Genomic DNA, 51,764 nt, shown 5'->3' on the forward strand with positions numbered 1-51,764 from the left:
AGAGCTAAATTCGGATGGTGTGCCACCAGGGCTTCTGGCCGGAGCGCCTCGACCGGTTGCGCGAGAGACTAGATGTTGCGGCAAAATATTGGATTGGTGGCAGGAAGTAGTTGCATGCCCGAAAACAGGTGCGATCTTTGTGCTTGAGGACGTATGTCCGATGAACAGCGCGGGCCTTTGGGTGCCGCGCTTTTTGCATCCGGAACATCGCTACAGCCGTATCGTTGAGCAACTGGCCACACCCGGCCGGATGCTTGAAAGGAACGATATGCTGAAGCTCGCCATGCTGCCCGCCGCCGCACTCGCCGCCACGCTCATCGCCTCACCGGTGCTGGCGCAAGACACGCCGCCGCCTGCGAGCGACAAGGGAACGACAGTCGCGCCGAATGCGACGCCTGCCGGGCCGAATGTCGACGAGAACGTCACGAAAGAAGAAACGTCTCCGCCTGAAGCGATGGACCCACCGGACGAGGGAAGCTCAGGCGCACCGATCGGTACAACCGGTTCGCAAGACCTTGATGCTAACGAAGACGCCGGATCCGAAGACGAAGACAGGGTGATAAAGCCGGCCCAGTGACCGGTTCATCTTCATGCAAACAGCGCGGACCAGCGATGGCGCCGCGCTTTTCAACTCCGCCTTCCGGTGGGTGACGTTCTCGAGCCTCAGGTGCACCGTACGGGTTCGGACTATGCGATGATATGCGGCGTCATCCTCCAGAGTGCGGATCTACTCGCGGACCATGTAGGCGAGCCGCCGCGATACTGGCCCGGTGGAGTTGATCGCCAATCGGCTATTGCTGCGAACTCGCTTTAGGGTAGTACAACAGGGAAAGTTCTATCCTGAGGGCTCCCAAAGTGAAAGTCCGGCTGATCGCTGCTGTTGTCATCGCTAGTGCTTTAACCACCTGCGGTTCGACTGCTCCTAATACGAACGCCAGCGACCCGATCAATCTCGCTGGTTCCACATCACAAGATACTTCGGGTGTGCAAGTGGTGCAGGATGCGCCACCGAATGCTGTCGAGATCGCCGGGATCGACTGCCGTAACAAGGTGTGGAGCCCGACGCCGACCGGGGCTCGTGCGATTGAAGCTCTCAAAAGCCAAGCCAAGCAGGCAGGATATTCTAAGGTTATGGTGCGCTCGCTGAGAGCTGTTGATCAACCCATAGCCATCAATTGCTGGAGCGCCATGGAGGCGAAGGGTTTGGCCTATTAATCGCCAGATTTCTCGATCGTGGTGAATATACGGCGTTCGTTGGCATGGTCGACGAATTGCGCGGGCCAAAGATGGTGCCGCGCTTTTTGTTTGGCGGCCCCCGGCAAACCGGAGGCCAACAGGATCAGCGCTTCTTGAGCAGGAGCGCCAGCGTGGCGAGCCACGCCGCAAGCGACGCGGTTTGGAGAGACAGAAATACGATCTCGAACGTGGTCATGCTTTCCTCCATGGGGGCAGGCCTTGGCAGATGGCGGCGCAGGCAAGGGCAATGTGGAGCGGGGCTCCGTTCCGCTTGTAGCGTGTGATGGTGTCATTGCTGACGCCCAGCTGTCGCGCAGCCTCGCGGCCAGAGATTCCGCGTTCGTCGAGCCAGGCGAGGAAGTCATCCGCCGACATTGCTTCAGACATTGGGTTCACCTATCTTGTGAGGTGGAGCGGGCCCTAAGACCCGCCCCATTCTTCACTTCCTCCGGCTGGCAACTATCAGGGCTGCAATTCCGATAGCCAGCTGGAGGGTCTGAAGAACCAAGGTGGCGCTTTCGTAATCCGTCCTTGATCTCCTCTTCGATCATCTTGCCCTGACCGTTTAAGCTGGTTGGCCTCTTGCCTTCCATGTCCTAAATATAGGACATTGCACTGTAAGGCGCAGGTAAATTCGTCCTTAAATGACGACAAAATGCGAGTTTAGACCAAATTTATGACTTTATGGCCAAGCTGACGGCGCTGCGCCCCGAGGTCCAGATGCTGGCCCCGCGTCTGCGGATGGCTATTCTTCGATAGCAGAATCGACGAGCGGGTACTTCTTGAATGTACCGCTCATAGGCGTGCGGATATTGAACCAAGGATGCTTCAGCACACGCTTCTGTTCCTTCGCTAGAAGGTTAGCGGTCGCAAAATTGTCCCAGGCGGGTCTGCCAGAATCCTTCCGCACGACAATGCTGTTGAGTAGGGGCAGGGCATTGTCGAAGCAGAACCGGCAATCAATCCGAAATCAAAGGTAATCAAGTGGCCCGTGGTGGATATCGCCCTAGGGCTGGTCGGCCGCGCAAGGAGGCCGGAACGGTCTCGGCGGCAAAGGCAAAAGTGACGAAGCCTGTCGAGACCGAGGCTTACGCCCTGATCGAGGATGTGGGGGGCGCGCCCAAGCAGAAGACGCCTCTGGAATACATGCTCGGCGTGATGAACAACGCGACAGCTAATGAGGCGCGGCGCGATCGTCTGGCCATCGCGGCGGCGCCGTTCATGCACTCCCGGGCTGAGGCCGCGGCACCCGGCGAGAAGGACGGCGATCATCAGCAGCGAAGGCTATCTAGATCCGGCGAACTTCTACATCACCAACCCGAACATGGGCTGGTCGATGTCTAAGGAATGGCTGGAGCGCGAGCTGAAGAAGGAGCTGGGGAAAGACGCGGCCACGCGGGCCACCTTCCTCGCCAAGCACCTGAAGGTCGAGATAGGGATGAACCTCCGGGCCAATCGCTGGCCGGGCGCGGACTTCTGGGCGGTGCTGGGCGACAAGAGCCTGACGCTAGAGGCCGTTCTGGGGCGGAGCGAGGTCGTCGTGGTCGGGATTGACGGCGGAGGCCTGGACGACCTTTTGGGGCTGTCCGTGGTCGGACGGGAGCGCGGCAGCCGGGACTGGCTCGCTTGGTCCCACGCCTGGTGCCACAAGGGCGTGCTGGAGCGGCGCAAGACGATCGCCACGAAGCTAGAAGGGTTTGCTGGGAACGGGGATCTGACGATCGTGGATGACGAGTTGCAGGACATCTCGGCCATCATCGAGATCATCGGCGACGTGAAGGCGCGTAGTCTGCTGGCGTCGGTCGCGGTCGACCCGGCCGGGCTTGGGGAGTTGCCCGCCTCACACCTTCGCGCTGATCGTCGGTGATGCTGAATTCGACCGCTGCTGCGAGGCGGTGGCGGACCGGATCGACCAAGCGGCGGCGGAGGCCACCCAAGACGCCGAGGCGGACTGGGCGGATCACCAGAACGATCTTCGGAGGGACCACTGATGCTGACCCCTACGCAGAACGTTCGCGCCATGCTGGACATCCTCAAGACCCACCACCCCGACGCCTCCTGCGCGTGTTCGGACGCCGAGCTGATGCGCTACGCCATGACGGACATGCTGCTGGTCGAAGCCCTCGGGCTGGACATCGGTCAGGTCATCAGCGCCGCCGAAGTGGATGCCCGTTACGAGGTCCAGCGCCTTGGGCCGGTTGACGGCACGGTGTTCGTCGAACCCCCGGTCATCTCCGCCGAAGAGCTTTCCCCGCCGCAGCCTCTGCCCGTCCCGGCATTGCGGCGCACCTCTCCAGCCACACTGACCCCGCCGTTTGACGGCACGTGGCTGGAGCCTTTCATTCATCGGAGCCAACGCCATGACCTGCGAAGTGCTACCCCCCGCATTGTCCACCCGCCGCGCCCGCGCCGCTGCCATCCTCGTAAGTGCCCGCGCCGTCCTGCGCCACGGCACCCGCGACAGCGAGATCGTGCTGCTGGACGGCAAGACCTGCACGAACGCCACCTTCGCGGAGCACGTGGCCTTCGCCCTGTGCCGTGACGGTGACGCCCTGCCCGAGATCCAGGAAGAGATCGACCGCGTTCTGACGCTGGCCGGATACGCCCCAACTTACTGGAAGCGCCGGATCGAACGCTTTCAAGCCGGCGGATGCAGATCACGATCCGGCCTGGCAGCGCATCGCGGGCTACGGCGCCATCGCCCTGCACTGCTGCCTAGTCCTGATCCCCTGCCTCTGGTGGGCGGCGCAGACCAGCACCGACGCCACGCTGGCACAGGCCACGCAGGCGCAGTTCGTGGAGTGGTCGGAATGATCAGCGCGCGGCCCTTCTACCGCGACGAGTTCGGCATCGGTCAGATCCGCCTCGCCCGCATCCGCTATGAGGCCGCCGAGGCAGAACTAGCGGAGTGCGCACCGATCGCCTTCACCCGCGGCTACGTGCCCGATCTGGTGCGCGCCTCGGCCCGCCGCCGCTTCACCGCCGCCCGAGCCGAAAGCGATCGGGCCAAGACCATCCTCCGCCACATGGGAGCATTCCAATGAACATGCGCATCGACATCCCGCTGATCGAGCGGATCGCCGCCCTCCTCGACCCCTACCGCGACGACGGCGACCTGTTCATGGACAGCCTCGACAGCCAGACCGACGTGCTGGACCTGATGGACCGGTCCCTCGCCGCCATGCAGGCCGACGAGGCGCTGGCTCAGGCGATCAAGTCGCAGGAAGACGCACTGGCGAAGCGCCGGCAGAGGATCGAGAGCCGCCGGGACGCCCACAAGGCCGCCGTGCGCGAGATGCTGCGGGCGACCGGCCAGAAGAAGGTCGAGCGCCCCCTCGCTACCCTGTCCATGCGGCAGGGATCGGTGGCCGTCCACATCCACGACGATGCTTCCGTGCCCACGCAGCTCTGCAAGGTCACGCGGACGCCCGACAAGGCCGCGATCCGCAAGCAGATCGAGGCGGGCGAGGACGTGCCGGGCGCCTACTTGGTGCGCGGCGAAGACACCCTCAGCGTGCGGGTGCTCTGATGGATTGGGAAAAGGCCTCGGTCGAGCTCACCCGCAAGCTGGACCCCGCACACGTCAAGCAACGGACGCAGGGCGGGTCCGGCGTCTCCTATGGGGAAGGCTGGCACGCCATTGCCGAGATGAACCGCATCTTCGGCTTCGGCGCGTGGGACCGGCAGACGCTGGACATCCGCCAGCTAGGCGAGCCGCGCGACGTGTCGAGTAAGATCCGCGTCGACTACATGGCCCGCGTCCGCGTCACGGTCACGCTGGAGAATGGCCGTACGGTCACCCGCGACGGATGGGGCTTCGGCCAAGGCATCGACCGCGATGTGGGTCAGGTTCATGAGAGCACGCTGAAAGACGCCGAAACCGACGCCATGAAGCGGGCGATGATGACGTTCGGCAATCCGGCCAAGGGAGTTTCCCTGCTGAAGTCAGACGCAGATCCTCGGGAAGCATGGCCGCAGGACAAGATTAATGCGTTCCGCAAGGTGGCGACCGGCCGTGCGCTGCTGATCTTCGAGCTGTGCCTGGGGACGGGCCAGAGGATTGGCGACGTGTTGAAGATGCGGTGGAGCGACATTGAGAGCAACGGGATCAATGTCCAGCAGGGCAAAACAAAGGCCAAGCTATGGGTCCCGCTGACGCCGCGGTTGGCCGATATCCTGAAAGCGACCCCGCGCATTGGGATGACGATCTGCGCGTGGGGCACTGCCGGCAAGGCAACCTCTTACCGGGGGGCGGCCGACATGGTTCTGGAGGTGCGTCGTCAGATCGGCGCCGAGGCATACGACCTGCACGGGCTTTGTTACTCGGCGGCGGCAGAACCGGCGGCGGCCGGTTGCAGCGACGAGATGATCATGGCGATCACCGGCCACAAGACCTCCGCAATGGTGGCCCGATACGCGGGACGGGCCCGGCAGAAAGCGCGGGCGACAGAGGCTCAGGAACGGCGGAAATAGCGTCGCAACATTCGCGGATGGTTCCCGCTATGTCCCGCGCTTTTCTCAACAGGAATACAAGGGAATTTAGTTGGTTGGGCGGGGATTTGCAATCCGGTGCATAGCCTGCCCACCCGCCGTAGACCAAGACTGACCGGTGTTTAACCGCGCAGAAACAGGGTGCAAGACCTTCCTTGCGACCGAAACGGACTGCGGGGAACGCCGCGCCCCCCGCAGCCCCGCGACTTACTCGGCCAGCGCCGCCTCGTAACGTTCCGAAACCTTTGTCCAGTCGACCACGTCCCACCACGCGCTCAGATACTCGGCCCGGCGGTTGTTGTAGGTAAGGTAATAGGCGTGTTCCCACACGTCGTTGCCCATCAGCGGCACGCCCTGCGTCTCGGCGACGTCCATCAGCGGATTGTCCTGGTTCGGGGTGGAGGTGATCTCCAGCTCGTCCTCCTCGTTGACGATCAGCCAGACCCAGCCGGAGCCGAAACGGTCCGCGCCTGCCTTTTCGAAGGCGGCCCGAAACTCCTCATCTGATCCAAAGGAGGTCGTGATCGCTTCCGACAGTTCGCTCGACATCTCTTTCGTCTGCCCGACCGGCGTCATCGTTTCCCAGAAGAAAGTGTGGTTCCAAAGGCCGCCCGCGTTGTTGCGCACGGCCGGGGTGAAGGTCCCTGCCCCCGCGACAAGCTCCTCCAGCGTCGCCTCCTTCGGCGCGTCGCCGGCGTCAATCGCCTTGTTCAGGTTGTCGACATAGGCCTTCTGGTGCTTGCCGTGATGCAGCTCCATCGTTTCCGCGCTGATCACGGGGGCAAGCGCATCCGTGGCATAGGGAAGATCCGGAAGCGTGAAAGGTCCTTGTGTCTGCGCTGCGGCAACAACGGGGCAAGCCGCAACAACGGTCGCGATGATGGTCTTTTGGAACATGACGTTCTCCTCCTCATGATAAGGACGAACCCGTGGCGGCCGCACCCGTTCCCTGTGCAGGATGTGGCACAACGCCGCTGACGGAGTCAGGACCGTGCAAAAAGCGCCATGCCACCGCGCGACCTGCCCCGCCACATCGCGAAGAACGCGCAGGCCAGCAAAACCTCCGCCACGTCGCCGCCGTAATACATCCATTGCGCGGCGGCCTCGATCTCCGCCAAATCGGCGCCGGTCCCCGAGGGATAGCCCCTAAGGAACATGATCTTGCCCAGCACCGCATGGGCCGCCATCGCCGCGAACAGGCATCCCAGCCGCATCGCCCATCCGGGTCGGTGGGGCGCCGGATCCGGGCCCACGACCGCCCAAGTGAACAGGCACCCCGCGACCACGAAATGCACATGCAGCAGAAAATGAAGCGCCGGACTCTCCATCGCCGCCGTGTAGAGCGGGGTCAGATACAGACCATACATCCCCCCCACATCCAGCACCGCCGCCGTCACAGGATGCACCAGCACCCGAACGGGCCGGGTTCCAAGGAAGGCCACGACGCGACGCGCCCCCGCGACCGGCAGCCTGCGCAACAAAAGCGTCCCGGGCGCCGCGAGCACCAATCCCAAAGGCGCGAACATCCCGAGCATGAGGTGCTGCGCCATGTGCCCGCGCAGATCATGATGCGCCCAATGCTGCATCGGCGGCGACATTGCACCCGAAACCAGCGCCACACCGAGACAGAAGAACACGCTCCGATACCACGGCCAGTTGCCATTCTTCCGATCCGCCAAGGTCGCGCCGAAATACAGCGCCGCCGCCATCAGAGGCAGAACCGTGAACAGCAGGAACAGCCCGGCGCCGCCCTCAGGATGATGCATGCCGACCCTGACGCAGAAGCACGGCCCCCACCAGCAAAAGCAGCACCGCCGCCCCGTTCCACAGAAGGTCGTAGATCCAGATGTTCTCCACATACCGGATCTCGTGCAGGCCCAGCACCTTGTGGTTCACGATGCCGTCGAACAGCTGGAACCCGCCCATCCCGAGGAAGAACCCGCTCCAGGCCGGCCGTCGCACCAGCGCCCCCGTCTTCCGCAGGCCGGACAGCAGAAAGAACCCGAGGACCAGCAAGATCAGTTCCGCCGAATGCAGCAGCCCATCCGACAGCAGCGCGATGGCCGGCGTCGACCGATCCACGAAATGGTGCCAGGCCAGGATCTGGTGAAAGACGATCTCATCGACCGCAGCCATCATGCCAACACCGATCAGGACCGTGGACAGGATCGACCGCCGCCGATCTGGTGCATGTTCTGGATTCATGGGCTTCCCTCAAAACGGCTACCCGCATCCTGACAGGAAGCGGGCAGCAAGGAAACAGCGACGACGCACCCCATCGGTCAGATGCAGACCTGCGGCGAAAGGTTCGCACAAACGTATAAAATTTTATACAATGATGCCGAGAAGCCACAGCCCCTGCGCGCCGAATGAAGAACCCCAATACAAGCGGAGACGCGCACGGGCCCTGCCGGGATGAAGAAATAAAGGCGGGGGTATATCGATCATGTCGAAAGCCCGGCCAAGACACGTCAGCCTTTCCGCATAAGCCGCGGCGCCACCGGAACATTCGAAGATCATCGCGCCTCGAAAGCTAGTCTGGTCACATCAATGCAACTATAGATTGTTAGAAGGAACACCGCCAAGGGTCATGATGCTGATCATCGTTGCAGATGACGACGCCCTACAGCGCCGCTACGTGTCGGTCGTGATGACGAAGCTGGGTCATCAGGCGCTCGAAGCGTCGAACGGAGAGGAGGCCCTTGCCCTGCTGATGCAGAGCGAGGCGCAGATCCTCGTCTGCGACCTCGACATGCCGCTGATGAACGGCCTGCGCCTCACGCAGGAGATCCGGGCCCGGGGCCTCGACCGTTACGTCCACATCATCATGATCACGGGCAGCGGCCAGAACGAGGATCGCAAGCGCGCGCTGGAAGCCGGCGTCGACGATTTCATGACAAAGCCCTTCGACGCCTCCATGCTGCGCGTCCGCATCGGCGCCGCCGCGCGGCTGGTGGAACACGAACAGCAGATGAAGGAAAAGACCCGCATCCTTCACGAGGCGCATGAACGTATCCGCAGTGATCTGGAAGCCGCCGCCCGCGCGCAGCGCCGGATGCTGCCGCTGGGCACGCGCTTCGTGGGCGAATACGGGTTTGCCGCGACGTTCCTGCCGTCGACATTCGTGTCGGGTGACATGTTCGGTTATTTCACCCTGGGGTCAGACCGCATCGGGTTCTATGCCATCGACGTGTCGGGCCACGGCATACAGGCCGCATTGACCTCGGTCGCCTTCGGGCATCTGGTGACCTCCGAATACTTCGCCACCCATGCAACCGGCCCGGACGGCCAGCCCGACCCCGCCCAGCTTGCGCGGATCCTGAACGGACGGTTCTACAAGCCCGACGACGACTCCTATCTGACGATGTTCGCCGGCGTGCTGGACGAACGGACGGGCGATCTGGTGTTCTGCCAGGCCGGCTATCCCATGCCGATGCTGGCGCGTCCCGACCAGACGGTGGGCCTGATCGGCGACGGCGGCTTCCCCATCGGCCTGTGGGAAACGGCGGAGTATCACAACCTGTCCCTGCGTCTGCTGCCCGGCGAACGGATCGTCCTGTGCTCTGACGGCGCGACCGAGGCGGAGGATGCGAACGGCACCGCTTTTGGCGAGGAGCGGCTGGGCGCGCTTGTCGCCCGTGAAACCGCCTGTCGCACCGAAGACCTGCCGGCACGGGTCGCGGCCTCGCTGGCCGACTGGCGCGATGGCCGCCCGCTGGATGACGACCTTACCGTTCTGGTACTGGAGAGGAGACCAACCCCGTGATCACCACCGACACCCACGGACAGGGCATCTGCCTTGTCAATCCGAACATGCCGCGCCTGACCGCCGCCACCGCCACCGCCTTCAAGGACGAGGTGGCCCAGATGATCGACCAAGGCTACGACAAGCTGGTCATCGATCTGGGTGACGTGTCCTTCGTCGATTCCTCCGGCCTCGGGGCGCTGGTGGGCCTGCTGAAGAAGGTCGGCAACCGGGGGGAGATCATCCTCTGCCAGCCGGCCGACAGCGTCATGCAGATGTTCCGCATCACCCGCATGGACCGCGTGTTCAAGTTCCTGCCGGACCGCGCGCAGGCACTGGACGCGCTGAACGCCGGCTGACATGCAGCTGTTCAGCGTCCTCATCCCGCCGGATCTGGCCGAGGTCGATGCCATCGCCCCCCGGCTGACGGCGCAGGTGGAACCGCTTCTTTCCGAAGACCGGCTGCCCGCGTTCGAGATCGCGGTGGTGGAGGCCCTGACCAACGTGATCCGCCACGGCGGCCTGCGGCCCGACCAGACGGTGGGCGTCGCCTTGCACCAGACACAGGGCGGGATCGAGGCGACGATCACCGACGAAGGCCGCGCCCCGCCCGATGACCTGTTCACGAAACCGCTGCCCGAGGATGACGGCGATCCCATGGCGGAATCCGGCCGCGGCATCGGCCTGATCCTCATGTGCGCGGACCGGGTCACCGCCACCCGGGAAGACGGATGCAACCGTCTGGTCCTGCGCTTCGAAGGGTGACGCGATGAAGTCCCCGCGTCCGCATTCCGATTTCCGCATCGCCATCGGCTTTGTCGTCTTCCTTGTGATGATGACCCTGGCGATGGTGCTGGCGGCGCCCTTCGTGCTGCACCGGGAACTGGAACCGGTGGACGTGTCCGCCATGCGGAGCGAGCTGTTCGACCTCAACCTCAGCTACAACAACGCGTTGCACGCGTCCGAGGACTGGTTCCGGGGCGAAGGCAACGTGCTGCTTCTGGGTGAACAGGCGCGCCAGCTTCTGCACCGGACCAACGTGTTCCTGGCCCGTCCGGGCGTTGCCGAAGTGCTTCCCGACAACGCCGCCCCCCTGCAGGAGGTGGCCCGCCTGCTGCGCGTCCGCCTGCAGGAAGCCACCTCCCCCGCGGACCGGACGCTGACCAGTGCCGGCGCGTCGCGGGTGGCCGACGCCATCACCATGCGCAGCGCCCCCTACCTGCGCTACGTGTCCGAAGCGTTCCACCGTCTGGGCGCGGTCGCGGCGCAGGAACGCAACCGCATCAACAAGACGCGCGATGCGGTGCAGTGGCTGTCCGGCCTGTTGCTGGTCATCATGGCGCTGGCGGCGACCATCCTGATGCTGCAAAGGCGCCGGCTGCAGCGGACCGGCAACTCGCTTCAAACCACGGCGCAGGAATTGTCGGACGCCCACCGGATCGCGCGCATCGGATCGTTCCGTTGGGACTTCGTCCGCGATCAGGTGCAATGGTCCGACCGTCTGGCCGACATCTTCGGCCTTGAACCCGGCGGCCGGATGACCGGCGCCGAATTCGAGGCGCTGGTTCATCCCGAGGATCTGGCCAAGGTGCGCGACAGCGAACGCCGTGCCACCCAGCGCGCGGCGGAAAGCGGCCGGCCCGCCCAGCGTGAGATCAGCTATCGCCTGCGCCGCCCCGATGGCCGGATCGTGGACGTGCATTCCATCTCCGAGATCACCTCGGATGGCGAAAACCGGCCTGTCTTCATGACCTCCACCGTCCGCGACGTGACCGAAGAGATGGCCCGCCGGCGCGCCTTGGCCGAAAGCGAACGCAACCTGGTCGAGGCGCAGCGCATCGCGGGCCTTGGCAGTTTCCGCCGCATCGTCCAGACCGGACAGGTCATCTGGTCGCACGAGATGTACCGGATGCTGGGTCTTGAACCCGGAACCGTTCCCCCGCCGGTGGAAGAGATCATCCATGCCGACGATCTGCCGCAGCTGAAGGCGGATCTGCACGCTCTTTCGTCGAACGGTGGCCCCCCGGGCGGGCGCGTCCCTACCAGCATCCGCTGCCGGATGCTCCACCGCGACGGCTCGCTGCGCTTCGTGCACGGCGCGGCCGAGATGAGCTATGACGACCATGGACAGCCCATCATGCTGACCGGCACCCTGCGCGACATGACGACCGAAGTCGCCCAGCAGGAGGCGATCACCCGTGCCGCCGAAGAGGCCCGCCGCGCGAATGCCGCCAAAAGCGACTTTCTGGCCGTCATGAGCCACGAGTTGCGGACCCCGATGAACGGCGTCCTCGGCATGCTCAGCGTGCTGTCCGACACGCCCCTCAGCGCAGAGCAGCGCACCCAGCTGGCGATCGCCCGCTCCAGCGCCGAGGCCCTGCTCGCGATCCTGAACGACATCCTCGACATGTCCAAGATCGAAGCGGGGCGGATGGAGCTTGAAAAGGCGCCCTTCGACCTGCCCTTGCTGATCGAGGCGGTCGTCGCGCTCTACATGCCCCAGGCCCAGGCGAAGGGGCTGATCCTGCGCCACGAGATCGGGCCCCGTGTTCCCCCTTGGGTCGAAGGCGATCCCGGCCGCTTGCGCCAGATCCTGCTGAACCTGATCAGCAACGCGGTCAAGTTCACCGCCGAAGGCCATGTCACGCTGTCGGTCGCGCTGGCCGAAGGGGGCGCGGGCGATCCGGTGCGCCTTGTCTTCCGCGTGCGCGACACCGGCATGGGCATCCCGGCCGAACGCCAGCCGCTGGTCTTCGAACGGTTCAACCAGCTGGACGCCACCTACAACCGCAAATTCGGCGGCACCGGCCTTGGCCTCGCCATCAGCCGCAACCTGACCGAGATGATGGGCGGCACGATCCGTTTCTCCAGCACCTATGGCGAGGGGACGGAGTTCGTGATCGAGATGGCCTTCCCCCTTGCCCAGCCCGAGGCGCCTGAGACGGCCGCGGCCTCCGTCACGGCCCGCCCCCTCGACATCCTGGTGGCCGAGGACAACGCCACCAACCAGATCGTCGTGCGCACCATGCTGGAACGCCTGGGGCACCGCGTGTCCATCGTCGACAATGGCCGCAAGGCGGTGCTGGCGGCGGACCAGCGGGCCTATGACATCGTCCTCATGGACATCTCCATGCCCGAAATGGACGGGCTGGAGGCGACGCGCCGGATTCGCGCAGGCACGGGCCCGTCGCGGGCCGTGCCGATCCTGGCACTGACCGCCCATGCGGGCCCCGCCGAAGGCGAACGCTGCCGCGAGGCGGGCTTGGACGGGCTGCTGAGCAAGCCGATCCGTCGGCAGGCGCTGGAGGAGGCCCTGGACCGTCACGCGGCGCAGTCCCCCGCCACGCCCGCCGCCCCGGCCTTCAGCCTGGACGACCTGCGCGCCGAATTCTCGGACGAGGAGTTGTTCGGCCTGATCGAGGTGGCGCTGTCGGATCTGGCCCGCCACGCCGACACGCTGACGGATCCGCAGGCGCCGGACGCGGATGTGACCCGCGCCTGCCATTCCGTCGCCGGTCTGGCGCGCACCTTCGGCGCGCAGGCCCTGGGGGCCACCGCTTCCGCGCTGGAACAGTCGCTGCGCGCCGAAGGTCCCGCCGCGCACCGGCCCGCACTTCTAAGTCTCCACGCTGACTTGATGACAGTGATGCAGGCTCTACGTCACTTGAACACAACTGGGGGTTGATAACCTATGCAACAGAATGCGTTGACCCGGCTGAAGCACTGGACCATCCTTGGGGCGGCCACCTGCCTTGCCTGCACCTTCGGCTGGTCTGCAGCCTTTGCACAGGACCGCGGAGTGACCGACGCGCCGCCCACGGCCGAACCTGTCAGTCCCGAAACCTCCACCCCCTTGAACGAGGATCCGGCCCCGCCCCCGGCCGCGACAACCGCCACCCCGCCGGCCGCAGCCCCCCCGCCCATTGACACGACCACGCCCATCGGCCGGCGCGGGCCGCTGACCGACCGCGAACGCAAGATGGCCGAAACCGCCTGGGCCTATTTCGTGGAACGGTTCCAGGAAAAGACCGGCCTCGTGAACGCCGTGGGCTCCTACCCGTCCACGACGATGTGGGACACGGCCTCCTATGTCAGCGGCCTCGTATCCGCCTATGAACTCGGCATCATCGACAAGCGCGAATTCGACCGGCGGGCGAACCTGCTGATCGACACGCTGCGCAACCTCAACCTCTTCCGCGGCGAACTGCCGAACAAGGTGTACAACACCCAGACCGGGGAAAAGGTGAACTACGCCAACCAGCCGGGAGAGGTCGGCTTCTCCGTCCTGGACATCGGGCGGCTGATGGTCTGGCTGCGGATCATGAAGGAACGCTACCCCTATCTGGCCGCCGGCATCGACAACATCCCGATGCGCTGGAACTTCTGCAACATGGCGAACGAGGATGGCCGGCTGTTCGGCTCCATCGTGACGGGCAAGGGAGAGACGCGCTACGTGCAGGAAGGCCGCCTCGGATACGAGGAATACGCGGCCAAGGGCTTCGCGCTGTGGGGCTTCGATCCTTACGCCGCGCTGAAGGCTGGGCCCTACACCTTCGTGGACATCTACGACATCGACGTGCCGGTGGACGCGCGCGATCCCCGCATCTTCAACAACCAGAACTACGTCCTGACGGAAGGGTATCTGCTGGACGGGCTGGAACTGGGCTGGGACATGCCGGGTGACCGCGACAGTGGGCCCGGCGTGGCGAGCCAGGGGTGGCGGGCCGAATTCGCCAACCGCATCTATCTGGTTCAGCAGCGCCGGTTCGAACGGACCGGCATCCTGACCGCCCGGTCCGAACACCAAGTCGAAGGCGCGCCGTTCTTCGTTTACGACGCGATCTATGCCGACGGCTATCCGTGGAACACCCTGGACCCCAGCGACGTCTACCAGCCCGACCGTTCGGCCATCGCGGCCAAGGCCGCCGTGGGCATGTGGGCCTTGTGGGACACGCCCTACACCGACCTTCTGTTCGACGCCGTGGCCGACCTGTCCACCCCCGACAGCGGCTTCTACGAAGGGCTTTACGAAAACGGCAACGGCGTCATCCCGCTGGAAACCGCCAACAACAACGGCATCATCCTGGCCGCCCTGCTGTACAAGGTGCAGGGGCCGATCCTGCAATACCGCAACACCAACACGCAGCTGTGGAACACCGCGTTCGAGAATGCGGACACCCGCGCCCGCAAGTGCATGCCCGACCCGATGAAGGCTGTGGCCGCGCCCTGCTGCAACTGCGGCACCCAGCCTGCCCTTGAACCTGACGTTCCCCCCGCCGCGTTCGAGTTCTGCCGTCCCATTGTGGCCGCCACCGGCATCTCCGCCGCCGCCTGCGCGCGCACGCCCCATCTTGTGCCGCCGCCCGAACCCCTGCCGGTCCAGACGCAGGCCTGCCCGATGCCGCCCTTGTCGCCCACCCTGTCGCCCCCGCCCCCGACGCCGGACGCGGTGACGCAATCCACGAACCCGGTCTTCGTGCCTGCCATCGCACCGGCCGCGCCCCCGCCCCAGCCGGAGGCCGCTCAATGAGGGACGCGACCATGGCCGCCGTCGGCACCGTCAAGCCGCGCCTCGTGTGGTTCGACGCCAACCGCGCGCTGGCCGCGGTGGGCGTGGTGCTGATCCATTCCACCACCGACTTCTCGGGCGGCGTCTTCCCCGACGCCGAACCGATGGAGCGGATCGTCCCCGTCTTCCTCCGCTCCCTCGCCGAATTGTCGGGATCGGAGATGTTCTTCACCTTCTCGCTGTTCCTGATGGCGTTCAAGCTGGACCGCCGCCGCCCGTCCTATGGCGAGGCGATCCGCGAACAGGCGCGCCGTCTGCTGGTGCCCTTCGTGGTCTGGACGCTGTTCTACGCCTTCTTCCGGCTGATCAAGGCGACCGAGTTCGGCTATCCGCAGGCCATCTGGGCGCAGCTTGCCGATCCGGAAAAATGGCTGGGCTATTTCGTGCTGGGCGAGGTGCAGTATCACATGCACTTCCTGCCCACGCTGTTTCTTCTGTTCCTGTTCTTCCCGCTGATGCGGCTGGGCCAGCGCTTTCCCATGTTCGGCCTTCTGATCATCGCGACACTGGGCACGATGCAATACGCCCAAGGCTGGATCTGGGGACTGGGGCTGGAGCCGGACCTGCGCGACTACATCATCCGCGCCACGAAGGTTCTGGGCTATGTCGGTTATGGCCTGGCCGCCTTCGCCCTGTTCGGCCTGTGGAAGGACGGCATCCCGCGTGGTGAATCCCGCCTGCTGCGCCGGGGCGCGATCTACATGATCGCCATCGCCTACATGGCCACGCTGCCCTTCTTCGGCGCCGCACTGTTCAACGGCACCTGGAACGTCCGGCAGAACTGGGCCTATTACGGCCACTTCCTGATGCCCCTGTTCGTGTTCCTGTGCTTCATGGCCAGCCAGTACGGCAACTGGTCCCCAAGGTGGAGCTGGTTCGCCCGCTACACCTTCGGCGTCTACCTGATCCATCCGCTGGTGATCGACCTCTATGACGTGGCGATGCACCGCGCCGGCCTCACGGCGATCGAGCCGTGGATGATCGTCACCTTCCGCTTCATCGTCGCCCTGCCCGGCGCGTTCCTGATCGCCTACGGGCTGTCGAAGATCCCGTTCCTGGCGTGGACCATCGGCCTCGGCCCCACCCCGTGGGACCGGCGCGCCGGCGTGCGGAACTGACGCGATGGCGGACTTCTATTTCCAGCGGTTCGAAGACCGCAAGCCCCCGGCCCCGCTGCCCTATTCCATGGGACGCGAGATGGCGTGGCAGTTTCTCGCCACGCTCGCCCTCGTCGTCGGCGCCTGGTACATCCACTGGCGCTGGATGCATTCGCTGAACTGGGACGCGCTGTGGTTCGCCCTCCCGCTCGTGATGGCGGAAACGATGGCCTATGTCGGGCTGATCCTGTTCGTCATCAACCTGTGGCGCGACCAGCCCGTGGTGCTGCCCGATCCCCCCGCCCTGGTGGAGGAAACGGACCCCGCCACGCCCGAACCGGGCCGCCCGCTTGCCGTCGACGTGCTGTTCGCGACCTATAACGAGGATCCGGACCTTGTGCGGTTGGGAATCCGCGACGCGAAGGCCGTCACCTATCCCCACCCCATCGACATCCGCATCCACGTGCTGGACGACGGCCGCCGCCCCGAAATGCGCGCCGTGTGCGACGAGGAGGGCGTCGGCTACATCACCCGCAGCACGAATGAAGGCTACAAGGCCGGCAACCTGCGCAACGCGATGGAAAAGACCTCGGGCGATTTCATCGTGATCTGCGACGCCGACACGCGGCCCTTCCCCACGATCCTGCAACACACGCTGGGCCATTTCCGCGATCCGCGCGTGGCCTGGGTGCAGACGCCGCAATGGTTCTACGACCTGCCCGAGGGCGAGACGCTGACCCAGCGGCTGGATCGTCGCCTTGGCCGCCTTGGCCGTTGGACGGGGCGCGCGGTGGAATCCGTGACCGGCACCATCACCTTCGGCGCCGACCCCTTCGTCAGCGACCCGCAGATGTTCTATGACGTGATCCTGCGCCGGCGGAACTGGGCCAACGCCGCCTTCTGCTGCGGCGCAGGCTCCATTCACCGGCGCGAGGCCGTGATGGAAGCGGCCCTCCGTTCCTTCGGCGCCAGCGTCGAACGCCGCGTGATCCAGACCGAGGAGGAGATCACCCTCGCCAGCCGCGAACGCAGCGTGGCCCCCGAACTGATGTCCGCCATCCGGACCGAGGCGGTGGTGGCCGAGGTCCTTACCCCCTACCGCTTTCACGTGTCCGAGGACATCTACACCTCCATCGTGCTGCACGCCGACCGGGAACGGGGCTGGAAATCCGTCCTGCACCCCACCATCGAAAGCAAGATGCTGTCCCCGCAGGACCTGCTGTCCTGGACGATCCAGCGGTTCAAGTATGCGGGCGGCAGCCTCGACATCCTGTTCCACGACAACCCGCTGTTCCGCAGCGGCCTGACGCTGCCCCAGCGCCTGATGTACGGATCGACCTTCTGGTCCTATCTGGGGTCGATCTGGAACGTCGTGTTCCTGCTGGCGCCCGTGATCTATCTGTTCACGGGGATCGCCCCCGTGTCGGCCTACACGGCGGACTTCTTCGTCCACGTGGTGCCGTTCCTTGTCACGCTGGAACTGGCGATGATGATGGGCACCTGGGGGATCGCGGGCTATGCCAGCAAGACCTCGTACCTCGCCTTCTTCCCCATCGGGCTGAAGGCGTTGTGGGCCGTGGCGAGGGGCCAGAAGATCTCGTTCCCCGTGACGCCCAAGGACCGGCAAAGCGGGACCTTCCTGCGCCTTGTGCGCCCGCAGCTGGCGGTGATCGTGCTGACGCTGGTGTCGGGGGTCTGGGCTTTGGCCTGGCTGCTGATGGGCTATGGCAGCTGGAGCACGACCGGCGTCGTCACGAACATCCTGTGGGGCATCAACAACTGCATGGCGATGGCGGGGATGATCCGCGCCGCCCTGTGGAACCCCGAGCCTGATACTGAGGCTGAGACCGAGACTGAGGAGGTCACCGCATGAGCACGTTCCGCCGCAACCTGGCCCGCGCCCGCAGCCACATCGTCTTCATCGCGGCCCTTCTGGCGGGACTTGCGCTGGTGCTCTATCTGGAGGGCCTTCTGCGCAACCCCTTCGTGCGCCCGCCGCCCGAAAGCCCGCTTTCGCTGATCGAAGATGTGCCCATGCCCTTGTCCGTTCCCGGCGCCGCCACCGAGGAGCAGCTGGAACAGGCGCGCATCGCATGGAAATACTTCCAGAACAACATCAACCCCGACACGGGGCTGGCGAACTCCGCCAACAACTACCCCTCCACCACCATGTGGGAAACGGGGTCGTTCCTGATCGGCATGATCTCGGCCCACCGTCTTGGCATCATCGACGACGCCGAGGTGGAGGCCCGCCTGTCGCGGGCGCTGGACAGCCTGGCCAGGCTGCCGCTGTTCGAGGACAGCCTGCCCAACAAGGCCTATGACGTTCGCAGCCTGGAGATGGTGAACTACCTGAACGAACCCACGGCGGTGGGCCTTGGATGGTCCGCGCTGGACATGGCGCGCCTTTTGTCGTCGCTGGAAGCGGTGGAGCGCAACTATCCCGATCAGGCCGCCCGCGTGGACGCGGTGATTTCCCGGTGGGAGCTGTCGCGGCTGGTCCGCGGCGGGCAACTCAACGGCTCCAACGTGGTGGAGGGTCTGACGGTGGAGAACCAGGAAGGTCGTGTCGGATATGAACAATACGGCGCGAAGATCCTGATGATGTACGGGCTGGACGCCTTGCGGGCCCTGCATGTCGAAGACAACCTGACCGTCCGCGACGTCGACGGCGTCATGGTGCCCGCCGACACCCGCCTGAACCGCAACCAGGTCCCCGCCTTCATCACCAGCGAGCCGTTCCTGTTCGACGGACTCGAATTCGGTTTCGACCAGACCTCGCACCGCCTCGCCTCCGCCGTTTATCGCGCGCAGGAAATGCGGTATCGCACGACCGGCATCCTGACAGCGGTGACCGAAGGGCACATCAACGTGTCCCCGTATTTTGCCTATTCCACCGTCTGGGGCGGCGGCGCGTCCTGGGCCGTGCTGACCTTGGCCGGCGACCGTCTGGACAGCCGCCGCACCCTCAGCACCAAGGCGGCCTTCGGATGGGACGCGCTGTTCGACACCGAATACACGGACGAATTGGTGGACGGCGTCGCCGCGCTGGCCGATCCGGAACTGGGCTGGGCCGAAGGCATCTACGAAGGCTCGGGAGAGGTGAACGGCTCCCGCACCGTCAACACGAACGCCGTGGTGCTGGCCGCGCTGGCCTTCCGCAGCCATGGCCCGCTTCTGGGGGTTGGCCGGTGATGAACATCCGGGTCGCCACACTTTTCGTGCTTTTGTGCGCGTCGGGTGCGACGGCCCAGAACGCAGCTGCGCCGAAACCGCCGGCCAAGGCGCCCGCCGCGCAAACCGCCGCCCCGCCCCCGAAGGCGGCACCCACCGGCACGCCCCGCAACCTTCTGGTGACACCCCCGAATTCCGGCGACATCGCCCTGGGCGAGGCCGACGTGCCGACGGCCCGGTTTTCCGGCCCCTGGCAGACGGGGTCTTTCGAAGCCTACAGGTTCCGCCGCTTCCCCGACGCCAGCGCCTCCCTTGGGGCGGACCGGCAGATGACGGAATGGCGCATCGACATCACCTGTCTGCCAACCACCGGCGCCTGCACCTACACCTCTCAGGGCACCCCCGAGGGCGGCGCGATGGAGGCGGCGGAACGGCTGGGCGAATGGCTCGTCTCATTACCGCCACCGCCGCCGGTTCCCGAACCGGAACCGCCGAAAGCCCCCGAAACGCCTCCGGCGGCCATTCCCACCGTGCAGGCCAGCGCCGAGCCCGAGGCGACCCCCGCACCGGAAGCGCCCGACACCGCCGACGATCCGCTGAACCTGCCCCCGGCGGTGACAGGCCCGTCGCTGCTGCCAGAAACCGAAGGCACCCCGCCACCAGCCACGGCGTCGGACGCCGCGCCGGTGCCGCAGCCGCTTCCCCCACGCTCCCCCACGCCAGCCACGGCGGATGGCGCGCCGCCCGTGCCGCAACCGTTGCCGCCGCGCACGCCGACGCCACCTTCGGCACGGGTGGCCGCCGCTCCTGCGCCCAGGCCCGCTCCGGCCGCCACGGCGGCCGCTCCGGTTACCCCGGCCCCCACCGCCGCGCCGGCCGTGGCACCCGCACCCGTGGCCGCCCCTCCCGCGCCTGCAGTTGCACCCGCGCCCCCTCCCGCACCCGCGCCTGTGGTCACGGACGTCTGCGGCCGGCTTGCCGGGCTGGAAGGCGACACGCCGATGGAGCGGCTTCAGCGCCTTCTGGCCGAGGAAGGTTTCGATCCCGGTCCGCCGGACGGACAGGTGGGCCGCCGCACGATCGCCGCCGCGCGCGAGGCGCTGGACGCGCCCGTCGAGGTGTCGGCCGTGGCCCAGGCGGTGGAGCTGATCGACCGGCTTCTTTGCGACGACTGAGCGCGTCAATGACCCCGCGCAGTCTGCGCCTGACCGCATCGATCCTTTGCCTTCTGGCCCCTCCGGCCCTGGCGCAGGACGATCTGGCCGACGCGCCGGGGCCGCGCGTTCTCGACACCTCCTCCGACTTTGCCTCGGGGGCGACGGAAGTGCTGATCGACACGCCCAGCGCCCTTGTCTGGTCCACCTATCAGTCGGGGGAAAAGGACGGCTGGTATTACCGCATCTTTCCCGACGGGCACGGGATCCTCAGCCGGCACCCGAATTTCAGCCGGGCGGTCACGGCGATCCGCTGCGACGCGGCCACGGGCTGCACCCCCGTCACCCCGCCGCCGGCCGCCGCCGTGCCCGCCACCGCCGTTCTTGCGGAAATGGAGGCATGGGTGGCCCGCAACGGCGTGCCGCCCGCCGTCGCGCTTGCCCCATCGGAACTGACGTCGCCCACGGCAGTTCCGGGGCCTGCCGTGCCCTCGGCGACCGCCCCGCCGATGCTGAACGCGTCCCCGAACAGGACCATCGCCGTGGTGACGGATTGGACCCCGCCGACCCCTGCGGCGCCGTCCCGCCCTGTCGCCGTACCCCCGGCCCCCGCGCCGCCGGCCCCCGTGCCCCCGATGATCGCCGCCACAGCCGCAAAGCCCCCGATCGTTCAGCGCGGCGCGGAGGCCGGCCGTTCGCCCGCGCGGGCGGCGTCGCATCGGCGCAGCGTGGTGCACAAGGCGACCCCGCCCAAGGCCCCCATCCCGACACGGCGCAACGCGGCCGCCGCCGCGCCGGACCGGTTCACCTGCACCCTCAGCGGGAACCTCGGGTTGACCTATCTGGACCCGCAGGGCGGCGACGTGCGCGTGGGCAAGCTGTCGGGCACGTTCGGATGCAGCTATCGCCACCCTTCGGGCCTGAACATCCGCCTGTCGATGACGGGCTATCCGATCGCCAGCCAGCGTTCGGATTCGGATGCGAGCTTTTCCTACGCCTTGTCCTATCCGCTGCCCGGCGGCTACAACCTGCAATATGCCAGCTATTCGGCGGAATTTCCCCGTCAGCCGCAAAGCGTGGTCAGCGCCTTCGGCCAGGGCGGGTTTCGTTTGTCGAAATCCCTGCCGCCGCTGGACATGGGCAAGATCACCGGCTGGGACGCGCTGGGCAAGATGAACTGCCAGGGCTTTGCGGCCCTGACGCCGGGCGAAAGCCCCAATGGCGGCTTTTCCTGCGGGCTGACCGCCTTCGGCAAGTTCACGTTCCGCGCCACGGCAAATGTCTACACGCCCGGAACGCAGTCCGACTATCAGCCGGATTATTCGTATTCCGCCAGCTACACGGTCAACGACCGCACGGCGATCGAATATTCGAACTATGCCGGAAACCGCTTTCCGTGGAACAGTGGGGGCAACAGCCGTGGCCTTGCAAGCGGCGCCCTGCGCGTCACCTATCGCTTCAGTTTCTGAAGGGGGAGCGTTTCGATGAAGACCCTGCTCGTCATCCTGATCCTGTGCCTTTGGGCGCCGCAGGGCTTCGCCCAGACTGGATTCTCTCAGACGGGACGCGTCCAGGAAAACGCCTCCATGCACAGCCATATCCTGAACGCGAATGTGGGCTATGCGATCTATCTGCCGCCGGGCTTCGATGGGGCCGCACGGCGCTATCCCGTGATCGTGCTGCTGCACGGCGCGGCCGACGGGCAACCGGCCGACTGGTTCCGCTTCATGGCGACGGACCGCGTGCTGGACCGCATGATCAACGAGGGAGAGATTCCGCCCGTGATCGCCGTCGCGCCCGACGGTCGGCGCCCCAATGGCGACCTGCGCAACACCTACTTCCTGAACGATGCCGACGGCGGCTGGCTGTGGGAGGACATGTTCCTGAAGGAGTTCATCCCCTATATCGACCGCTTCTACCCCACCATCGCCACGGCCGAGAGCCGGACCCTTCTTGGCATCTCCATGGGCGGGTTCGCGGCGACCGTGTATCACATGCGCCATCCCGAACGGTTCGGCGCGGCGGCGGTGCTGAGCGGGGCGTTCCGCACGGATGACGACACGGTGCAGATGCAGCAGCCCGCCTTCGACCTGCGTTTCGGAGGGGCCTTCGGCGCAGGGCTGGAAGGGGAAGCGCGCCTGAATGACGCCTATCGCGCGTCAGACCCCGCGCGGCTGGCGGAAACGGTGGTGGCCAAGGACGTCCGCCTTTCGATGGATGTCGGAGCGGAGGATCCGTTCTTCAACGGCAACGCAGCCTTGCATCTTGCACTGCGGAACAAGTCCATCCCCCATCGCTTCGTCGTGCGCGAAGGCGGGCACGAATGGTCCTACTGGGACAGCGGGCTTCCGGACGCACTGCGGTTCCTGTCCGCCCACATGCGGCGGCGTGACTGACAGGCAGTTGGTCGTTTACAGCCGGCGCCCGATCCGCCAGAACGTGCGGCGCAACCCAACGGAGCCTGCCCCATGCCCATCTGCGTCCCCGCCATCCCCACGCGGAGCCTGCCCGATGCATAAGGTGATCTTCGACACCGACCCGGGCGTGGACGATGCGCTGGCCCTTCTGTACCTGGCCCGTCACCCGGACATCGACCTTCTGGGTGTGACCGCCGTCTTCGGCAACGCCCCGCTGGAGATGACGTTTCGCAACGCGCGCGTGCTGACCCGCGCCTTCGGCGTGACGGCCCCCGTGCATGCGGGCGCAGCGGAAGCGCTGGTGCCCGTGCCGGAAGACTTCCCGTGGCACATCCACGGAAACAACGGCTTGGGCAACCTGCCGGTGGACGATGTGGCGGACATCCCCAATTCCACGGCGGTCCGCTTCCTGATCGACACGATCCGCGCCCATCCCGGCGAGGTGCGGGTTCTGGCCGTGGGCCGGATGACCAACCTCGCCCTTGCACTGACCGAGGCGCCGGAAATTGCCGGCCTTGTGAAGGACGTGGTCCTGATGGGCGGCGCCTTCGGCACCCATGGCAACATCAGCCCGGCGGCGGAAGCGAACATCTTCGGCGACCCGCTGGCGGCCGACATCGTCTTCGGCGCGGACTGGACCGTCACCGCCATTCCCCTGAACGTCACGCGGCGCACGGTGATGACGCGCGAGGCCTTGGCCGAGCTGTGCCGCACGGGCGACGAGGCGATGCGGATGGTGGGCGCGCTGTCGCAGGATTACATCAGCTTCTATGAAGGCAACGGGGAAGCGGGGATGCTGGTGCATGATTGCACGGCCGGCGTCTTCCTGACCGATCCCGACCTGTTCGACCTGCAAACCGGCAGCGTGCGGGTCTGCGACCATGGCCCCTTCCGTGGGCAGACGTTGCAAAAGCCCGATGGCGTCGGCTTTGCGCCATCGGGCTGGGACGGACGCCCGACGCAGCGGGTGGCGCTTGACGGAAACGGGGCGGCGATCCTGGATCGGATCGCACGGGCCTGCGGTCGCGCATGACCGACGGGGCGACGGTGGTCGCCCCTTTGCCTTCAGGCGGGCTGCGCGGCGGCGACGGCCGCGTCGAAACGGGCCGGATCGATGCCGAAGCGGGCGGCAAGCTGTTCTTCGCAATCGGCCTGATCCATGTCCAGCCGCGCACCCCCGTGCCGGAACTGGCCACCCGCGCTGTCGTTCAGGCCATTCTTGCCGCGCACATACATGAAGCGGTCGGTGAAGGTCAGCCCGTTCATCGCCTGATGGACCTTGTTGTGGGCGAAATCCATCACGCAGCTGCCATCGTCCGGCCGCAGCGCGACGGCCAGCCCCGCCGCTACGCGGTCGGCCACCTGCGCCGCGATCTGACGGCCCTCGGGCGGAGTCATCAGGGTGAAGCCGCGGTTGTAATCCAGATACAGGCGCCCGTCGCGGTCCAGCATCCCCTGCGCCAGCGCCATATCCGCCCGCAGCCGTTCCACGAAGTCGATGGACACGGCGTCATCGTCGTCCAGACGGAACTGCAGCACCGCGCGCGCGGCGGGATCCACCTCTGCCTTCAGGACGCGCCGGCAGGCGGGGCGATGACGTTCGGGGGCGATCTGGCGCAAGACGATCTGGGGAATGTCCTGCGTCGCCTGCCGCAAGCGTTGCAACGCCCGGTCGGGGAAATCCGCGCCGGTCAGCAGGATCAGCGTGAAATCAGGGTCCGTCTGAAGGCGCAGCGACGGAAGGCACACCTCCTCGAACCACGCGAAACGCAGGGCCAGCCGCGCGGGATCGTAAAGCATGGCCCGACGCGCCGCGAGCGTATCATGTTCCACCTGGAACCCGCCCTCCACCAGAAGCGAGAAGCGACACAAGCCGAGAACCTGATACATGTGTCACAGCCTTTCACGCGTTCCTTGCGCATCTTATGCGCCGGGGCCCGGGGTTCAAGACCAACCTGAGATTTGTGCATTCCTTTGCGGGAACACACAAGATGTGTGAAATCACCGACCAAGGCGACGGCGACTTCGGCAAAATGCTCCGCCGCGCAAAAGGCGGGCGATGTCCGTGGCACCCCCCCTTGGCCAAAAGTTAGTTGGACGAGGACGCGCATTCCCGCCACAAGTGTAATCGGTTGCAAGTTGTTAACGAGTGTCACATGGCATCGTCCCTGTCCGGTGATGTCATGCTTACCGGTGGTGGCTTTGGCCACCACCCCCCCTCTTTCCGGACCCGCACAAGCGGCCCTGCCCCGCGTCACAGCGAGGCCGTGATCCCCCCGTCCACATACAGGATATGCCCGTTCACGAACGCGGACGCGTCCGAGGACAGGAAGACGCAGGCACCCACCAGCTCCTCCACCCGTCCCCAGCGGCCGGCGGGCGTCCGCGCTTCCAGCCATGCGCTGAAGGCCGGATCCGCCACCAGCGCCGCGTTCAGGGGCGTTTCGAAATAGCCGGGCGCGATGGCATTGCATTGCAGGCCGACGCGCGCCCAGTCCGTGGCCATCCCCTTCGTCAGGTTGCCCACCGCCCCCTTCGTGGCCGTGTAGGGCGCGATGCCCGGCCGCGCCAGCGCCGTCTGGACCGAAGCGATGTTGATGATCTTGCCCCGCCCTCGCCCGATCATGTGCCGCGCCACCGCCTGACCCACATGGAAGACGGAGGCGACGTTCGTCTGCAACAGCGCCTCGAACCGCTCGGCCGGAAACTCGGCCAAGGGGGCTCGGTGCTGGATGCCCGCGTTGTTCACGAGGATGTCGATCGGGCCGACCTCCGCCTCGGTCCGGTCGATGGCGGTGCGGACGGCCTGATGATCCGTCACATCCAGAACCAGCGTGGTCACCTCGGCCCCCGGGACCGTGTCGCGCAGCTGGTTCGCGGCGGCGGCCAGGCGGTCCGCATCCGTTCCGTTCAGGATGACGGCCGCCCCCGCCCGCGCCAACCCGCCCGCCAGCGCCTGACCGATCCCGCGGGACGATCCGGTGATCAGGGCCCGCCGCCCCCGAAGGCCGAACAGCGTCTGAAGATATGGGGCCATCGGTATTCGCCTTCTTTTCAGATGTCGGGAAGGGCCACGGGCTTGCGGCGCAGGACGATCAGGCCTGACCCCACGATCAGCGCCGCGCCCAGCAGGGTGGCCTTCCCCGGCACGTCGCCGAACAGAAGAAAGCCGAACAGTGCGCCCCAGACCAGCAGCGAATATTGCAGGGACGCCACCACCGACGCTTCGGCCATCTTCAGCGCCCGCGTCACCAGCACATGCGCCCCGGTCGCCACCATGCCCAGAAGGAACAGCAGCGCCAGATCGCCCGAAGATCGGACGGGCTGCCAGTCCAGCGGGGCCAGCAGCAGCCCCGCCAGCCCCGCCGCCCCGATCTGGAACAGCACCAGATCGCGGTCGGGCGTTTGGCGCAGGGACCGGCCAAGGACCATGATCGCGGCAAAGGCCGCCGTACCCAGCAGGGCGAACACCGCCCCGGGGGTAGAAACCTGCAAGGACGGCGTCAGCAGGATCAGCACGCCCGCAAAACCCACCGCCACCGCCGCCCATGTGCCCGCGGCCACCCGTTCCCCCAGCAGCAGTGGCGAGACGGCGAGGACGTAGATCGGCGCGGCCATCCAGAAGGCCATCACCTCGGCCAGCGGCATGTGGGACACGGCAAGGTAGAACAGGAACACCTCGGCCGTGGCGCAGGCGGCGCGCAATGCTTGAAGGCGCGGGTGGGGGGCGGACCGAAGGCGCGCCACCACCCGCCCCCCGCGCAGCAGGAACGGCACCATCATCACGCCCGCCGCCAGCGACCGCAACAGGATCACCTGCGCCACGCCGTAATCGGCCACCAGCCACTTGCCCAGCGCGTCGTTCATGGCGAAGGCCGCCATGCCCAGCAGCATCAGCAGGGCCCCGAGATGGTTGCCGGACATTCCGAAGCCCCGCCCGCCGGATCAGTTCGCGGCGCGCAGTTCGGTCAGGATCTGCTGCACCTGATCCACCACGTCGGCCCCGATCTCCGCCTTGTGCTTTTCATACACGACCTGCGACTTCTCCAGCATCTCCTCCTGCGCCTCGGGGGTGATGGTGTTGAACTTCAGGCCGGCGGCTTCCATCTTTTCCAGCGACTGCTTGTTCAGTTCCTGGATGGCTTCGCGTTCCACATCGCGCCCGACAGCCGCGCAATCGCGCAGGGCCTGCTGTTCCTCGGGCGCGTAGGTGTTGAAGATCGCCTTGGAGAACAGGAACAGGAACGGCGTGTAGGCGTGCTTCGTTTCGCTGATATACTCCTGCACCTCGTAGAACTTCGATGTGTCGATGGTCACGTAGGGGTTTTCCTGCGCGTCGATGGCCTTGGTTTCCAGCGCCGAGAACACCTCGCCGAACGACATGGGCGTCGCGTTCGCCCCGAAGTTGGAGAAGGTGTCGAGGAAGATGTTGTTCTGCATCACGCGGACCTTCATCCCTTCGAAATCCTCCCACGTCTCGATCGGCCGCTGGGAGTTCGACATGTTGCGGAACCCGTTCTCCCAATAGCCGAGGTTGACGAGGCCGACGGCATCCAGCTTCTCGTTCAGCATCTCTCCGAACGGGCCGTCCATGACCTTGTAGGCCTCCTCGGGGCTGCGGAACAGGAAGGGCAGATCGAAGACGCCCAGCGCCGGCAGCATCCCGACAAGCGGCGAAGACGAGGTGACGACCGCTTCCTGCAGGCCGCTGCGCACGGCCTGCGTGGCCTGAAGGTCGCCCCCCAGCGCGCCGCCCCAGAAGCCCTGCATCTTCATCTTGCCGCCGGTCTTTTCGTCCAGACAGGCCTGCATGGCCTGGATGCCGTTGTTGACCGGATGATCCTCGTTGATGCCGTTGGAAACGCGGAAGCTGCGCTCCTTGAACTCGGCCAGCGCGGGGCCCGTGGCGGTCATCAGGGTGGTGACGCACAGGATCGCCTTCAGCGCGGAATGTTTCATGGTATCCTCCCTAGTGTTCGTTGTTTCAGTAGAACCAGTTGGCCGGAACGATGACGATGTCGGGGAACAGGACCAGCAGCAGCAAGACCAGCACCTCGGCGATCAGGAACGGCCAGACGCCCGTGATCACCTTGCCCAGCGGCACGCGTCCCACGCTGCTGACGACGTTCAGCACCACGCCCACGGGCGGCGTCAGCAGTCCGATGCAGCAGTTCATGATGAACATCACCCCGAAATAGATCGGGTCGATCCCCGCCTTCGTGATGATGGGCATCAGCACCGGCGTCAGGATCAGGATGGTCGGCGTCAGGTCGAGCGCGGTGCCCACGATCAGGACCAGCACCATGATCACCAGCATCAGCAGCTTCGGGTTGTCGATCAGCGGCTCGATATAGCCCGCGATGCCGGCGGGGATGTTGGCGGCGGTGATCAGCCAGGCCGACACCAGCGCCGCGCAGACAAGGAACATGATCGCCGCCGTGGTCCGGCCGGCCGCGATCAGCACATGCGGCAGGTCCCGGGGCTTCAGCTCGCGGTAGACGACCATGCCGACGAAGAGGGCGTAGAAGGCCGCGATCACCGCCGCCTCGGTCGGGGTGACGACGCCCAGCTTGATGCCGCCCAAGATGATCACCGGCATTCCCAGCGCCCAGAGGGCCCGGGCCGAGGTGCGGCCCCGCTCCGTCCAGCTGGCGCGCGGCAGGGTTTCCACCTTGTCGTTGCGGGCCACGATCAGCCAGGTGACGACCAGCACCACCCCCATCAGCACGCCCGGCACGATCCCCGCCATGAATAGCTTTGAGATGGAGAGGTTCGCCGCCACGCCGAAGATGATGAAGGCCATCGACGGCGGAATGACCGGCGCGATCACGCCCCCCGCCGCGATCAGGCCCGCCGAGCGGGGTACGTTGTAGCCCGCCCGCGCCATCATCGGGATCAGGATGGCGGCCAGTGCCGCCGTGTCCGCCGCGGCCGAGCCCGAGATGGAGGCCATGATGACCGCCGCGATGATCGCCACAAGGCCAAGCCCGCCGCGGATGTGGCCGACGCAACTGATGGCGAATTCGATGATGCGCTTGGACAGGCCCCCAGCGTTCATCAGCTCTCCCGCCAGGATGAAGAAGGGGATGGCCAGCAGCGTGAAGGTGTCGGCCCCGATCAGCATGTTCTGGGCGATGATCTGCGTGTTGAACATGCCCATCCAGGACATCAGCACCACGCCGCAGAAGATCAGCGCGAAGGCGACGGGCACCCCCACGGCCATGGAGCCGAGAAGCGAGACGATGAAGACCAGAAGCGTCATTCGCCACCTCCACGCACACCCTCGGCGGGGTCCATCTCTCCGCAGAAGCTGCGGATCTCGGACTCGGTGACGCGGCCCGTCAGAAGGCGCGCCAGCCGTTCCAGGGTGATCAGGATGATGCCCGCCCCAGTGAACAGCCCGATGCCGTAGACCCAGGCCATGGACAGCCCCGACACCGGCGCGTCCATGCTGGCGTTGATGGGCAACTGCTTCCAGGTGCCATGGGTCAGCACGGCGGCGCAGCCCACGATCATCACGTCCGACAGCCCCATCAGCACCAGCCGCCCCCGCCGGCCAAAGCGGGCGACGAAGGTTTCCATCCCCATGTGCAGACGGTGGTGATGCGCCACCACCGCACCGATGAAGGTCAGCCAGACAAAGGCGAAGCGCGACAGCTCGTCCGAGACCGCGAGGCCGGAGTTCATGGTGTAGCGCATGACCACGTTGACGAAGACCATGATCGCCATCGCGGCCAGAAGCAGCGCCAGCAGGATGTCGAGAAAGCGGAAGAAGGCATGGACCAGTGCGGTCATCCTATATCCTTTCGCCAAGGTCGCGGCCGATCAGGTTGCGCATCAGCTCCCGCACGCCGAAGCGCCATTCGGGGCAGCGGTCGGTGCGGTCCACCCAGTTGACCAGCCGGCCCAGACGGGGCGAAGCGATCTCCACCCGGTCCCCCACCTCATGCGTGAAGCCCTGCCCTGCGCCCCGCCGATCCTTCACCGGGGCGAACATCGTGCCAAGGAACAGCACCGCCCCGTCGGGATACTGGTGCGAGCGGTTCAGAAGCTGGCCCACCAGATCGGCGGGCGACCGGCTGATCGCCTCCATCGCGCTGTCGCCGGTCATGACAAAGCCGTCCTCCCCCTCCACCCGGAGGGAGACGACGGAGCGGTTCAGGTCGTCGTGGGTGAAATGGTCGTCGAACAGCCGAAGGAAGGGGCCGATGGCGCAGGAGGCGTTGTTGTCCTTGGCCTTGCCCAGCAGCAGGGCCGAGCGGCCCTCGACGTCGCGCAGGTTGACGTCGTTGCCCAATGTGGCGCCCAGGATCGTGCCGTCGGACCGGACGACGACGACCACCTCCGGCTCGGGGTTGTTCCATTCCGATATGGGGTGGATGCCGACCATGTCGCCGCATCCCACCGCCGACATCGGCTGCGCCTTGGTGAAGATCTCGGCATCCGGGCCGATGCCCACCTCCAGATACTGGGACCAGAGGCCCATGTCCTGCAGCAGCGCCTTGATCTGGCGGGCCTTGTCGGATCCGGCCTGCACTCCGCGCAGGTTTTCCCCGATCACGGGGGCCAGCCGCGCCCGCACCTCGTTCGCGCGGGTGCTGTCGCCACGGGCCTGTTCCTCGATCACGCGTTCCAGCATGCTGTCGGCAAAGGTGACGCCTGCGGCCTTGATCGCGTGAAGGTCGACGGGCGCCAGAAGGTGCCCGGCAGACCCGTCCAGAAACGCCTGAAGCGGGCCAAGGTCCGGCAGGTCACGCGTGACAAGCGCCGCGCGCAGGTCCGTGCGTTCCAGAAGCCCCGACATGGTGGCGGAAAGGCCGGTCAGGTCGAACACATGGCCCCCCCGCAGGATCACGGGGCATGGCCCGCCCTGCACGGTCGACCAGACCCGGCCCAGCAATGTCGCACGCTCCGCATCCTCCGGCAAAAGCGCGGACGCGTTCAAAGGCTGCCGTGAAGCCACCTTGCCCCTCCCTCATGTGACGGCGCCCTCCAGCACCGCGTCGCCTGATGATGTCAGACAACAGTATCACATGACCCTAAGCGTGGCCCGGCCAACCTGTCCACCGGAATCTTGAACGGCGGCCTAGGGGTGGAAATCCAGCTCCAGCGCGACCCGTTCGGTGGAGCCGGCCATGTGCGTCCGCATCGCCGCCCGCGCCCGCGCCGGATCGCCCGCGGCGATGGCCTCGCGCAGTTCGCGATGTTCGCGGGTGACCACCTCCACGATCTCCTCCAGCCGGATCCGCTGGCGCGAGGCGACGATGGTGTGCAGGATCCGGTCCGAGATCGCGCCAAGGAACTGCACGAAATAGTCGTTGCCCGTCGCCGCCGCGATGATGCGGTGGAACTCCAGATCGGCCAGCATGCCGTCCTGCGCCCCTTCGCCGGTGTCGGCCATGCGGATCATCGCCTCGTCCATCTGTTGCAGATGTTCGGGTGTGTGGTGCAGGGCGGCCAGTCCCGCCGCCTCGATCTCCAGCGGGACGCGCAGCTGGAACAGGTGGCGGAAGGCCAGCTTGTCCATCTGGCCGCCATCGTCCAGCCGGATGTGGCGGGTGGGACGTTCGATGACAAAGGCGCCCACGCCCTGCCGCGTCTCGATCATGCCCTCGTTGCGCAGCTGCGCGATCGCCTCGCGGATGACGGTGCGGCTGACGCCGAAGGTCTTCGACATCGCGTGTTCGGTCGGCAGCTTGTCCCCGGGCTTCAGTGCGCCCGTCCGGATCTGCTGCGTGAACTGGGCCGCGATGCGGCCCGGCAGATGCTCGTTCCGGGTGATCTGGGTGAAATCGGCGCTCATGCTCGCTCCTCGCGGTCCGTCCGTGGTCAGGGCCGATCGATCTGGCAACCGGGATTCATCATCGCCCTCGGATCCAGCGCCTGCTTGATCGACAAAAGAAGCTGGCGGTGTATCGCAGGCAGGCGCGCTTCGAAATCGTCCTTTTTCAACCGCCCGATTCCATGCTCGGCGCTGATCGATCCGTCATAGCGGTCCAGCACGGCGTTCACGATCTTCTTGGCCTTCAGGATCTGCGGTTCCTCCTGTTCCGGGCCCAGAGTGTAATCCGGCAGCACGTTCAGATGGACATTCCCGTCCCCCACATGCCCGTAAGACACGCAGATGCAGCCGGGCATCTGCGCCGTCACGGTCGCCTCGGCCTCCGCCACGAAATCGGCCAGCCGCGATAAGGGGACGGAGATGTCGGTCCGCATGTGCCGCCCGCGCTGGGCCTGCCCCAGGTTCATCCCCTCGCGGATGGCCCACAGGTTCCGCGCCTGAGTTGTCGACTGCGCGATCACCCCGTCCAGCGCCAGACCGCGTTCGAAGGCGGATTCAAGGAACCGCTGCATCAGGTCGGCCACATCGACAAGACCGGAACCCGTGATCTCGATCAGTGCATAGGCGGGATACGTCGCCTCCAGCGGGATCGGCAGGTCCGGCATCGCTTCCCGTGCAAGATCGATGGCCAGCGGGGGCATGAACTCGAAGGCCGACATCAGGTCGCAGCACTCCCGCCGGGCCCGGCGATACAGGGCGATCACGTCCTCCAACCCCGCCAGCCCCACCAGGGCGGTGGCCACCTGTTCGGGCACCGGCAGCAGTTTCAGGGATACGGCGGTGATGATGCCCAGCGTCCCTTCCGCCCCGATGAACATCTGCTTCAGGTCGATGCCGCGATTGTCCTTGCGCAGCTTCGACAGGCCGTCGAACAGGCGGCCGTCGGGCAGAACCACCTCCAGCCCCAGAACCATCTCGCGCGTCATGCCGTAGCGGAGGACGTTGATCCCGCCCGCGTTGGTGGACACGTTACCCCCGATCCGGCAACTGCCCTGCGCGCCCAGCGACAGGGGAAAGAACAGACCTGCCTCCGCCACGCGCTCCTTGATGGTTTCCAGCACCGCCCCCGCTTCGACCACGGTCGAGAAGTTGTCGGCGTCAAGGCTGCGGATGCGGGTCATCCGTTCCAGGCTGACAACGACCTGGCTGGCTGGCGAATCCGGTGTGGCCCCCAGCACAAGCCCCGTGTTCCCGCCCTGCGGGACGACGGCCAGCCCCAGCGACGCGGCGGCGGTCACGCAGGCCTGAACCTCGGCCGTGTTGCGCGGACGCAGAACGGCCACGGCGTCGCTTTGCACATCGCCGTGCCAGTCGCGGCAATAGGGGCGGACCGCCTCCCCCACCAGCACGAGATCGGCGCCCAGAAGGGCGATCAACTGCGTCGCTTGCCTGTCATCGGTGACCATCATCACGTCGTCCATGTCTTAGGGTTTGCAGGTCGTCAGACAATCATACTATCCTATCCGGACCGGAATGCGATCCGAGATTTGAAGGGGGGAACGGCATGCACATCCTGATCATCGGGGCCGCCGGCATGTTGGGGCGCAAGCTGACGCAGCGGCTGGTGCGGGACGGCGCGACCGACGCGCTGACGCTGGCCGACGTGGTGCCGCCCGAAACGCCGGCCGGCTTCACTGGCACCGCGACCTGCCTCGCCGCCGATCTGTCGGCCCCCGGCACCGCCGCGCAACTGATCGCGGGACGGCCCGACGTGATCTTCCACTTCGCCGCCATCGTATCCGGAGAGGCGGAGGCCGAGTTTGAGAAGGGCTACCGCATCAACCTCGACGGAACGTGGGCCCTGTTCGAGGCGATCCGGCAGGCCCATCTGGCGGACGGCTACTTCCCGCGCGTGGTCTTCGCCTCCTCCATCGCGGTGGTGGGTGCGCCGCTGCCCTTCCCCATCCCCGACGACTTCCACACGACGCCGCTGACCAGCTATGGCACCCAGAAGGCGATCAGCGAGCTGTTGCTGGCCGACTACACCCGTCACGGATTCTTCGACGGCATCGGCATCCGCCTGCCCACGATCTGCATCCGACCGGGCGTGCCGAACAAGGCGGCCTCGGGCTTCTTTTCCAATATCCTGCGCGAACCGTTGGTGGGCCAGCCGGCCGTCCTGCCGGTGCCCGACACCATCCGGCACTGGCACACCTCCCCCCGCTCGGCCGTGGGCTTCATGATCCATGCGGCCACGATGGACACCGCGGCCATCGGTCCCCGGCGCAACCTGTCGATGCCCGGCCTCAGCGCCACGGTGGGGGAGCAGATCGAGGCATTGCGCCGAGTGGCGGGCGACAAGGCCGTGGCGCTGATCCGGCGTGAGCCCGATCCGTTCATCACCCGCATGTGCGAAAGCTGGGCCCCGGGCTTCGAGGCGACGCGCGCCCGCGCTCTCGGCTTCACCGCCGAGGACAGCTTCGACGACATCATCCGCGTCCATGTCGAGGATGAGCTGGGGGGCACGCTTTGACCCGCCACATCGCCTTTCTGGGCACCGGCCTGATGGGAACGCCGATGGCGCGGCGGCTGCTGGCCGCGGGCCACCGCGTCACCGTCTGGAACCGCGCCACCGCGAAGGCCGAGGCACTGGTGCCCGACGGCGCGACGCTGGCCGCCGATCCGGCCCTGGCCGTGGCGCGGGCGGAAATCGTCTTCACCATGCTGGCGGACGGCCCGGCCGTGGCCTCCGTCCTGTTCGAACAGGGGGTGGCGCAGGCGCTTTTGCGTGATGCGGTGGTGATCGACACATCCTCCATCGCGCCGATGCAGGCGCGCCTTCATGCGCGGCGGCTGGCGGATCTGGGCGTCCATCACGTCGATTGTCCGGTCTCGGGCGGCGTCGTGGGGGCGCGGGAAGGAACGCTCGCCCTGATGGCGGGGGGCGACGCGGCGGTGATCGAAGGCGTGACGGACGTTCTGGCGGCCTTGGGCCGCGTGACCCATGTCGGCCCTTCGGGCGCCGGGCAGGTCTGCAAGCTGGCCAACCAGCAGATCGTGGCCATCACCATCGGCGCGGTGGCCGAGGCGATGATGCTGGTTTCCGCCGGCGGCGCCGACCGCGCGAAGTTCCGCGACGCGATCCGCGGAGGCTTTGCCGAAAGCCGTATTCTCGACCTGCATGGCGGGCGGATGGTCGCCCGGGACTTCACCGCCGGCGGCCCGTCGCGGTTGCAGTTGAAGGATCTGGACAGCGCCACAGATCTGGCAAAGGCCGCGGAACTGACGCTGCCGCTGACGCAAGCGGTGCAGGCGGCGTTTCGCGATTTCGTCGCCTCGGGCCACGGCGACACCGATCACAGCGGGCTTCTGCTGCATCTTGAAGCGACCAACCACAAGGACGAACCATGACCACCGACCAGACCCCGCGCCGCCTGCGTTCGCAGGACTGGTTCGACAATCCCGACCACGCCGACATGACCGCGCTGTATCTGGAACGGTTCATGAATTACGGCACGACACCCGAGGAGCTGCGGTCCGGCAAGCCGATCATCGGGATCGCGCAGTCGGGCAGCGACCTGAACCCCTGCAACCGCCACCATCTGGATCTGGCCAAGCGCGTGCGCGACGGCATCCGCGACGCGGGCGGCATCCCGATCGAATTTCCGTCGCACCCCCTGTTCGAAAACTGCAAGCGCCCGACCGCGGCGCTGGACCGGAACCTCGCCTATCTGGGGCTGGTCGAACTGCTGTATGGCTATCCGTTCGACGGGGTGGTACTGACCACGGGTTGCGACAAGACCACGCCCTCGGCCCTGATGGCGGCCGCGACGGTGGACCTTCCGGCAATCGTGCTGTCGGGCGGGCCGATGCTGGACGGCTGGCATGAAGGGAACCTCGTCGGCTCCGGCACCGTCATCTGGCAGTCCCGCCGCCGCTATGCCGCCGGAGAGATCACGCGGGACGAGTTCCTCCAGACCGCGCTCGATTCCGCGCCCTCCATCGGGCATTGCAACACGATGGGCACGGCGTCGACCATGAACGCCATCGCCGAAGCGCTGGGCATGTCGCTGACGGGCGGTGCGGCCATTCCTGCGGCTTACCGCGAGCGGGGCCAGATCGCCTATCGCACCGGCCGGCGCGCGGTGGAACTGGTGCGGGAAGACATCCGCCCTTCGCACATCATGACGCGGGCGGCGTTCCTGAACGCGATCAAGGTCACCTCCGCCATCGGGGGATCCACAAACGCGCAGCCGCACATCATGGCGATGGCGCTGCATGCGGGGGCGGAACTCCATCCCCATGACTGGCAGGTCCACGGCTATGACATCCCGCTTCTGGCAAACGTCCAGCCGGCGGGCGCCTATCTGGGCGAACGGTTCCACCGCGCGGGCGGCGTGCCGGCCATCATGTGGGAACTGCTGCAAGCGGGGCAACTGGACGGCGACTGCCCCACCGTGACGGGCAAGACGATGGCCGAGAACCTCGTCGGCCGCGCCAGCACCGACCGCGAGGTGATCAAGGCCTATGACGCGCCGATGATGGAGCGCGCCGGTTTCCTCGTCCTCAGCGGCAACCTCTTCGACTTCGCGATCATGAAGACCAGCGTCATCTCGGACGGGTTCCGCGAACGCTACCTGTCCCAGCCGGGGCATGAGGGGGTGTTCGAGGGCAAGGCCTTCGTCTTCGACGGATCGGCCGACTACCACGCCCGGATCAACAATCCGGAGCTTGATATCGACGAATGGTCCATCCTCGTGATCCGGGGGGCGGGACCGATCGGCTGGCCCGGCTCGGCCGAGGTGGTGAACATGCAGCCGCCGGACCGCCTGATCAAGCGGGGCATCCGCAGCCTGCCCACGATCGGCGACGGGCGCCAGTCGGGCACGGCCGACAGCCCGTCGATCCTGAACGCCTCGCCTGAAAGCGCGGCCGGCGGCGGGCTGGCCTGGCTGCGGACGGGCGACACCATCCGCATCGACCTGAACCACGGCCGCTGCGACATGCTTGTCGCGCCCGAGGAGATCGAGCGTCGCAAGGCCGAGGGCCTTCCACCCGTCCCCACATCGGCAACCCCGTGGCAACGGATCTACCGGGACACGGTCACGCAGATGGTGGACGGCGCGACCATCAGGGACGCGGAGGAGTTCACGCGCATCAGTTCGAACCTGCCGCGCCACAACCACTGAACGGAAGCCGGAAGATCACCTTCCGGCTACCCCGTTACGGCCGGAACCCCGGCACGTCCCACCAGGCGGACGGCCGGCTTGGCGGTTCGGGGGGAAGCCCGATATCCTTCCGCTGCCGATCATCAAGCGTCGTGATGGAGGGCAGAGGCCGGGCCTTGGACGCGGGCAAAAGCGCCCGGATGGCCGAAGCCATCTTCGAGACAAGCGAAAACATGGAAATGAGTCCTTCAAACGCACGGACATGCAGCCAAGGCTGCAGATGCGGGCAGATCGAAGAACCGGAAGGCGCGTTCGATCAGCCCTGCGAAGCGGCAGAATGCCAGCAACGTCGCAGGGCACCCGTGGGACCGGAGCGGTCATGGCGATTGATCTTATGATGCATCTGACCCTCCTTTCTCGCATGGGGCGGATTCGCGTTTTCCATCACGCGGGCGTGATGGGCAGGGTTCTGCGTTCCCTGCCCACCTTTTGTCAACACAGAAATGCACGTTCAGGTTGGGTTCATTCCAGTTCGACCAGAAGGTCCTTCGCGTCGATCTGCGCGCCTTGGGTGACGTGGACGGCCTTCACGGTGGCGGCGCGGTCGGCGTGCAGCGCGGTTTCCATCTTCATTGCCTCGATCGTCAGCAGCAGATCGCCCGCGTTTACTGCCTGCCCCGCCGTCACGGCCACGGCCGCCACCGATCCGGGCATGGGCGCACCGACGTGGTTCGGGTTGCCCGCTTCCGCGCGCGGCCGTGCGGTCTTGGCGGCGGCGGCGCGGTTGGCAACGCGGATCACGCGGGGCTGGCCGTTCAGCTCGAAGAACACGCGCACGTCGCCTTCCTCCGTCGTCTCGCCCACGGTCTGAAGGCGGATTTCCAGCGTCTTGCCGGGATCGATCTCGGCCACGATCTCCTCCCCCGCCTCCATCCCGTAGAAGAAGGTGCGGGTGGGCAGAACGCGGACGGGGCCGTAGGTCCGTTGCCGCTTGAAGAAGTCGGTGAAGACCTGCGGATACATCACGTAGCCGTTCAGATCCTCATCGCTCAGCGCGACCTCCTCGTCCTCTTCCGACAGGTCCGCGACCAGCTTTGCCCGCACGGCCGCAAGGTCGACGGGCGGCAGATGCGTGCCGGGCCGTTCGGTGGAGGGCTGCGCGCCCTTCAGGACCTTCCTCGTGATCCCCTCGGGCCAGCCGCCATGGGGCTGGCCAAGGTTGCCCTTCAGCATGTCCACGACGCTGTCGGGGAAGCTGACATCGACGGCCGGATCCTCCACCTGCGCGCGCGTCAGGCCCTGCGCCACCATCATCAGCGCCATGTCGCCCACCACCTTGGAACTGGGGGTGACCTTCACGATGTCGCCGAACATCCGGTTGGCGTCGGCATAGGCTTCGGCCACCTCGTGCCACCGCTCCTCCAGCCCCATCGATCGCGCCTGCGCCTTGAGGTTGGTGAACTGGCCCCCCGGCATCTCGTGCAGCCAGACTTCGGACGCGGGGGCCTGCATCCCGCTTTCGAACGCCGCGTATTGCCCGCGCACCGCTTCCCAATAGTTGGAGATTTCGCGGATCGCGGCCACGTCCAGCCCCGTGTCACGCTCGGTGTGGCGCAGTGCTTCCACGATGGACCCCAAGGGCGGCTGCGACGTTCCGCCCGAAAACGCATCCATCGCGGCGTCCACCGCGTCCACCCCCGCCTCGGCCGCGGCCAGGATCGTGGCGCCACCAAGGCCGCCCGTGTCATGGGTGTGGAAGTGGATGGGCAGGCCCACCTCCTCTTTCAACGCGCGGATCAGCACGCGGGCGGCGGCGGGCTTCAGCACGCCCGCCATGTCCTTCACGCCCAGCATATGCGCGCCGGCATCACGCAGGCTGCGGGCGAGGCCCACGTAATGGTTCAGGTCGTACTTCGCCCGGTCGGGGTCCAGGATGTCCCCGGTGTAGCAGAGGGTGCCTTCGCAGACCTTCCCCGCCCCGATCACCGCGTCCATTGCGACGCGCATGTTCTCCACCCAGTTCAGGCTGTCGAACACGCGGAACACGTCCACGCCCGAAGCCGCCGCCTGCGCCACGAAGGCCTGCACCACGTTGTCGGGATAGTTGGTGTAGCCCACCCCGTTCGACGCGCGCAGCAGCATCTGCGTCATCACGTTGGGCAGGCGGTCGCGGATGTCGCGCAGGCGTTGCCACGGATCCTCTTGCAGGAAACGATACGCCACGTCGAAGGTGGCCCCGCCCCAGCATTCCACGCTGAAGAGCCCGCCCATGTTCGCGGCATAGGCCGGCGTCACGCGCACCATGTCGATGGACCGCATTCGCGTGGCCAGCAGCGACTGGTGCCCGTCCCGCATCGTGGTGTCGGTGATCAGCAGCCGCTTCTGCGCCAGCATCCAGTCCGCCACGGCCTGCGGTCCGTCGCGTTCCAGCAGGGTGCGGGTGCCGGGCTGCGGCTCCCCTTTCGGGGCGGGCGGGCGCGTGTCGCGCAGGCTGGCGGCGGGGCGGGAACGTCCGGCGGTTTCGGGATGCCCGTTCACCGTGATGTCGGCGATGTAGGTCAGGATCTTCGTCGCGCGGTCCTGGCGGCGGGAAAACTGGAACAGCTCCGGCGTCGTATCGATGAACTTGGTGGTGTAGGTGTTCGACAGGAAGGTCGGGTGTTTCAGCAGGTTGATGACGAAGTCGATGTTGGTGCTGACGCCGCGGATGCGGAATTCGCGCAGCGCGCGGTCCATGCGGGCGATGGCCAGGTCCGGCGTCTGCGCCCAGGCCGTGACCTTCACGAGAAGGGAGTCGTAATACCGCGTGACCACCGACCCTGAATAGGCCGTGCCCCCGTCCAGCCGGATGCCGTTGCCCGTGGCGCTGCGATAGGCGGTGATGCGGCCGTAATCGGGGATGAAGTTGTTCTGCGGATCCTCCGTCGTGACGCGGCACTGCACCGCGTGGCCCGACAGGGTGATGTCCTCCTGCCGCGCCGCGCCCGTCGCCTCGGCCAGGGTGGCGCCTTCGGTGATGCGGATCTGGGCCTGCACGATGTCGATGCCGGTCACTTCTTCCGTGACGGTGTGTTCGACCTGAACGCGCGGGTTCACCTCTATGAAGTAGAACTGGCCCGAGTCCATGTCCATCAGGAACTCCACCGTGCCGGCGCATTGGTACCCGACATGGGCGCAGATGCGGCGGCCCAGGTCGCAGACCTCGGCCCGCTGGGCGTCGGTCAGGTAGGGGGCGGGCGCGCGTTCGACGACCTTCTGGTTGCGCCGCTGCACGGTGCAGTCGCGTTCATACAGGTGGAAGATGTTGCCGTGACTGTCGCCAAGGATCTGCACCTCCACATGCCGGGCGCGCAGGATCATCTTTTCCAGATACCCCTCGCCGTTGCCAAAGGCCGCCTCCGCTTCGCGCCGGCCTTCGCGCACCTTCTCGATCAGCTCCTCGGGGTTGTTCACGGGGCGCATCCCGCGACCGCCGCCCCCCCATGACGCCTTCAGCATCAGGGGATAGCCGATCTCGGCCGCCTCGGCCTTGATCGTGTCCCAGTCCTCCCCCAGAACGGCGGTCGCGGGGATCACGGGCACCCCCGCCTCCACCGCCACGCGGCGGGCGCTGGCCTTGTCGCCCAAGGCGCGCATCGTCTCCGCCTTGGGCCCGATGAAGGCGATGCCGGCCGCGGCGCAGGCCTCCACGAAGTCGGGGTTTTCGGACAGAAGGCCATAGCCGGGATGGATCGCGTCCGCGCCCGACATCTTCGCCACGCGGAGGATCTCCGGAATGCTCAGATACGCGCCCACCGGCGACAGGCCCTCCCCGATCCGGTACGCCTCGTCGGCCTTGAAACGGTGCAGGCCCAGCTTGTCTTCCTCGGCGTAGACGGCCACGGTCCGCTTGCCCATCTCGGTCGCCGCGCGCATCACGCGGATCGCGATCTCGCCCCGGTTCGCAACAAGGATCTTCTGGAAAGTCGGCATGCGGACAGCTCCCCGATGGATGTGGGGGAAAGCCGCCCGAACGCTGCGGGCGGCTTTCCCTTCATGACGCTAGCATCATCCCGCGTTGCACGAACAGCGGGAAGTTTCGGGGCCTAGCTGAACTGGATGCCGCCATCGATCATGATCGACTGCCCGGTCATGTAGTCGCTGTCCGGCGAGGCGAGGTAGGACACGAGCTTGGCCACATCCTCGGGCACGGACACCCGGCCCAGATGGATGCTTTCGGAATATTTCTTCAACGCCTCGCCGCGCTGCATCCCTTCCTCGGCCGCCAGCTTCTGGTCGATCAAGTCCCACATGGCGGTGCCGACGATGCCCGGGCAATAGGCGTTGACGGTGATGCCGTGCTTGGCCCATTCCATCGCGGCCCCCTGCGTCAGACCCCGCACGCCCCATTTCGACGCCGAATAATGCGACAGCAGCGCAAAGGGCCGATACGCCACGATGGAGGCCGCGCCGATGATCTTGCCGCCCCCGCCCTGCGCGATCATCTGGCGCGCGGCTTCGGTATAGCACAGGAACACGCCGCGCAGGTTCACGGCCATGACGTGGTCCCATTCTTCCACGTCCATCTCCAGCAGCGATGTGACGCGGGCGATCCCGGCATTTGCGACCATGACGTTCAGGCGGCCGTGGTCGGCGACGGTCTTGGCCACCATCTCCTTCACCTGCGCGGCGTCCGACACGTCGGCCAGCGCGGTGGTGACCTTGCGGCCGCTGGCGCGGATCTCCTCGGCGGTGGCCTCCAGCATCTCGGCGTTCTGCGACACGTCGTTCAGCGCCAGATCGTGCCCGTCCGCGGCCAGCCGTTCGGCGATGGCCTTTCCGATGCCGCGCCCCGCGCCCGTGACCAGCGCCGTGGATGATGAAACCGTGGTGACCATGATGTGCTCCTCTCCCATAAGGGGCTCCTCCGGCCCCCGGGGAAAGGCTAGCCGCTTCCGGCGCGCAGGGGGTAGTAGCACCCTAATACGGGTGTCGATGACGGGGTGTCTTGCCGATTCCGGGGTTGAAGCAGTTGGTCGGATCCAGTGCGGCGTAATGCGCGGCCAAGGCGGGCTTGGCCTTGTACAGATGCCCGACATTGTGTTCGGCCGGATACTCCGCACCCCGCGCGTCCAGCCGTTCCAGCATCGCCCCCTTCAAGGCCGCCGCATCCGCGCCCTTCTTCAACACGTAATCCTGATGCAGCACATGGCACAGGAAGTGGCCGTAATAGATCTTCTGTTCGACCTGCGCGTCGAGTTCGGGGGGAAGACGCTCGAACCATTCCTCGTCGTTGCGGCGCAGCGCGATGTCGAGGGCGAGGATCTCTCCGCTTTGATGCACGGCGCCGTAACGGACTGCGGCCCCGGCGGCGGCGAAGCGGTGCAGCATGGCCTTCGCACCTTCGTTCTTGTCGCACAGGAACCAGCCCGGCCCGACCGTGTCCGTCAGGATGGCTTCGGTCTGCGCGGCCGTCTCGCCCGACACCTTCAGGATCAGGTGATGTTCGTACCGCGCGCGGAAGTCCAGCATCCGGCGGGGCAGCGGTTCGGGCAGCAGGCGGGACAGGCCCTGAAGCACGCGGTCTGTCAGCCCTTTCGGCAGCCGCGCGTCCAGCGCGCCCTTCAGCGCGAAAAAACGCGGCAAACGGTCCGTGCCCAGCCAGTGGATCATCAGGACCGTGTCCTTGCCATAGCGGTGGGTGATGTCGAAACAGTCGCGGTGCAGGTATTCGCCGCTGACCGGCAGTTCGGGCAGTTCGGTCAGCAGGCGGCGGCGCAGGTCGGTCAGGGCCGCCGTGTCGTTGGTGCCGATGTAGTAGATGCGCTCCCCCGCCTTGGCTGCGAAAGTATCAAGACGCACGGCAAAGACCGCGACTTTGCCCGCAGAACCCGACGCCTCGTGCAGCCCGCGCGGGTCGGCGTTGAAGCGCGCCGGCGTGGCGGCGGTCACGTCGCGCACCCGTTCGGCATAATCGTGGTCCGAGGCACGGCCGGCCTGATGCACCGGCCCGATCTCCCCCCGGTCCAGACGGTCCAGCATCTCCTCGGGCGTGTCGCCAAGGTCGATGCCCAGATGGTTGACCAGACGCAGCACCCCGTCCGCCCCCACCTGCGCGAACAAGGCGCATTCGGTATAGGACGGCCCCCGTCGCACCAGCGCGCCGCCGGAGTTGTTGCACACGCCCCCCACGATCGACGCACCAAGGCAGGAGGACCCGATCACGGAATGCGGCGTCCGCCCCTCTTTCGCCAGCAGCCGTTCCAACGTGTAAAGCGTCCCGCCCGGCAGGCTGAGGATCTGGCGCCCGCCGTTCAGCAGGTGAATCCGGTCCAGCCGCAGGGTGGAGAGGATGACCACCGGCCGGTCGTACTCGCCCTTGGGCGTGGACCCTTCCGTCAGCCCGGTGTTCGCCGCCTGAAGGATGATGATGGCCCCCGCCTCCACCGCCGCCTGAAGCACGGCCCACATCTCGCGCAGCGTGCCGGGGATCACGACGGCCGCCGCCTCCCCCTCGCCGGACCGGAAGCCCTTGCGGAACCGCTCGGTTGCGTGGGGTTCGGTCAGACAGTGGCGCGGGCCCACGATGTCGGTCAGGCGTCGGATCAGGCTGTCACGCGGCATCGGTCATCTCTCCCCTTGATCGCGATCAGCATAATTTGTCTACGACTTTGCGGGTAGTATGCGCATAATACCCGCAGCCTGCTTTCCACGTCTAACATCGATCCCATATGAGAATGAGGAGGAGACGCTTGGCAAAATTCGTGCACAGCATGATCCGGGTTCTGGACGAGGCGCGATCCGTCGCCTTCTACGACCGCGCCTTCGGGCTGAAGGTCACGGACCGGATCGAGTTCGACGACTTCGTGCTGATCTACCTGTCGAACGCCGAGAATGCGTTCGAGCTGGAGCTGACCATCAACAAGGGCCAGACCGACCCCTACGATCCCGGCAAGGGCTATGGCCACGCCGCCTTCGTGGTGGAGGATGTGGACGCCGAGCATGCGCGGTTCGAGGCGGAGGGGCTGTCGCCGCGCAAGCTTGTCGATTTCCAGCATGAAGGGCGCACGCTGGCGAGGTTCTTCTTCGTGCAGGATCCCGACGGCTATCAGATCGAGGTGATCGGACGCGGAGGACGGTTCGGCTGAGGACGTGACGCGGCCTGTGGAGGGGCCGCGCGAATGGGAGGAGAGATCATGGACATGACGCAAAGCCTGCCTTCGGGCAGCGCGTCCTCGGTCGCCGTATCGACGGTCGCCGACGACAACTACAAACGCATCCCGATCGGCCTTGAACGGGGATCGGGGTCGCGCAAGCTGCTGGCGCGGATGCTGCGGGTGATGTTCCCGCACCCGCAGATCAGCGACGGCCCCTACATCCGGTCGGCGGAAGCGGTGCTGAACATGGCCTGCGAAAAGCCCGGCCGACAGGTGGCCTTCGCCGCCGCCATCCAGGACCTGATGAACCTGAAGTTCGAGGAGATGGACGACGCCACAGCGCTGGAGCATCTGCGCCGCATGCAGGGGCACGACTTCTTCACGCAGGTGCAGGGTTCGGCCCTGCTGGCCTTCTATGACGATCCGGAGGTGTGGGACGCGCTGGGCTATGAAGGGCCCAGCTTCGACAAGGGCGGCTACGTGAACCGGGGGTTCGACGACCTGGATTGGCTGCCCGACCCGCGGATCGAGGAATATCAGGGGGATGACGCATGACACAGATCGCACAGGACGAACCCGCCGTCGTCATCATCGGATCGGGCGCGGGCGGCGGCACGCTGGCCTATGAACTGACAAGGCAGGGCATTCCCTGCGTGGTGCTGGAAGCCGGCCCCTACCTGAAGAACGAGGATTACGAGAACGACGAATGGAAGGCCTTCCACCAGATGGCCTGGCTCGACCCGCGCACGACTTCCGGTTCCTGGCGCATCGCGAAGGACTTTCCCGCCCTGCCCGCCTGGATCGTGAAGGCCGTGGGTGGCACCACGACGCATTGGTCCGGCGCCACCCCCCGCTTCAAGGACCACGAGTTCAAGGCCCTGTCCACCTATGGCAAGGTAGAGGGCGCGAACCTGCTGGACTGGCCCATCACCCTGGCCGAGATGGAACCCTATTACGACCGGGCCGAGATCGCGATGGGATCGACCCACCGCCATGGCCGCAAGGCGCTGCCGGCCAACAACAACTACAAGGTGTTCGCCAACGGGGCGGAGCGGGTCGGCTACAAGATGTACGCCACCGGCCCCTACGCCACGAACGCCGAACCCTATGACGGACGTCCCGCCTCGGTTCAGGACGGCTTCAACTTCCAGGGCGACAAGAGCGGGGCGAAATGGTCCATCATGGTGCGGGAGATCCCGCGCGCGCTGGAGACGGGGCTTCTGGACCTGCGGCCCGACAGCCATGCCGTGCGGATCACGCATGACGCATCGGGCAAGGCGGACGCGGTGATCTATGCCGACAAGGACGGACATCTGCACCGTCAGGCCGCGCGCGTCGTCTGCGTGGCCGGCAACTCGATCGAGACGCCGCGCCTGCTGCTTCTGTCCGACAGCTCCCGCTTCCCGAAGGGGCTGGCGAACGGGTCGGACCAGGTGGGCCGCAATTACATGCGGCACATGACGGGATCGGTCTATGCCCGCTTTGACAAGCCGGTGCGCATGTATCGCGGGGAAACCATGGCCGGCCTGATCGCGGACGAGGCCAAGCACGACCCGTCGCGCGGCTTCGTGGGCGGCTTCTACATGGAAACGATCTCCCTCGGGCCGGCCTTCCTTGCGGCCTTTGCGGAACCGGGTGCGTGGGGGCCCGAGTTTGCCGAGATCATGAACGCCTATGCCAACACCGCCGGCATGTGGATCGTGGGCGAGGACATGCCGCAGGAAACGAACCGCATCACCCTGTCCGACAAGGTGCGCGACCAGTGGGACATCCCGGTTGCCAACGTGCATTTCGACGACCACCCGAACGACGTCGCGATGCGCGAATACGGCTATGGCCGGGCCGAGGCGATCTATGGCGCGGTGGGTGCCATCGGGCATCACCGCACGCCGCCCTACCCCTCGACCCACAACCTCGGCACCTGCCGGATGAGCGAGCGGCCGGAAGACGGCGTCTGCGACCGCAACGGCCGGGCGCATGAGGTGGAGAACCTCTTCATCTCGGACGGGTCGCAGATGACGACGGGGGCAGCGGCGAACCCGACGCTGACCATCGTGGCGCTGGCGATGCGGCAGGCCGACCATCTGGCCGGCGAACTGAAGCGCGGCAACCTGTAAGCGGAAGGGGACGATCGCGATGTGCAGGGTTTTCATCGGCGCCGACCCGCAGCTTTGGGAAAGCCAGACCCGTTCCATCCGCATGGACGGGATGGTCACCAGCGTGCGGCTGGAAAACATGTTCTGGACCGTGCTGGAGGAGATCGCGGTGCGGGACGACATGAACGTGCCGCAACTGCTTCACCAACTGTACAACGAGTCCATCGACGAGGGGCATGATCTGGGCAACTTCACCTCGTTCCTGCGGGTGTGCTGTCTGCGGTTCATCGATTTGCGACTGAAGGGTCTGCTGCGCGACGGGACGGACGCGCTGCCGGCCGAACGGATCCTGAAGATCGAGGCGGAAAAGCGGTTGCTGCGCGCCCGCCCCGCACCCGGCCGCCCCAATTGAAAGCGTGCTTCCGGCGGCGGGGCGCACCCGCTGCCGGTTCGGAGGAAACCAAACGCCGTTCCGCCCGTTGACGGGGCATGTCGCGCAACCCGATCCAGACCCCGGCCGATGTGGCGCCCGCCTTCCGGGCGGCGCTGGAGCGTTTCGATCCCGGGCGGCGGTCCCTGATCCTGGGCCATTTCGACGCTGACGGGTTGTCGGCCGTGGCGATCCTGGCGCGGACGATGGACCGTCTGGACCGCCCGAGCGACATCCGCATCACCGGCAAGGGGGAGAACCCCTGGTCCCCCGCCCTGCGGGCCGAGTTGGAGGCGCGTCGCCCCGGCGGCCTGATCGTTACCGACCTTGGCGTGCGCGAAGGCGACATCCTGCCCGGAACACCGACCGTGCTGATCGACCACCACGTGCCCACCGGCACGCCCGGCGACGCCACCGTGATTTCGGGCAATGGATGGGTGCCGGAGCCGACATCCTCGCTGCTCGCCTATTGGTGTGCGGGCGCGCCCGAGGATCTGTCATGGCTGGCCGCGATGGGCCTGATCGGCGACATGGCCGCCGAGGAGTTTCCCGAACTGGCCGAGGCGCAGAAACACTTCGGCAAGACGGCCCTTCGGGACGCGGTGTCGCTGGTCAACGCGCCACGTCGGACGGCGTCGGCCGATGCCGGCCCCGCGCTGGCGCTTTTGCTGAAATGCGCCTCGCCCAAGGAACTGCTGAGGGGCGATCACCCCGAAACCGCCGTGCTGCGCGCCGCGAAGGCCGAGGTCGCCGCCGAGATGGAGGTGGCGAAACGTGTCCCCCCGAAAGTGCGCGGCGATGTGGCGATGATCCGCTTCGCCTCCCCCTGCCAGGTGCATCCCTTGGTGGCGCAGAGCTGGCGCGGGCGGCTGAAGGACAAGATCGTGCTGGCCGTGAACACCGGCTATCGCCCCGGCTGGATCCATTTCGCGGCGCGCACGGCCAACGGCACCGACCTCATCCGCTTTCTGGCCGACCACCGCCCGCCCGGCGCGGGCGAGGAATATGGCAGCGGGCACATCCAAGCCACCGGCGGCGCGCTGCGTCCGGCCGACTGGAACGACTTCGCCACCCGCATCGGCTTTCCCGACGAAAAGGTTCCTGAATGAACAGCCGCCCCCTGCGTCTCGGCTTTCCCGTCAAGGTGATGGGCAAGCCCGATCTGAAAAGCAACGACACGCGGCGCTGGCAGCAGAACCCGCATCTGAGGACCTCCTTGGAGTATCTGGACGCGATCCTTGACTACCTCGTGAAGGTGAACATCGACATGTACCGCATGTCGTCGGATCTGGCACCCTATGCCACCCACCCCGACATGCCCCAGTTCCACGACATGGTGGCCGAAAGCGATGCCGAACTTGCCGCCATCGGGAAGAAGGCGCGGTCGCTGGACATGCGGCTGTCCTTCCACCCCTCGCAGTTCGTGTTGCTGAACAGCCCCGATCCGGCGCTGACAAAGAAAAGCATCTGGGACCTGAGTTCGCAGGCCGAGATGCTGGACCGTATGGGAATGGGCCCCGAAGGCGTGATGGTGACGCATGTGGGCGGCGTCTATGGCGACCGCGAACAAAGCCGCGCCCGCTGGATCGAGGGGTACGAGCAATGCCCCGATCACGTCCGTCGCCGCCTTGTGCTGGAAAACGACGACATCCGCTTTTCGGCGGCCGACGTGCTGTGGATCCACGAACGCTGTGGCGTGCCACTGATCTTCGACCATCAGCACTACTGCTGCCTGAACCCCGAGGGGCTGGAGCTTCGCCCGACGGTGGAGCGGTTCGTGCGATCCTGGCCGGACGGTGTGCGGCCGAAGATCCACTTCTCCTCCCCCCGGACCGAATTGCGGGAGCTGAAGCGCAAGCTGAGCGAGAAGGAACGCGAGGCGCTGAAAGCCACGGCCAAGGGAAAGGCCGTTCCCCGCACCAAGACGGTTCTTCAGCCCCCGATCTGGACCGGACACGCCGACTTCGTCAATCCGTTCGAATTCATCGGCTTTATGCGTACCATGGCGGGGCTGGACTTCGACGTGATGCTGGAAGCGAAGACAAAGGATCTTTCGCTCCTGAAGCTTCGGGGCGATCTTGTCCGCTATGCCCCCGACATCGCGGCCCGCTTCGGCGTGAAGGGCAGCGCGGTCGAGGAGACGTTCGAGCTGGAAGAGATCGAGGACGATGCCGGCTAGAAGGCTCGCCCGGCGGGAAACACCGCCGGGCGAGCCGTTTCAGAAGAAGTCCACGAGCGTGTCGGTCAGCGTGCCGCGGAAGTTGTCGATGAAGATCGTTTCACCATTGGCGAAGGCGATCGAGGTTCCCGTGCTTGTGACCGTGGCACGTTCCTGAAGTGCGGCGATCGTCGAAACCCCACCCAGAAGCGCCGAGTCGATGCGCAGCACATCGCCCTGCCCGGTGTTGAAGTCGGTGATGCCCAGCCTCTGGTCCCCGAAGGCGAAGACGAAGGTGTCCGCGCCCTTTCCGCCGCTGGCGGTATCAAGCCCCGGGCCGCCATAGATCCAGTCGTTGCCCGCGTCCCCGTAAAGGGCGTCGTTGCCGGCCCCGCCATAGACCTTGTCGTTCATGTCGCCGCCGCGCACGATGTCGTCGCCGTCGTCGCCGTAGACCACATCTTCGCCCGCGTCGCCGTTCACGTCGTCAGCGCCAAGGCCGCCGTAAAGACTGTCCCCGCCCGCGCCGCCATAAAGGGTATCGTTCCCGCTGTCGCCGAACAGCCGGTCGGTGCCTTCGTTGGCATAAAGAAGGTCGTTTTCCGTCCCGCCGTAAAGGTCGTCGGTGTTGGCGCCGCCATACAGCGTGTCGTTGTCCTTGTCGCCATACAGGATGTCGTTCGATTCATTCCCGTTGAGGAGGTCGGCCCCGTTCCCGCCATACAGCGTGTCGAAGCCAAGACCCCCGGACAGGGAATCGTTGCCGCCATCGCCCGCCAGCAGGTCGTTGGCATCGCCGCCGTCCACCGTGTCGTTGCCGCCACCGCCATATAGCGTGTCGATGCCGAGGCCGCCGTACAGGATGTCCAACCCGTTGTCGCCATACATCAGGTCGTTGCTGCCGCCGCCTTCCATGACGTCGTTGTGCAGGCCGCCATACATCAGGTCGTTGCCTTCGCCGCCATAGACCTTGTCGTCGCCGTCGCCGGCTTCCATGCGGTCCGCGGCGCCGCCGCCATACATCAGGTCGTTGCCCACGCCACCGTAAAGCTGGTCATCGCCCACCGCATCCGCCGGGTCACCATAGATCGTATCGTTGCCGGCCCCGCCATAAAGCACGTCCACCCCGGGGCGACCCTGCAGCAGGTCATGTTCGGACACGGGCTCCACCGGGTCCACGTTGCCTTCCGCCGGCAGAAGCGAGGCGATTACCTCCTCCAGCCGGTCGCCCATGCCGATGATGATGATCTCCCCCCCGCCCGGAAGGGTGACGTGAAGATCGCGCGCCCCGGTCTGGTCCCAATCCACCGACGTGGCCTGGGCGCGGAAGCTTTCGGCGGTGAAACCCGCCTCGTTCACGATCAGCAGATCCCCTTCGGAGGGGGCGTAGTCGACGAGGATCGTCTGGCCACGCGGATGGGCCACGAAGGTGTCCCCCCCCGCGCCGCCATACATCTGGCTGACCCCGGCGCCCCCGATGATGCGGTCCGTGCCGCGGCCGCCGAACAGAAGATCATGTCCGCCCGTGCCACCGTTCACGAGGTCGTCGCCATCCTGCCCGTACAGGAAGTCGTCGCGCAGGTTGCCCAGCACCTGGTCGTTTCCGGTGCCGCCATACAGGAAGTTGTTCGCCTCGGCGCTGCCGTTCAGGGTGTCGTTGCCCGCGTGGCCGACCCCAAGGCCCAGATATTGCGCGATGTCGAATTCATTCGTCGCATCGTAATCCGGGTCGTTGGTCTGGTTGCGCAGCCGCCCCTTGATCAGGTCGATGGCCACGACCTCCCCTGCCGCATGGGTGGCATCCTCGCCGCCCAGCGTGAAGGCGTCCATGGCCGCGGCATAGCTGCCCTGCTGGACAAAGCGCAGCGTGCCGTCCGGGTCCATCCGCGACAGGTTGGACTCGCCATATTGGCTGCCCGTGAACCAGCCGATGGCAACGCCCTGATCGGCGAACCAGTCATAGGCCTGGGTGAAACCTTGGATCTCCGTCCGGTCCGAACTGAGGTTGTAGGCCTCGTTCCCCTGCGCGTTCGTTTCCGTCACGATGAGCGAGTCGTTCAGGATGGGGCCGTAGATCTGCTCCAGCGCGGCACGGACATCGTCGGGATCCGAAAGGCCCGTCGTGCCCAACCAGCCCGGATAAAGGTGGGCGGACCAGACAAGGCTGTCGCCCAGCCCGTTGCGGATGTAGTCCAGCGCACTGCCGTTCCCGATCTTGATGTCGGCCAGTTGCTGGAAGTTGGCGGAATAGTTCCAACCGCCCACCATGATCTTGGCATCGTCCGAGCGGGCGTCGATCATCTGCCCCAGCTCGACCATCTGCTGGGCGTAAAGGGTCACAAATTCCTGCAGGCCTTCGGACCGCTTGCCTGCATAGAAGGTGGCGGTGTTGTAGGCGGCCGGCTCGTTCACCACCTCGTAGGCATAGACGGCGTCGCTGACGGCGGGATGGGCGTCCATCCAGTCCAGCATCTGCGTCCAGGCCTGTTCCATGTTGTCGTAGACTTCGCCGGTCAGGGCATCGCGCATCTCGGCCAGCGCGTCCGAGCCGCTGGCGGTCAGGGTCTGGGCGTCCCCGTCCATCTGGACCATGATGAAGTTGAAGCCTTCCTTCGCGGCGGCTTCAAGAAAACGCTCGTATTGCGGATGAAGGCTTCCGTCCGCGTTGAAGCTGTTCGCGTTGAACGGCAGCCGCAGCGTGGTCACTTCGGGCAAGGCTTCGCGCAGGCGCGCGGCATAGAGTTCCGGATCGCCCCACATGCTGACGGGGATCGTCTGGAAGTCGCTTTGCCAAAGATAGTACTTGTCGTTGGCCGCGATATTAGCCTCGTAGGTGCCGTTCGCCTTGTCGATGGCGATCTGATCTTCTGCCTGAACCTGTAGGTTGATGATGTTCAGATCGGACGTGCTTGTCATGCGCAGCTCTTCCATGCGTTGCCTGAAACTTGCATCCCGATAGGCGCAAGTTCTTTACGATCCACAAAGACCCCACCCCCGGGGCCGCTCCTGCTTCATCCTGAGCGCACTCGTAAACAACTTATGGTTGCATATATTGCATCAGCCGGCTTTTCGACAAGACAACCCCAGCGATATTAAAATTTTATTAATTAG

46 protein-coding genes (1 of these 46 cut by a window edge) are annotated in these 51,764 nt (G+C 66.1%); 29 read left to right on the forward strand and 17 right to left on the reverse strand.

Annotation, left to right across the window (positions count from 1 at the left end; translation table 11 throughout):
• The 8 genes from ACSHZY_RS09140 to ACSHZY_RS09175 form a co-directional block, all read left to right on the forward strand.
• Nucleotides 1-2, forward strand: partial view of a hypothetical protein gene (locus ACSHZY_RS09140; protein ID WP_435168340.1) — a 2-nt sliver only. 241 nt of this gene lie to the left of the window's left edge; only 2 of the gene's 243 nt are visible here; the start codon falls outside the window, past its left edge; the stop codon is cut by the window's left edge — 2 of its three bases fall inside, at nucleotides 1-2.
• A gap of 158 nt (nucleotides 3-160) precedes the next feature.
• Nucleotides 161-577: a hypothetical protein gene (locus ACSHZY_RS09145; RefSeq protein WP_435168341.1), complete on the forward strand. Its 417-nt coding sequence runs from the start codon at nucleotides 161-163 to the stop codon at nucleotides 575-577.
• A gap of 278 nt (nucleotides 578-855) precedes the next feature.
• A complete protein-coding gene (locus ACSHZY_RS09150) occupies nucleotides 856-1,215 on the forward strand; it encodes a hypothetical protein (protein WP_435168342.1) in 360 nt (119 codons plus the stop codon).
• 1,083 nt (nucleotides 1,216-2,298) lie between these two features.
• On the forward strand, nucleotides 2,299-2,580 hold the full coding sequence (locus ACSHZY_RS09155; protein WP_435168343.1) for a hypothetical protein: 282 nt from the start codon (nucleotides 2,299-2,301) through the stop codon (nucleotides 2,578-2,580).
• On the forward strand, nucleotides 2,561-3,103 hold the full coding sequence (locus ACSHZY_RS09160; RefSeq protein ID WP_435168345.1) for a hypothetical protein: 543 nt from the start codon (nucleotides 2,561-2,563) through the stop codon (nucleotides 3,101-3,103). The genes ACSHZY_RS09155 and ACSHZY_RS09160 overlap by 20 nt, the downstream gene beginning before the upstream one ends.
• Nucleotides 3,104-3,596: 493 nt before the next feature.
• The gene (locus ACSHZY_RS09165; protein WP_435168347.1) at nucleotides 3,597-4,280 is read left to right on the forward strand and encodes a hypothetical protein; all 684 of its coding nucleotides are present in this window, start codon (nucleotides 3,597-3,599) and stop codon (nucleotides 4,278-4,280) included.
• A 2-nt stretch (nucleotides 4,281-4,282) separates the two neighbouring features.
• Entirely contained in the window at nucleotides 4,283-4,765 is a 483-nt protein-coding gene (locus tag ACSHZY_RS09170; protein ID WP_435168349.1) for a siphovirus Gp157 family protein, read from the forward strand.
• Nucleotides 4,765-5,709, forward strand: coding sequence for a Rad52/Rad22 family DNA repair protein (locus tag ACSHZY_RS09175; protein WP_435168351.1), 945 nt, complete (start codon nucleotides 4,765-4,767; stop codon nucleotides 5,707-5,709). The genes ACSHZY_RS09170 and ACSHZY_RS09175 overlap by 1 nt, the downstream gene beginning before the upstream one ends.
• Before the next feature lie 225 nt (nucleotides 5,710-5,934).
• Here ACSHZY_RS09175 and ACSHZY_RS09180 read toward each other — a convergent pair whose 3' ends face one another.
• The 3 genes from ACSHZY_RS09180 to ACSHZY_RS09190 form a co-directional block, all read right to left on the reverse strand.
• Nucleotides 5,935-6,624, reverse strand: a complete 690-nt coding sequence (locus ACSHZY_RS09180; protein WP_435168353.1) for a superoxide dismutase — start codon at nucleotides 6,622-6,624, stop codon at nucleotides 5,935-5,937.
• An 86-nt stretch (nucleotides 6,625-6,710) separates the two neighbouring features.
• Nucleotides 6,711-7,493, reverse strand: a complete 783-nt coding sequence (locus tag ACSHZY_RS09185) for a cytochrome c oxidase assembly protein (RefSeq protein WP_435168355.1) — start codon at nucleotides 7,491-7,493, stop codon at nucleotides 6,711-6,713.
• Nucleotides 7,480-7,932 (reverse strand): DUF2243 domain-containing protein, encoded by a 453-nt coding sequence (locus ACSHZY_RS09190; RefSeq protein WP_435168356.1) that lies wholly within the window; start codon nucleotides 7,930-7,932, stop codon nucleotides 7,480-7,482. The genes ACSHZY_RS09185 and ACSHZY_RS09190 overlap by 14 nt, the downstream gene beginning before the upstream one ends.
• Before the next feature lie 388 nt (nucleotides 7,933-8,320).
• Between ACSHZY_RS09190 and ACSHZY_RS09195 the strand changes: the two genes are divergently transcribed.
• The 12 genes from ACSHZY_RS09195 (at nucleotide 8,321) to ACSHZY_RS09250 (ending at nucleotide 23,916) form a co-directional block, all read left to right on the forward strand.
• Nucleotides 8,321-9,493 carry a PP2C family protein-serine/threonine phosphatase gene (locus ACSHZY_RS09195; RefSeq protein ID WP_435168358.1) on the forward strand — a complete coding sequence of 391 codons (1,173 nt, stop codon included), beginning with the start codon at nucleotides 8,321-8,323 and terminating at the stop codon, nucleotides 9,491-9,493.
• Complete coding sequence (locus tag ACSHZY_RS09200) at nucleotides 9,490-9,831, forward strand: STAS domain-containing protein (protein ID WP_435168360.1); 342 nt, start codon at nucleotides 9,490-9,492, stop codon at nucleotides 9,829-9,831. The genes ACSHZY_RS09195 and ACSHZY_RS09200 overlap by 4 nt, the downstream gene beginning before the upstream one ends.
• 1 nt (nucleotide 9,832) lies before the next feature.
• Nucleotides 9,833-10,237, forward strand: coding sequence for an ATP-binding protein (locus ACSHZY_RS09205; protein ID WP_435168362.1), 405 nt, complete (start codon nucleotides 9,833-9,835; stop codon nucleotides 10,235-10,237).
• A gap of 4 nt (nucleotides 10,238-10,241) precedes the next feature.
• A complete protein-coding gene (locus ACSHZY_RS09210; RefSeq protein ID WP_435168363.1) occupies nucleotides 10,242-13,157 on the forward strand; it encodes an ATP-binding protein in 2,916 nt (971 codons plus the stop codon).
• A 21-nt stretch (nucleotides 13,158-13,178) separates the two neighbouring features.
• On the forward strand, nucleotides 13,179-15,002 hold the full coding sequence (locus ACSHZY_RS09215) for a DUF3131 domain-containing protein (protein ID WP_435168365.1): 1,824 nt from the start codon (nucleotides 13,179-13,181) through the stop codon (nucleotides 15,000-15,002).
• A complete protein-coding gene (locus ACSHZY_RS09220; RefSeq protein ID WP_435168367.1) occupies nucleotides 14,999-16,159 on the forward strand; it encodes an acyltransferase in 1,161 nt (386 codons plus the stop codon). Before ACSHZY_RS09215 ends, ACSHZY_RS09220 begins: the two co-directional genes overlap by 4 nt.
• A gap of 4 nt (nucleotides 16,160-16,163) precedes the next feature.
• A complete protein-coding gene (locus ACSHZY_RS09225) occupies nucleotides 16,164-18,011 on the forward strand; it encodes a glycosyltransferase family 2 protein (RefSeq protein WP_435168369.1) in 1,848 nt (615 codons plus the stop codon).
• Entirely contained in the window at nucleotides 18,008-19,333 is a 1,326-nt protein-coding gene (locus tag ACSHZY_RS09230) for a DUF3131 domain-containing protein (protein ID WP_435168371.1), read from the forward strand. The genes ACSHZY_RS09225 and ACSHZY_RS09230 overlap by 4 nt, the downstream gene beginning before the upstream one ends.
• The gene (locus ACSHZY_RS09235) at nucleotides 19,333-20,487 is read left to right on the forward strand and encodes a hypothetical protein (RefSeq protein WP_435168373.1); all 1,155 of its coding nucleotides are present in this window, start codon (nucleotides 19,333-19,335) and stop codon (nucleotides 20,485-20,487) included. Before ACSHZY_RS09230 ends, ACSHZY_RS09235 begins: the two co-directional genes overlap by 1 nt.
• A gap of 8 nt (nucleotides 20,488-20,495) precedes the next feature.
• Complete coding sequence (locus ACSHZY_RS09240) at nucleotides 20,496-21,935, forward strand: hypothetical protein (protein WP_435168375.1); 1,440 nt, start codon at nucleotides 20,496-20,498, stop codon at nucleotides 21,933-21,935.
• A 15-nt stretch (nucleotides 21,936-21,950) separates the two neighbouring features.
• Nucleotides 21,951-22,862, forward strand: a complete 912-nt coding sequence (locus tag ACSHZY_RS09245; protein WP_435168377.1) for an alpha/beta hydrolase — start codon at nucleotides 21,951-21,953, stop codon at nucleotides 22,860-22,862.
• A 115-nt stretch (nucleotides 22,863-22,977) separates the two neighbouring features.
• Nucleotides 22,978-23,916 carry a nucleoside hydrolase gene (locus tag ACSHZY_RS09250; RefSeq protein WP_435168379.1) on the forward strand — a complete coding sequence of 313 codons (939 nt, stop codon included), beginning with the start codon at nucleotides 22,978-22,980 and terminating at the stop codon, nucleotides 23,914-23,916.
• Nucleotides 23,917-23,948: 32 nt separating this feature from the next.
• Here the strand turns inward: ACSHZY_RS09250 and ACSHZY_RS09255 are convergent, their stop codons facing one another.
• From ACSHZY_RS09255 to ACSHZY_RS09295, 9 genes are all read right to left on the reverse strand, one after another.
• On the reverse strand, nucleotides 23,949-24,773 hold the full coding sequence (locus tag ACSHZY_RS09255; protein ID WP_435168380.1) for a glycosyltransferase: 825 nt from the start codon (nucleotides 24,771-24,773) through the stop codon (nucleotides 23,949-23,951).
• Nucleotides 24,774-25,137: 364 nt separating this feature from the next.
• Complete coding sequence (locus ACSHZY_RS09260) at nucleotides 25,138-25,920, reverse strand: SDR family oxidoreductase (protein WP_435168382.1); 783 nt, start codon at nucleotides 25,918-25,920, stop codon at nucleotides 25,138-25,140.
• Between the two features lie 17 nt (nucleotides 25,921-25,937).
• Nucleotides 25,938-26,807, reverse strand: coding sequence for a DMT family transporter (locus ACSHZY_RS09265; RefSeq protein ID WP_435168384.1), 870 nt, complete (start codon nucleotides 26,805-26,807; stop codon nucleotides 25,938-25,940).
• A gap of 21 nt (nucleotides 26,808-26,828) precedes the next feature.
• On the reverse strand, nucleotides 26,829-27,842 hold the full coding sequence (locus tag ACSHZY_RS09270) for a DctP family TRAP transporter solute-binding subunit (RefSeq protein WP_435168386.1): 1,014 nt from the start codon (nucleotides 27,840-27,842) through the stop codon (nucleotides 26,829-26,831).
• Between the two features lie 25 nt (nucleotides 27,843-27,867).
• Nucleotides 27,868-29,145: a TRAP transporter large permease gene (locus tag ACSHZY_RS09275; RefSeq protein ID WP_435168387.1), complete on the reverse strand. Its 1,278-nt coding sequence runs from the start codon at nucleotides 29,143-29,145 to the stop codon at nucleotides 27,868-27,870.
• Nucleotides 29,142-29,678: a TRAP transporter small permease gene (locus ACSHZY_RS09280; protein ID WP_435168388.1), complete on the reverse strand. Its 537-nt coding sequence runs from the start codon at nucleotides 29,676-29,678 to the stop codon at nucleotides 29,142-29,144. Before ACSHZY_RS09280 ends, ACSHZY_RS09275 begins: the two co-directional genes overlap by 4 nt.
• 1 nt (nucleotide 29,679) lies before the next feature.
• Nucleotides 29,680-30,846, reverse strand: coding sequence for a fumarylacetoacetate hydrolase family protein (locus ACSHZY_RS09285; RefSeq protein ID WP_435168390.1), 1,167 nt, complete (start codon nucleotides 30,844-30,846; stop codon nucleotides 29,680-29,682).
• Between the two features lie 123 nt (nucleotides 30,847-30,969).
• On the reverse strand, nucleotides 30,970-31,686 hold the full coding sequence (locus tag ACSHZY_RS09290) for a FadR/GntR family transcriptional regulator (protein ID WP_435168392.1): 717 nt from the start codon (nucleotides 31,684-31,686) through the stop codon (nucleotides 30,970-30,972).
• 26 nt (nucleotides 31,687-31,712) lie between these two features.
• A complete protein-coding gene (locus tag ACSHZY_RS09295; protein WP_435168394.1) occupies nucleotides 31,713-33,146 on the reverse strand; it encodes an FAD-binding oxidoreductase in 1,434 nt (477 codons plus the stop codon).
• 83 nt (nucleotides 33,147-33,229) lie between these two features.
• On the opposite strand from ACSHZY_RS09295, the gene denD reads away from it, so the two are divergent.
• From denD to ACSHZY_RS09310, 3 genes are read left to right on the forward strand one after another with little or no spacing between them, the layout of a single operon-like run.
• The gene (denD, locus tag ACSHZY_RS09300; RefSeq protein WP_435168396.1) at nucleotides 33,230-34,198 is read left to right on the forward strand and encodes a D-erythronate dehydrogenase; all 969 of its coding nucleotides are present in this window, start codon (nucleotides 33,230-33,232) and stop codon (nucleotides 34,196-34,198) included.
• Complete coding sequence (locus ACSHZY_RS09305) at nucleotides 34,195-35,076, forward strand: NAD(P)-dependent oxidoreductase (protein ID WP_435168398.1); 882 nt, start codon at nucleotides 34,195-34,197, stop codon at nucleotides 35,074-35,076. The genes denD and ACSHZY_RS09305 overlap by 4 nt, the downstream gene beginning before the upstream one ends.
• The gene (locus tag ACSHZY_RS09310; protein ID WP_435168400.1) at nucleotides 35,073-36,854 is read left to right on the forward strand and encodes an IlvD/Edd family dehydratase; all 1,782 of its coding nucleotides are present in this window, start codon (nucleotides 35,073-35,075) and stop codon (nucleotides 36,852-36,854) included. The genes ACSHZY_RS09305 and ACSHZY_RS09310 overlap by 4 nt, the downstream gene beginning before the upstream one ends.
• A gap of 34 nt (nucleotides 36,855-36,888) precedes the next feature.
• Here ACSHZY_RS09310 and ACSHZY_RS09315 read toward each other — a convergent pair whose 3' ends face one another.
• From ACSHZY_RS09315 to dld, 4 genes are all read right to left on the reverse strand, one after another.
• On the reverse strand, nucleotides 36,889-37,068 hold the full coding sequence (locus ACSHZY_RS09315; protein ID WP_435168402.1) for a hypothetical protein: 180 nt from the start codon (nucleotides 37,066-37,068) through the stop codon (nucleotides 36,889-36,891).
• A gap of 287 nt (nucleotides 37,069-37,355) precedes the next feature.
• Complete coding sequence (locus ACSHZY_RS09320; RefSeq protein ID WP_435168404.1) at nucleotides 37,356-40,805, reverse strand: pyruvate carboxylase; 3,450 nt, start codon at nucleotides 40,803-40,805, stop codon at nucleotides 37,356-37,358.
• Between the two features lie 113 nt (nucleotides 40,806-40,918).
• Nucleotides 40,919-41,728: an SDR family NAD(P)-dependent oxidoreductase gene (locus ACSHZY_RS09325; RefSeq protein ID WP_435168405.1), complete on the reverse strand. Its 810-nt coding sequence runs from the start codon at nucleotides 41,726-41,728 to the stop codon at nucleotides 40,919-40,921.
• 64 nt (nucleotides 41,729-41,792) lie between these two features.
• Entirely contained in the window at nucleotides 41,793-43,436 is a 1,644-nt protein-coding gene (gene dld / locus ACSHZY_RS09330; protein WP_435168407.1) for a D-lactate dehydrogenase, read from the reverse strand.
• 128 nt (nucleotides 43,437-43,564) lie between these two features.
• Between dld and ACSHZY_RS09335 the strand changes: the two genes are divergently transcribed.
• From ACSHZY_RS09335 to uvsE, 6 genes are all read left to right on the forward strand, one after another.
• On the forward strand, nucleotides 43,565-43,960 hold the full coding sequence (locus tag ACSHZY_RS09335; protein WP_435168409.1) for a VOC family protein: 396 nt from the start codon (nucleotides 43,565-43,567) through the stop codon (nucleotides 43,958-43,960).
• A gap of 48 nt (nucleotides 43,961-44,008) precedes the next feature.
• Nucleotides 44,009-44,524 (forward strand): hypothetical protein, encoded by a 516-nt coding sequence (locus tag ACSHZY_RS09340; protein ID WP_435168411.1) that lies wholly within the window; start codon nucleotides 44,009-44,011, stop codon nucleotides 44,522-44,524.
• Nucleotides 44,521-46,086 (forward strand): GMC family oxidoreductase, encoded by a 1,566-nt coding sequence (locus tag ACSHZY_RS09345; protein WP_435168412.1) that lies wholly within the window; start codon nucleotides 44,521-44,523, stop codon nucleotides 46,084-46,086. The genes ACSHZY_RS09340 and ACSHZY_RS09345 overlap by 4 nt, the downstream gene beginning before the upstream one ends.
• Nucleotides 46,087-46,105: 19 nt before the next feature.
• Nucleotides 46,106-46,477, forward strand: coding sequence for a ribbon-helix-helix domain-containing protein (locus ACSHZY_RS09350; RefSeq protein WP_435168414.1), 372 nt, complete (start codon nucleotides 46,106-46,108; stop codon nucleotides 46,475-46,477).
• A 77-nt stretch (nucleotides 46,478-46,554) separates the two neighbouring features.
• Nucleotides 46,555-47,604 (forward strand): DHH family phosphoesterase, encoded by a 1,050-nt coding sequence (locus ACSHZY_RS09355; RefSeq protein WP_435168416.1) that lies wholly within the window; start codon nucleotides 46,555-46,557, stop codon nucleotides 47,602-47,604.
• Nucleotides 47,601-48,674 carry a UV DNA damage repair endonuclease UvsE gene (uvsE, locus tag ACSHZY_RS09360; protein ID WP_435168418.1) on the forward strand — a complete coding sequence of 358 codons (1,074 nt, stop codon included), beginning with the start codon at nucleotides 47,601-47,603 and terminating at the stop codon, nucleotides 48,672-48,674. The genes ACSHZY_RS09355 and uvsE overlap by 4 nt, the downstream gene beginning before the upstream one ends.
• 39 nt (nucleotides 48,675-48,713) lie before the next feature.
• On the opposite strand, the gene ACSHZY_RS09365 is transcribed toward uvsE, so the two are convergent.
• Nucleotides 48,714-51,569, reverse strand: coding sequence for a calcium-binding protein (locus tag ACSHZY_RS09365; RefSeq protein WP_435168420.1), 2,856 nt, complete (start codon nucleotides 51,567-51,569; stop codon nucleotides 48,714-48,716).
• Between the last annotated feature and the right edge of the window lie 195 nt (nucleotides 51,570-51,764).

Source organism: Falsirhodobacter sp. 1013 (assembly GCF_051195255.1).
Lineage (GTDB): Bacteria > Pseudomonadota > Alphaproteobacteria > Rhodobacterales > Rhodobacteraceae > Falsirhodobacter.

What these genes read in the sequence shown, in the direction of transcription:
- ACSHZY_RS09205 (WP_435168362.1), top strand. Translation starts at nt 9,833, where the DNA reads ATGCAGCTGTTCAGCGTCCTCATCCCGCCGGATCTGGCCGAGGTCGAT.
- ACSHZY_RS09290 (WP_435168392.1), bottom strand. Translation starts at nt 31,686, where the DNA reads ATGAGCGCCGATTTCACCCAGATCACCCGGAACGAGCATCTGCCGGGC.
- ACSHZY_RS09160 (WP_435168345.1), top strand. Translation starts at nt 2,561, where the DNA reads ATGGGCTGGTCGATGTCTAAGGAATGGCTGGAGCGCGAGCTGAAGAAG.
- ACSHZY_RS09240 (WP_435168375.1), top strand. Translation starts at nt 20,496, where the DNA reads ATGACCCCGCGCAGTCTGCGCCTGACCGCATCGATCCTTTGCCTTCTG.
- ACSHZY_RS09340 (WP_435168411.1), top strand. Translation starts at nt 44,009, where the DNA reads ATGGACATGACGCAAAGCCTGCCTTCGGGCAGCGCGTCCTCGGTCGCC.
- ACSHZY_RS09165 (WP_435168347.1), top strand. Translation starts at nt 3,597, where the DNA reads ATGACCTGCGAAGTGCTACCCCCCGCATTGTCCACCCGCCGCGCCCGC.
- ACSHZY_RS09255 (WP_435168380.1), bottom strand. Translation starts at nt 24,773, where the DNA reads ATGTATCAGGTTCTCGGCTTGTGTCGCTTCTCGCTTCTGGTGGAGGGC.
- ACSHZY_RS09190 (WP_435168356.1), bottom strand. Translation starts at nt 7,932, where the DNA reads ATGAATCCAGAACATGCACCAGATCGGCGGCGGTCGATCCTGTCCACG.
- denD (WP_435168396.1), top strand. Translation starts at nt 33,230, where the DNA reads ATGCACATCCTGATCATCGGGGCCGCCGGCATGTTGGGGCGCAAGCTG.
- ACSHZY_RS09350 (WP_435168414.1), top strand. Translation starts at nt 46,106, where the DNA reads ATGTGCAGGGTTTTCATCGGCGCCGACCCGCAGCTTTGGGAAAGCCAG.
- ACSHZY_RS09250 (WP_435168379.1), top strand. Translation starts at nt 22,978, where the DNA reads ATGCATAAGGTGATCTTCGACACCGACCCGGGCGTGGACGATGCGCTG.
- ACSHZY_RS09310 (WP_435168400.1), top strand. Translation starts at nt 35,073, where the DNA reads ATGACCACCGACCAGACCCCGCGCCGCCTGCGTTCGCAGGACTGGTTC.
- ACSHZY_RS09345 (WP_435168412.1), top strand. Translation starts at nt 44,521, where the DNA reads ATGACACAGATCGCACAGGACGAACCCGCCGTCGTCATCATCGGATCG.
- ACSHZY_RS09325 (WP_435168405.1), bottom strand. Translation starts at nt 41,728, where the DNA reads ATGGGAGAGGAGCACATCATGGTCACCACGGTTTCATCATCCACGGCG.
- ACSHZY_RS09170 (WP_435168349.1), top strand. Translation starts at nt 4,283, where the DNA reads ATGCGCATCGACATCCCGCTGATCGAGCGGATCGCCGCCCTCCTCGAC.
- ACSHZY_RS09175 (WP_435168351.1), top strand. Translation starts at nt 4,765, where the DNA reads ATGGATTGGGAAAAGGCCTCGGTCGAGCTCACCCGCAAGCTGGACCCC.
- ACSHZY_RS09180 (WP_435168353.1), bottom strand. Translation starts at nt 6,624, where the DNA reads ATGTTCCAAAAGACCATCATCGCGACCGTTGTTGCGGCTTGCCCCGTT.
- ACSHZY_RS09235 (WP_435168373.1), top strand. Translation starts at nt 19,333, where the DNA reads ATGAACATCCGGGTCGCCACACTTTTCGTGCTTTTGTGCGCGTCGGGT.
- ACSHZY_RS09295 (WP_435168394.1), bottom strand. Translation starts at nt 33,146, where the DNA reads ATGGACGACGTGATGATGGTCACCGATGACAGGCAAGCGACGCAGTTG.
- ACSHZY_RS09280 (WP_435168388.1), bottom strand. Translation starts at nt 29,678, where the DNA reads ATGACCGCACTGGTCCATGCCTTCTTCCGCTTTCTCGACATCCTGCTG.
- ACSHZY_RS09355 (WP_435168416.1), top strand. Translation starts at nt 46,555, where the DNA reads ATGTCGCGCAACCCGATCCAGACCCCGGCCGATGTGGCGCCCGCCTTC.
- ACSHZY_RS09220 (WP_435168367.1), top strand. Translation starts at nt 14,999, where the DNA reads ATGAGGGACGCGACCATGGCCGCCGTCGGCACCGTCAAGCCGCGCCTC.
- ACSHZY_RS09315 (WP_435168402.1), bottom strand. Translation starts at nt 37,068, where the DNA reads ATGTTTTCGCTTGTCTCGAAGATGGCTTCGGCCATCCGGGCGCTTTTG.
- ACSHZY_RS09195 (WP_435168358.1), top strand. Translation starts at nt 8,321, where the DNA reads ATGCTGATCATCGTTGCAGATGACGACGCCCTACAGCGCCGCTACGTG.
- ACSHZY_RS09230 (WP_435168371.1), top strand. Translation starts at nt 18,008, where the DNA reads ATGAGCACGTTCCGCCGCAACCTGGCCCGCGCCCGCAGCCACATCGTC.
- ACSHZY_RS09320 (WP_435168404.1), bottom strand. Translation starts at nt 40,805, where the DNA reads ATGCCGACTTTCCAGAAGATCCTTGTTGCGAACCGGGGCGAGATCGCG.
- ACSHZY_RS09185 (WP_435168355.1), bottom strand. Translation starts at nt 7,493, where the DNA reads ATGCATCATCCTGAGGGCGGCGCCGGGCTGTTCCTGCTGTTCACGGTT.
- ACSHZY_RS09265 (WP_435168384.1), bottom strand. Translation starts at nt 26,807, where the DNA reads ATGTCCGGCAACCATCTCGGGGCCCTGCTGATGCTGCTGGGCATGGCG.
- ACSHZY_RS09365 (WP_435168420.1), bottom strand. Translation starts at nt 51,569, where the DNA reads ATGACAAGCACGTCCGATCTGAACATCATCAACCTACAGGTTCAGGCA.
- ACSHZY_RS09245 (WP_435168377.1), top strand. Translation starts at nt 21,951, where the DNA reads ATGAAGACCCTGCTCGTCATCCTGATCCTGTGCCTTTGGGCGCCGCAG.
- ACSHZY_RS09225 (WP_435168369.1), top strand. Translation starts at nt 16,164, where the DNA reads ATGGCGGACTTCTATTTCCAGCGGTTCGAAGACCGCAAGCCCCCGGCC.
- ACSHZY_RS09145 (WP_435168341.1), top strand. Translation starts at nt 161, where the DNA reads ATGAACAGCGCGGGCCTTTGGGTGCCGCGCTTTTTGCATCCGGAACAT.
- ACSHZY_RS09210 (WP_435168363.1), top strand. Translation starts at nt 10,242, where the DNA reads ATGAAGTCCCCGCGTCCGCATTCCGATTTCCGCATCGCCATCGGCTTT.
- ACSHZY_RS09270 (WP_435168386.1), bottom strand. Translation starts at nt 27,842, where the DNA reads ATGAAACATTCCGCGCTGAAGGCGATCCTGTGCGTCACCACCCTGATG.
- uvsE (WP_435168418.1), top strand. Translation starts at nt 47,601, where the DNA reads ATGAACAGCCGCCCCCTGCGTCTCGGCTTTCCCGTCAAGGTGATGGGC.
- dld (WP_435168407.1), bottom strand. Translation starts at nt 43,436, where the DNA reads ATGCCGCGTGACAGCCTGATCCGACGCCTGACCGACATCGTGGGCCCG.
- ACSHZY_RS09275 (WP_435168387.1), bottom strand. Translation starts at nt 29,145, where the DNA reads ATGACGCTTCTGGTCTTCATCGTCTCGCTTCTCGGCTCCATGGCCGTG.
- ACSHZY_RS09260 (WP_435168382.1), bottom strand. Translation starts at nt 25,920, where the DNA reads ATGGCCCCATATCTTCAGACGCTGTTCGGCCTTCGGGGGCGGCGGGCC.